53 protein-coding genes (1 of these 53 only partly in view) are annotated in these 54,747 nt (G+C 68.7%); 23 read left to right on the forward strand and 30 right to left on the reverse strand.

What is annotated here, in order from left to right; all coding sequences use genetic code 11:
- From rbp to AC3WQR_RS18740, 3 genes are all read right to left on the reverse strand, one after another.
- On the reverse strand, positions 1-365 hold a 365-nt coding region (gene rbp, locus AC3WQR_RS18730; protein WP_492743120.1), incomplete at its 3' end, for an RNA-binding regulator.
- Positions 366-547: 182 nt separating this feature from the next.
- Positions 548-784 carry a DUF3820 family protein gene (locus AC3WQR_RS18735; RefSeq protein WP_056584018.1) on the reverse strand — a complete coding sequence of 79 codons (237 nt, stop codon included), beginning with the start codon at positions 782-784 and terminating at the stop codon, positions 548-550.
- Between the two features lie 7 nt (positions 785-791).
- Entirely contained in the window at positions 792-1,172 is a 381-nt protein-coding gene (locus AC3WQR_RS18740) for a translation initiation factor Sui1 (protein ID WP_062472780.1), read from the reverse strand.
- A 48-nt stretch (positions 1,173-1,220) separates the two neighbouring features.
- Here AC3WQR_RS18740 and AC3WQR_RS18745 point away from each other — a divergent pair, with 48 nt between their 5' ends.
- The gene (locus AC3WQR_RS18745) at positions 1,221-2,498 is read left to right on the forward strand and encodes a DEAD/DEAH box helicase (RefSeq protein WP_492743121.1); all 1,278 of its coding nucleotides are present in this window, start codon (positions 1,221-1,223) and stop codon (positions 2,496-2,498) included.
- 77 nt (positions 2,499-2,575) lie between these two features.
- Here the strand turns inward: AC3WQR_RS18745 and AC3WQR_RS18750 are convergent, their stop codons facing one another.
- The 10 genes from AC3WQR_RS18750 to argE all read right to left on the reverse strand — a co-directional run bounded on the left by AC3WQR_RS18750 (position 2,576) and on the right by argE (position 15,455).
- A complete protein-coding gene (locus AC3WQR_RS18750) occupies positions 2,576-3,337 on the reverse strand; it encodes a slipin family protein (protein ID WP_492743122.1) in 762 nt (253 codons plus the stop codon).
- 86 nt (positions 3,338-3,423) lie between these two features.
- Positions 3,424-4,590, reverse strand: coding sequence for an acyl-CoA dehydrogenase family protein (locus tag AC3WQR_RS18755; protein ID WP_492743123.1), 1,167 nt, complete (start codon positions 4,588-4,590; stop codon positions 3,424-3,426).
- Between the two features lie 5 nt (positions 4,591-4,595).
- A complete protein-coding gene (locus AC3WQR_RS18760) occupies positions 4,596-5,756 on the reverse strand; it encodes an acyl-CoA dehydrogenase family protein (protein WP_095747399.1) in 1,161 nt (386 codons plus the stop codon).
- A gap of 28 nt (positions 5,757-5,784) precedes the next feature.
- On the reverse strand, positions 5,785-6,681 hold the full coding sequence (locus AC3WQR_RS18765) for an SDR family NAD(P)-dependent oxidoreductase (protein WP_492743124.1): 897 nt from the start codon (positions 6,679-6,681) through the stop codon (positions 5,785-5,787).
- Between the two features lie 31 nt (positions 6,682-6,712).
- Positions 6,713-8,662 carry an acetyl/propionyl/methylcrotonyl-CoA carboxylase subunit alpha gene (locus AC3WQR_RS18770; protein WP_492743125.1) on the reverse strand — a complete coding sequence of 650 codons (1,950 nt, stop codon included), beginning with the start codon at positions 8,660-8,662 and terminating at the stop codon, positions 6,713-6,715.
- Complete coding sequence (locus AC3WQR_RS18775; RefSeq protein WP_492743126.1) at positions 8,659-10,269, reverse strand: acyl-CoA carboxylase subunit beta; 1,611 nt, start codon at positions 10,267-10,269, stop codon at positions 8,659-8,661. Before AC3WQR_RS18775 ends, AC3WQR_RS18770 begins: the two co-directional genes overlap by 4 nt.
- Before the next feature lie 73 nt (positions 10,270-10,342).
- Positions 10,343-11,119: an MHYT domain-containing protein gene (locus tag AC3WQR_RS18780; protein ID WP_062472795.1), complete on the reverse strand. Its 777-nt coding sequence runs from the start codon at positions 11,117-11,119 to the stop codon at positions 10,343-10,345.
- Positions 11,120-11,237: 118 nt separating this feature from the next.
- A complete protein-coding gene (locus AC3WQR_RS18785; protein WP_492743127.1) occupies positions 11,238-12,896 on the reverse strand; it encodes a Vgb family protein in 1,659 nt (552 codons plus the stop codon).
- A gap of 140 nt (positions 12,897-13,036) precedes the next feature.
- Positions 13,037-14,296, reverse strand: a complete 1,260-nt coding sequence (locus AC3WQR_RS18790; protein WP_492743128.1) for a DUF445 domain-containing protein — start codon at positions 14,294-14,296, stop codon at positions 13,037-13,039.
- Positions 14,289-15,455 carry an acetylornithine deacetylase gene (argE, locus tag AC3WQR_RS18795; protein WP_095950723.1) on the reverse strand — a complete coding sequence of 389 codons (1,167 nt, stop codon included), beginning with the start codon at positions 15,453-15,455 and terminating at the stop codon, positions 14,289-14,291. The genes AC3WQR_RS18790 and argE overlap by 8 nt, the downstream gene beginning before the upstream one ends.
- A 110-nt stretch (positions 15,456-15,565) precedes the next feature.
- Between argE and AC3WQR_RS18800 the strand changes: the two genes are divergently transcribed.
- The 3 genes from AC3WQR_RS18800 to AC3WQR_RS18810 are packed head-to-tail and all read left to right on the forward strand — an operon-like array spanning position 15,566 to position 19,114.
- Positions 15,566-16,759, forward strand: coding sequence for a glycerophosphodiester phosphodiesterase (locus tag AC3WQR_RS18800; RefSeq protein ID WP_492743129.1), 1,194 nt, complete (start codon positions 15,566-15,568; stop codon positions 16,757-16,759).
- A 55-nt stretch (positions 16,760-16,814) separates the two neighbouring features.
- Complete coding sequence (locus tag AC3WQR_RS18805) at positions 16,815-18,023, forward strand: M20 aminoacylase family protein (RefSeq protein ID WP_369630950.1); 1,209 nt, start codon at positions 16,815-16,817, stop codon at positions 18,021-18,023.
- On the forward strand, positions 18,020-19,114 hold the full coding sequence (locus AC3WQR_RS18810) for a M14 family metallopeptidase (protein ID WP_095743251.1): 1,095 nt from the start codon (positions 18,020-18,022) through the stop codon (positions 19,112-19,114). Before AC3WQR_RS18805 ends, AC3WQR_RS18810 begins: the two co-directional genes overlap by 4 nt.
- Before the next feature lie 133 nt (positions 19,115-19,247).
- On the opposite strand, the gene AC3WQR_RS18815 is transcribed toward AC3WQR_RS18810, so the two are convergent.
- Positions 19,248-20,381 (reverse strand): ABC transporter substrate-binding protein, encoded by a 1,134-nt coding sequence (locus AC3WQR_RS18815; RefSeq protein ID WP_095950737.1) that lies wholly within the window; start codon positions 20,379-20,381, stop codon positions 19,248-19,250.
- A 58-nt stretch (positions 20,382-20,439) separates the two neighbouring features.
- Here AC3WQR_RS18815 and AC3WQR_RS18820 point away from each other — a divergent pair, with 58 nt between their 5' ends.
- Genes AC3WQR_RS18820 through AC3WQR_RS18830 form a run of 3 tightly spaced genes read left to right on the forward strand, consistent with a single transcriptional unit; the run spans position 20,440 to position 23,946 of the window.
- Positions 20,440-22,500 carry a molybdopterin-containing oxidoreductase family protein gene (locus AC3WQR_RS18820; protein ID WP_492743130.1) on the forward strand — a complete coding sequence of 687 codons (2,061 nt, stop codon included), beginning with the start codon at positions 20,440-20,442 and terminating at the stop codon, positions 22,498-22,500.
- Complete coding sequence (locus AC3WQR_RS18825) at positions 22,500-23,639, forward strand: aminopeptidase (RefSeq protein ID WP_492743131.1); 1,140 nt, start codon at positions 22,500-22,502, stop codon at positions 23,637-23,639. Before AC3WQR_RS18820 ends, AC3WQR_RS18825 begins: the two co-directional genes overlap by 1 nt.
- Complete coding sequence (locus AC3WQR_RS18830; RefSeq protein ID WP_095743253.1) at positions 23,632-23,946, forward strand: polyhydroxyalkanoic acid system family protein; 315 nt, start codon at positions 23,632-23,634, stop codon at positions 23,944-23,946. The genes AC3WQR_RS18825 and AC3WQR_RS18830 overlap by 8 nt, the downstream gene beginning before the upstream one ends.
- A gap of 21 nt (positions 23,947-23,967) precedes the next feature.
- Here the strand turns inward: AC3WQR_RS18830 and AC3WQR_RS18835 are convergent, their stop codons facing one another.
- From AC3WQR_RS18835 to AC3WQR_RS18865, 7 genes are all read right to left on the reverse strand, one after another.
- Positions 23,968-24,705: an SDR family oxidoreductase gene (locus AC3WQR_RS18835; RefSeq protein ID WP_492743132.1), complete on the reverse strand. Its 738-nt coding sequence runs from the start codon at positions 24,703-24,705 to the stop codon at positions 23,968-23,970.
- Positions 24,706-25,001: 296 nt separating this feature from the next.
- On the reverse strand, positions 25,002-26,528 hold the full coding sequence (locus tag AC3WQR_RS18840; RefSeq protein ID WP_492743133.1) for an FGGY-family carbohydrate kinase: 1,527 nt from the start codon (positions 26,526-26,528) through the stop codon (positions 25,002-25,004).
- A complete protein-coding gene (locus AC3WQR_RS18845) occupies positions 26,525-27,670 on the reverse strand; it encodes an alcohol dehydrogenase catalytic domain-containing protein (RefSeq protein ID WP_390347212.1) in 1,146 nt (381 codons plus the stop codon). The genes AC3WQR_RS18840 and AC3WQR_RS18845 overlap by 4 nt, the downstream gene beginning before the upstream one ends.
- A gap of 47 nt (positions 27,671-27,717) precedes the next feature.
- The gene (locus tag AC3WQR_RS18850) at positions 27,718-28,698 is read right to left on the reverse strand and encodes an ABC transporter permease (RefSeq protein ID WP_139704243.1); all 981 of its coding nucleotides are present in this window, start codon (positions 28,696-28,698) and stop codon (positions 27,718-27,720) included.
- On the reverse strand, positions 28,695-30,212 hold the full coding sequence (locus AC3WQR_RS18855) for a sugar ABC transporter ATP-binding protein (RefSeq protein ID WP_492743154.1): 1,518 nt from the start codon (positions 30,210-30,212) through the stop codon (positions 28,695-28,697). Before AC3WQR_RS18855 ends, AC3WQR_RS18850 begins: the two co-directional genes overlap by 4 nt.
- A gap of 48 nt (positions 30,213-30,260) precedes the next feature.
- On the reverse strand, positions 30,261-31,181 hold the full coding sequence (locus AC3WQR_RS18860) for an ABC transporter substrate-binding protein (protein WP_062476114.1): 921 nt from the start codon (positions 31,179-31,181) through the stop codon (positions 30,261-30,263).
- Positions 31,182-31,301: 120 nt separating this feature from the next.
- On the reverse strand, positions 31,302-32,195 hold the full coding sequence (locus AC3WQR_RS18865; RefSeq protein WP_062476111.1) for a helix-turn-helix domain-containing protein: 894 nt from the start codon (positions 32,193-32,195) through the stop codon (positions 31,302-31,304).
- Between the two features lie 307 nt (positions 32,196-32,502).
- Here AC3WQR_RS18865 and AC3WQR_RS18870 point away from each other — a divergent pair, with 307 nt between their 5' ends.
- Positions 32,503-33,741, forward strand: a complete 1,239-nt coding sequence (locus tag AC3WQR_RS18870; protein WP_492743134.1) for a CaiB/BaiF CoA transferase family protein — start codon at positions 32,503-32,505, stop codon at positions 33,739-33,741.
- 13 nt (positions 33,742-33,754) lie between these two features.
- Here the strand turns inward: AC3WQR_RS18870 and AC3WQR_RS18875 are convergent, their stop codons facing one another.
- On the reverse strand, positions 33,755-34,012 hold the full coding sequence (locus tag AC3WQR_RS18875) for an acyl-CoA-binding protein (protein ID WP_070063442.1): 258 nt from the start codon (positions 34,010-34,012) through the stop codon (positions 33,755-33,757).
- A gap of 274 nt (positions 34,013-34,286) precedes the next feature.
- Between AC3WQR_RS18875 and AC3WQR_RS18880 the strand changes: the two genes are divergently transcribed.
- From AC3WQR_RS18880 to AC3WQR_RS18890, 3 genes are read left to right on the forward strand one after another with little or no spacing between them, the layout of a single operon-like run.
- On the forward strand, positions 34,287-36,260 hold the full coding sequence (locus AC3WQR_RS18880) for a type VI secretion system Vgr family protein (protein WP_492743135.1): 1,974 nt from the start codon (positions 34,287-34,289) through the stop codon (positions 36,258-36,260).
- A gap of 8 nt (positions 36,261-36,268) precedes the next feature.
- Positions 36,269-37,390: an RHS repeat domain-containing protein gene (locus AC3WQR_RS18885; protein ID WP_492743136.1), complete on the forward strand. Its 1,122-nt coding sequence runs from the start codon at positions 36,269-36,271 to the stop codon at positions 37,388-37,390.
- 9 nt (positions 37,391-37,399) lie between these two features.
- On the forward strand, positions 37,400-37,681 hold the full coding sequence (locus AC3WQR_RS18890) for a hypothetical protein (RefSeq protein ID WP_492743137.1): 282 nt from the start codon (positions 37,400-37,402) through the stop codon (positions 37,679-37,681).
- Positions 37,682-37,867: 186 nt separating this feature from the next.
- Here the strand turns inward: AC3WQR_RS18890 and AC3WQR_RS18895 are convergent, their stop codons facing one another.
- The 5 genes from AC3WQR_RS18895 to AC3WQR_RS18915 all read right to left on the reverse strand — a co-directional run bounded on the left by AC3WQR_RS18895 (position 37,868) and on the right by AC3WQR_RS18915 (position 41,546).
- Positions 37,868-38,716: a tetratricopeptide repeat protein gene (locus tag AC3WQR_RS18895; RefSeq protein ID WP_307589798.1), complete on the reverse strand. Its 849-nt coding sequence runs from the start codon at positions 38,714-38,716 to the stop codon at positions 37,868-37,870.
- Positions 38,717-38,723: 7 nt separating this feature from the next.
- Positions 38,724-39,434 carry a TetR/AcrR family transcriptional regulator gene (locus AC3WQR_RS18900; protein WP_062476101.1) on the reverse strand — a complete coding sequence of 237 codons (711 nt, stop codon included), beginning with the start codon at positions 39,432-39,434 and terminating at the stop codon, positions 38,724-38,726.
- 126 nt (positions 39,435-39,560) lie between these two features.
- Positions 39,561-40,037 carry a phasin family protein gene (locus AC3WQR_RS18905; protein WP_492743138.1) on the reverse strand — a complete coding sequence of 159 codons (477 nt, stop codon included), beginning with the start codon at positions 40,035-40,037 and terminating at the stop codon, positions 39,561-39,563.
- A gap of 88 nt (positions 40,038-40,125) precedes the next feature.
- The gene (locus AC3WQR_RS18910; RefSeq protein ID WP_062476095.1) at positions 40,126-40,575 is read right to left on the reverse strand and encodes an acyl-CoA thioesterase; all 450 of its coding nucleotides are present in this window, start codon (positions 40,573-40,575) and stop codon (positions 40,126-40,128) included.
- 74 nt (positions 40,576-40,649) lie between these two features.
- Entirely contained in the window at positions 40,650-41,546 is an 897-nt protein-coding gene (locus AC3WQR_RS18915) for a LysR family transcriptional regulator (protein ID WP_062476092.1), read from the reverse strand.
- A gap of 131 nt (positions 41,547-41,677) precedes the next feature.
- Between AC3WQR_RS18915 and gtdA the strand changes: the two genes are divergently transcribed.
- The 12 genes from gtdA (at position 41,678) to AC3WQR_RS18975 (ending at position 52,807) form a co-directional block, all read left to right on the forward strand.
- Complete coding sequence (gene gtdA / locus AC3WQR_RS18920) at positions 41,678-42,760, forward strand: gentisate 1,2-dioxygenase (RefSeq protein ID WP_095950736.1); 1,083 nt, start codon at positions 41,678-41,680, stop codon at positions 42,758-42,760.
- 70 nt (positions 42,761-42,830) lie between these two features.
- Positions 42,831-43,535, forward strand: coding sequence for a fumarylacetoacetate hydrolase family protein (locus AC3WQR_RS18925; protein ID WP_492743139.1), 705 nt, complete (start codon positions 42,831-42,833; stop codon positions 43,533-43,535).
- A gap of 16 nt (positions 43,536-43,551) precedes the next feature.
- Complete coding sequence (locus AC3WQR_RS18930) at positions 43,552-44,766, forward strand: 3-hydroxybenzoate 6-monooxygenase (RefSeq protein WP_492743140.1); 1,215 nt, start codon at positions 43,552-43,554, stop codon at positions 44,764-44,766.
- Between the two features lie 56 nt (positions 44,767-44,822).
- Positions 44,823-45,803, forward strand: coding sequence for a Bug family tripartite tricarboxylate transporter substrate binding protein (locus AC3WQR_RS18935; RefSeq protein ID WP_307696882.1), 981 nt, complete (start codon positions 44,823-44,825; stop codon positions 45,801-45,803).
- An 85-nt stretch (positions 45,804-45,888) separates the two neighbouring features.
- Entirely contained in the window at positions 45,889-46,866 is a 978-nt protein-coding gene (locus tag AC3WQR_RS18940) for a Bug family tripartite tricarboxylate transporter substrate binding protein (protein ID WP_492743141.1), read from the forward strand.
- Positions 46,866-48,227, forward strand: coding sequence for an FAD-dependent oxidoreductase (locus AC3WQR_RS18945; RefSeq protein ID WP_492743142.1), 1,362 nt, complete (start codon positions 46,866-46,868; stop codon positions 48,225-48,227). The genes AC3WQR_RS18940 and AC3WQR_RS18945 overlap by 1 nt, the downstream gene beginning before the upstream one ends.
- A 215-nt stretch (positions 48,228-48,442) precedes the next feature.
- Positions 48,443-49,138, forward strand: coding sequence for a hypothetical protein (locus AC3WQR_RS18950; protein WP_307696884.1), 696 nt, complete (start codon positions 48,443-48,445; stop codon positions 49,136-49,138).
- A 96-nt stretch (positions 49,139-49,234) separates the two neighbouring features.
- The gene (locus AC3WQR_RS18955; protein WP_062476073.1) at positions 49,235-50,149 is read left to right on the forward strand and encodes an acyl-CoA thioesterase; all 915 of its coding nucleotides are present in this window, start codon (positions 49,235-49,237) and stop codon (positions 50,147-50,149) included.
- A gap of 43 nt (positions 50,150-50,192) precedes the next feature.
- A complete protein-coding gene (locus tag AC3WQR_RS18960) occupies positions 50,193-50,801 on the forward strand; it encodes a glutathione S-transferase (protein ID WP_095950702.1) in 609 nt (202 codons plus the stop codon).
- Positions 50,802-50,804: 3 nt separating this feature from the next.
- Positions 50,805-51,443, forward strand: a complete 639-nt coding sequence (locus AC3WQR_RS18965; protein ID WP_492743143.1) for an SMI1/KNR4 family protein — start codon at positions 50,805-50,807, stop codon at positions 51,441-51,443.
- Between the two features lie 33 nt (positions 51,444-51,476).
- Entirely contained in the window at positions 51,477-52,181 is a 705-nt protein-coding gene (locus AC3WQR_RS18970) for an SDR family oxidoreductase (protein ID WP_095950700.1), read from the forward strand.
- A gap of 17 nt (positions 52,182-52,198) precedes the next feature.
- The gene (locus AC3WQR_RS18975; RefSeq protein WP_492743144.1) at positions 52,199-52,807 is read left to right on the forward strand and encodes a methyltransferase; all 609 of its coding nucleotides are present in this window, start codon (positions 52,199-52,201) and stop codon (positions 52,805-52,807) included.
- A 19-nt stretch (positions 52,808-52,826) separates the two neighbouring features.
- On the opposite strand, the gene AC3WQR_RS18980 is transcribed toward AC3WQR_RS18975, so the two are convergent.
- The 3 genes in view from AC3WQR_RS18980 to AC3WQR_RS18990 are tightly spaced (each overlapping or abutting the next) and all read right to left on the reverse strand, a layout consistent with a single transcriptional unit that may run on beyond the window.
- Positions 52,827-53,555, reverse strand: coding sequence for an ABC transporter ATP-binding protein (locus AC3WQR_RS18980; protein WP_070063431.1), 729 nt, complete (start codon positions 53,553-53,555; stop codon positions 52,827-52,829).
- Positions 53,552-54,307 (reverse strand): ABC transporter ATP-binding protein, encoded by a 756-nt coding sequence (locus AC3WQR_RS18985; RefSeq protein WP_159273561.1) that lies wholly within the window; start codon positions 54,305-54,307, stop codon positions 53,552-53,554. Before AC3WQR_RS18985 ends, AC3WQR_RS18980 begins: the two co-directional genes overlap by 4 nt.
- On the reverse strand, positions 54,304-54,747 hold the 3' portion of the coding sequence (locus tag AC3WQR_RS18990; protein ID WP_492743145.1) for a branched-chain amino acid ABC transporter permease. The gene runs 546 nt beyond the window's last position; only the last 444 of its 990 coding nucleotides appear in the window; its start codon lies beyond the right edge, outside the window; its stop codon occupies positions 54,304-54,306. Before AC3WQR_RS18990 ends, AC3WQR_RS18985 begins: the two co-directional genes overlap by 4 nt.

The raw sequence follows: 54,747 nt of genomic DNA on the forward strand, positions 1-54,747 counted from the left end.
CCACCGCTGCGGCCGCCACCGCCGCCGCCGCCGTAACCGCCGCCGCCGCCACCACCGTAGCCGCCGCCGCCACCACCGCCGTAGCCGCCACCACCGCCGGTGCGGGGGGGACGTGCTTCCATCGGACGGGCTTCGTTCACCGTCAGGGCGCGGCCCTGCAGCGATGCGCCGTTCATGCCTTCGACAGCTGCGAGTGCTTCAGCGTCCGTGCCCATTTCGACGAAGCCGAAGCCCTTCGAACGGCCGGTGTCACGTTCCATCATGACCTTGGCGCTGACGATCGAGCCGAACTCGCCGAAAGCCTGTTCCAGGTCGTTGTCACGCACGGAGTAGGCGAGGTTGCCCACGTAAAGTTTCTTGCCCATGGAGGGACTCCTAATTCAAACCAAAAAAACACAAAGCGATGGAGTCCCAGAATCACAACAAACTAATGCGCTGTGGCGCGAAACTGACCGATCACCAAATTACGTGCACGGGAGCCGAAGCTCGCAGACACGTGAGCCGGATTATCCGGCCCGATTTCCGAAAAAAGGGGGGAAATCTTGTGTTATCGAGAAACATTCCGACCCGACGGGCGGTTTCGCAACGGTTTCAGGAGGTCGGACAGGCCGTTGTGGTCTATTTCATGCATCAAAGCGAGCAGCCGGCCAATTTCTCCCGCGGGAAAACCCTCGCGCGCGAACCAGGTCAGGTAATTTCCGGGCAAATCGGCGATCAGCGTGCCCTTGTGCTTGCCAAAAGGCATTTCGAGCGTCACCAGGCGCTGCAGGTCTTCGGGGTTCATGCGATCTTCAGCCGCCCGCGCGCTTGACCGTGTGGCCCTGCTTCACGAGGGCGGCGATCACCACCTCGCGGTGATCGCCCTGGATCTCCACGGTGCCGTCCTTCACCGTGCCGCCCGTGCCGCAGGCCGCTTTCAGCTGCTTGCCCACGGCTGCCAGCGCCGCCGCGTCGAGCGGCAGGCCCTTGACCACGGTCACGCCCTTGCCCTTTCGGCCCTTGGTCTCGTGCGATACGCGGACAATGCCGTCCGTGGCCGCCGTGCGGGCCTTCGCGAGTTCCTTGCAGCGGCATTGCGCCATCGGGGCGCCGCAGTCGGGGCACATGCGCCCGCCCGCCTCGGTGGAGTACACCAGCGTGCTGCCGGTGCGGCTGTTCTTCATCGTTCCCATTCGATCCGTCTTTCTTTCGATCTCTCTCTTTTTCCCGGTGCCCGTTCCATGCCATTCGATACCCTGGGCCTGACCCCCGCGCTCGCGCAAGCGGCCGCCGCGAGCGGCTTTGCCGCGCCGACCGCCATCCAGGCGGCGGCCATCCCTGCCATTTTGCAGGGCCGCGACCTGCGGGGCTCGGCACAGACCGGCTCCGGCAAGACGGCCGCATTTTCCCTGCCGCTGCTGCAGCGCCTGGCCGCCGAGCCTGCCTCGTCGGCGTCGCGCCGGCTGCGCGCGCTGGTGCTCGTGCCCACGCGCGAACTCGCGGCCCAGGTCGGCGAGACGCTGGAAGATTTCGCGCGGCACCTGCCCGAGCGCCTGAAGATCGTCGTCGCGGTCGGCGGCGTCTCGATCAACCCGCAGATGATGCGCCTGCGCGGCGGCGCCGACATCGTGGTCGCCACGCCCGGCCGGCTGCTCGACCTGGTCGAACACAACGCACTCGCGCTCGACGCCGTGTCGACGCTCGTGCTCGACGAGGCCGATCGCCTGTTCGACCTGGGCTTTGCCGAGGAGCTGCAGCGCATCCTGGCGCTGTTGCCCGCGCGGCGCCAGAACCTGCTCTTTTCGGCCACCTTCCCGATCGCCATCCAGGCGCTGGCCGACGACATGCTGCACGACCCGGCGCTGGTCGACGTGCAGGGCGAGCCCGGCACCCGGCCCGACATCGTGCAGCGCGCCATCGAGGTCGACGCCGCCCGCCGCACCCAGCTGCTGCGCCAGCTGCTGAAGGACAACGAAGGCACGTGGGACCGCGTGCTGGTGTTCGTCGCCACGCAACACGCCGCGCAGACCGTGGCCGAGAAGCTGTACCGCAACGGCATCTACGCCGTGCCCTTTCACGGCGACATCGCGCAGGGCACGCGCCGCGACATCCTGGCGCAGTTCAAGCAGAGCCGTTGGGACGTGGTGATCGCGACCGACCTGGCGGCGCGCGGCCTGGACATCGCGCAACTGCCCGTGGTCATCAACTACGACCTGCCGCGCTCGCCCACCGACTACATCCACCGCATCGGCCGGACCGGCCGCGCGGGCGCGAGCGGGCTGGCGATCAGCTTCGTGAGCCCCACCACCGAGGCGCACTTCCGCCTGATCGAGAAGCGCCAGGGCCTGCGCGTGCCGCGTGAGCGCATCGCGGGCTTCGAGCCGACGGAGGCGGCGCCGGTGCTGGTCGATACCTCGGGCAACGGCGGCATCAAGGGCGCGCGGCCGAGCAAGAAGGACAAGCTGCGCGCGGCGGCCGCGCTGGCCGCACAGGCGGGCGGCGGGGAAGACGCGGACTGACGCGCGTCAGGCGTCAGCCGGCATGAAAGGATGCCGGCGGGTGCTTCGAACGGTTTTCCGCTTTCGTGCGTTGCGCGCTATGCGTGCTGCTTGCCGAGCAAGCTCGCCATCAGGTCCACCGGCAGCGGAAACACGATGGTCGTGTTCTTGTCCGAGCCGATCACCGTGAGCGTTTCCAGGTAGCGCAACTGGATGGCCTGCGGCTCCTGCGCCAGCACGCGCGCGGCCTGGAACAGCTTCTCGGACGCCTGCAGTTCGCCCTCGGCATGGATCACCTTGGCGCGGCGTTCGCGTTCCGCCTCGGCCTGCCGCGCGATGGCGCGGATCATGGATTCGGTGAGGTCGATCTGCTTGATCTCGACGTTCGACACCTTGATGCCCCATGACGCCGTCTGCACGTCCAGCGATTCGCGCACATCCAGGTTGAGCTTCTCGCGCTCGGCCAGCATGTCGTCCAGCTGGTGCTTGCCGAGCACCGAGCGCAGCGTGGTCTGGGCCAGCTGGCTGGTGGCGTTGAAGAAGTCCTTGACCTCGATGATGGCCTTGGCCGCATCGACGATGCGGAAGTAGACGACCGCGCTGACCTTCACCGACACGTTGTCGCGCGAGATCACATCCTGCGTCGGCACTTCGAGCACCACGGTGCGCAGGTCGACGCGCACCACCTGCTGGATGGCCGGGATCACGAACACCAGTCCGGGCCCCGCCACCTTCGAGAAGCGCCCCAGCGTGAACACGATGCCGCGCTCGTACTCCCGGAAGATCCATATCGCCGAAAAGAGCAGCGCCGCCAGCAGGACTAGGGCGACGGCGCCGATGCCATAAGTGAAAGAGAGCATGGTGATCTCCCGCGACCCAGCAAAGGTGCTGGACGGTTGGACCCCCGCTGCGCAGCAGCGTTCCTGCCGGGCCGAAATGAAGGTCGCTACACCCACCCCAGCTGCCGCGCCGCCAGCTCCTTCATGATCTCCTCGGCGCCGCCGCCGATCATCATCACCTTGACCTCGCGGTAGACGCGCTCGCTCACGGTGCCGCGCATGAAGCCCATGCCGCCGAGGATCTGCACCGCCTGGTCGGCGCAGAACTGCATGGTCTGCGTGGCGTGGTTCTTGAGCAGGCAGACCTGCGCCACCCACTCGGGCGCGTTGATGCGGCCCGCCGCCTCGTGCGCGTCGCCCTCGGCGGACACGGCCTCGAGCCAGGCCTCGGTCGAGGCGATGCGCATCTGCATGTCGACCAGCTTGTGGCGCACGGCCTGGTGTTCGATGAGCGCGGCGCCGAAGGTCTTGCGCTCGCGCGACCAGGCCAGCGCCTCGTCCAGGCAGGCCTGCGCGAAGCCCAGCGCGCCGGCCGCGAGCCCGACGCGCTCGCCGTTGAAGTTGCCCATGACCATGCGGAACCCGCCGCCTTCTTCGCCCAGCAGGTAGCGCGCGGGCACGCGCACGTTGTCGAAGTGCAGCGTCGCGGTGTCGGAGCACAGCCAGCCCATCTTCGCGAGCCGGGTGCGCGAAAGGCCGGGCGCGTCGCCCGGCACCAGCAGCATCGAGAGCCCGCCCGCGCCGCGGCCTTCGCCGGTGCGCACGGCCACGGTGATCCAGTCGGCGCGCATGCCCGAGGTGATGAAGGTCTTCTCGCCGTTGAGCACGTAGTGGTCGCCGTCGCGCTTGGCCGTGGTGCGCACCGCGGCCACGTCGGAGCCGCCGCCGGGTTCGGTGATCGCGAGCGCGGCGATCTTTTCGCCGCGCAGCACGGCCGGCACGACCTCTTGCCGCACCGCGTCGCTGGCATGCAGCACCACGGGCGGCAGGCCGATGTTGTGCGAGAACAGGCTCGCGAGCACGCCGCCGCTCTGGCCGTGGCGCGCGAGCGCGACCCAGGCCGGCAGCTTGAGCGCATACGAGGCGGGCGTGCCGCCGAGTGCTTCCGGGTAGCCCAGGCCCAGCAGGCCCAGCTCGGCCGCGCGGGCGTACAGCGCGCGCGGGAATTCGCCGGCCTCGTCCCAGGCCTGCACGTTCGGTGCGATCTCGGCCTGGGCGAAGCGGCGCACCGTGTCGGCGAGCGCCGCACGGTCGGCCTGCAGTTCAGCGTCCATGCCGGTCAGCCGCGAGGCGGGCGCTTGGCGATGCCCATGGTCTTGGCGAGGATGCCGAGCATCACCTCGTCGGCGCCGCCGCCGATCGAGCCCAGGCGGCCGTCGCGGTACAGGCGCGAGACGCGGTTCTCCAGCGTGAAGCCCATGCCGCCCCAGAACTGCAGGCAGGTGTCGGCCACCTGGCGCGTGAGGCGGCCGGTCTTGAGCTTGGCCATCGAGGCGAGCTCGAGCACGTCCTCGCCCTTCACATGCAGGTCGCAGGCGCGGTAGGTGAGGGCGCGCAGCGCCTCCACCTCGGTCTTCAGTTCGGCCAGCTTGAACTGCACCCACTGCTGGTCGGCCAGCGTGGCGCCGAACATCTGGCGCTGCTGCGCCCATTCGATGGTCTGCGTGATGCAGTCGTCCATCGGCGCGAGCGAACTGGCCGCGCACCACAGGCGCTCTTCCTGGAACTGCTGCATCTGGTAGACGAAGCCCTGGCCCTCCTCGCCGATGCGGTAGCGCTGCGGCACGCGCACGTTGTCGAAGTAGATGAGGCCGGTGTCGCTCGAGTCCATGCCGATCTTGCGGATCTTCTTGGCCTTCTCGATGCCGGGCAGGTTCATCGGCACCATCACGAGCGACTTGTTGCGGTGCACCGGCCCCTCGCTGGTGTTGACCAGCATGCACATCCAGTCGGCCTGCAGGCTGTTGGTGATCCACATCTTCTGGCCGGTGATGAGGTAGTCGTCGCCGTCCTTCTTCGCGTAGGTCTTCAGGCCCGCCACGTCGCTGCCCGCGCCAGGCTCGCTCACGCCGATGCAGCCGACCGTGTCGCCGGCGATGGCGGGCACCAGGAACTCGCGGCGCAGTTCGTCGCTGCCGAAGCGTGCGAGCGCGGGCGTGCACATGTCGGTCTGCACGCCGATGGCCATCGGCACGCCGCCGCAGCTGATGTGGCCCAGGCCCTCGGCGAAGGCCATCGCGAACGAATAGTCGAGGCCGGCGCCGCCGAAGGCCTCGGGCTTGTTCAGGCCCAGCAGGCCGAGGTTGCCGAGCTTCTTGAAGACCTCGTGCGCGGGAAAGATCTCGGCCTCTTCCCATTCGTCGACGTGGGGGTTGATCTCCTCGTCGATGAACCGGCGCAGGGTGTTCTGCATCTCGAGGTGTTCATGGGTGTACTGCATCACTGGTCTCCGTTCGTTCGTTCGCTCGTTACTTGTCCTGGAACACGCGCGGTGTCTGCGCGAGGTGAAAGCCGTCGTAGGGCCGCACCGCGGGGCGTTGCTGCGCCTGCACATCGGGCAGTTCCATCGGCCAGCCCATGCGCGCCTGCGGGCGCGCGCCGTCCACGCGCAGCACGGTGCCGCTGATGAAGGCGGCGGCCGGGCCCAGCAGGAAGGCGATGGCGGCGGAGGTCTCGGCCTCGTTGCCGAAGCGGCCGGCCGGCACGGTCTTGCGCATGGCGCGCAGCATGTCGCCGGCCTCGGGCGGGTAGTGGTCCATGCCGCTGGAGGCGATGTAGCCCGGCGCCACGGCGTTCACGCGCACGCCGCTCACGGCCCATTCGGCGGCGGCGGTCTCGGTGAAGCTCACCATGCCGGCGCGCGCGGCGCCGCTGTGGCCCATGTTCGGCATCGACCCCCAGATGTCGGCCACGATGTTGACGATGGCGCCGCCGTGCGCCTGCATGCTCTGCAGGTAGCACTCGCGCGCCACCAGGAAGCCGCCCGTGAGATTGGTGTGGATCACCGCCTCCCAGCCCTTGGCCGAGATGGCGGACAGCGGCGTGATGTACTGGCCGCCCGCGTTGTTGACCAGCCCGTCGATGCGCCCGTGCGCCGCGACGATCGCCTTCACCGCCTCGCGCAAGGCGTCTTCCTGGCGGATGTCGAAGGCCTGCGTGCTGGCGTTGCCGCCGGCGGCTTCGATCTCGGCGCGCACCGCGTCGAGCTTCTCGGGCTTGCGGCCCACCAGCACGACGTGGGCGCCGAGCGAGGCCAGCTCGTGCGCGGTGCAGCGGCCGATGCCCGAGCCGCCGCCGGTGACGACGATGCATTGCCCGGCGAACAGGCCAGGCGCGAAGACGGAGCGGTAGTGGGATGCGTTCATTCGACAGGTTCTCGAAAAAGGGGAGGGGCCTTCAGGCCTCGGCGATCTCGGCCACGATGTGGCGCGCGGCCACCTGCGTGCCCACGGCCACATGCAGCGCCGCGACGCGGCCCGCGCGCGGTGCGCAGTGCACGTGTTCCATCTTCATGGCTTCGAGCGTAACCAGCGGCTGGCCGGCGGCGACGGTGTCGCCCTCGGCGGCCAGCAGCGCGACCACGCGGCCGTTCATCGACGCGCGCAGCAGGCCGTCGCCGCCGCCCGCGTCGGCGCGCGGAACGGCCACGTGCGTGAGGTCGTCGAGGCGGTGGGCGCGGCCGTCGAAGTGGAGGTCCGTGCGTTCGCCGCGCCGCACCACCCATGCCTGCGCGGCCACGCCGTTGCAGGCGAAGCGCACCGGCCCGTCGTCCGGCAGCGCCAGCAGCGCGAGCGTGGCCGGCGCGGCGTCGTCCAGCACGACCTCGAAGTGCGCCGCACCGCGCGGCGTCACGCGCGCCGTGTGCACGGTACCGTCGAGCGCAAAGCGCAAGGCATTGGGCAGCGTGTGTGCCAGCGGCGAGGGCCAGCCGCGCGCGCCGGTCTGCAGCAGCAGGGCTGCGAGCAGGGCGGCGCGTGTGTCGCTCGCGGTGTCGGCGGCCAGCAGCGCGTCGAGGTGGTCGCCGATGAAGGCGGTGGTCGCCCCGCCGCCCGCGAACACCGGGTGCGCGAGCGCGCGCTGCAGCAGTGGCTGGTTGGTCGGCAGGCCGAGCGCCACCGTGTCGCGCAGGCCCGCCAGCAGCCGCTGCCGCGCTTCGTCGCGCGTGCGGCCCGACGCGATGAGCTTGGCGATCATCGAGTCGTAGAAGGGCGGCACTTCGGCGCCGTCGCGCAGCGCGTGTTCGGTGCGCAGCGCGGGCGACGGACGCCACGCCGTGAGCGTGCCGCTTTGCGGCAGGAAGCCCTGCTGCGGGTCTTCGGCGCACAGGCGCACTTCGATCGCATGGCCGGTGATGCGCACGTCGTCCTGCGTCAGCGGCAGCGGCTCGCCGGCGGCCACGCGCAGCTGCAGCTCGACGAGGTCCAGCCCCGTCACCGCTTCAGTCACGGGGTGCTCCACCTGCAGCCGCGTGTTCATTTCCATGAACCAGTACTGGCCCTGCGCGTCGAGCAGAAACTCGAGCGTGCCCGCGCCTTCGTAGGCGATGGCCTTGGCGGCGGCCACGGCGGTGGCGCCCATGCGCGCGCGCAGCGCGGCATCGACGGCCGGCGAGGGCGCTTCCTCGATCACCTTCTGGTGGCGCCGCTGCACCGAGCAGTCGCGCTCGCCGAGGTGGATCGCATGGCCGTGCCGGTCGGCAAACACCTGGATCTCGATGTGGCGCGGCGCGACGATGGCGCGCTCCAAAATCACGGTGGCGTCGCCGAAGGCGTGCAGCGCCTCGGACTGCGCGCTCTGCAATTGCTCGGCAAAGGCGCCGGCCGAGGCCACGAGCCGCATGCCGCGCCCGCCGCCGCCGGCCGTGGCCTTGATCATCACGGGCCAGCCGATGCGCTCGGCCTCGGCGGCCAGCGTGGCGGTGCTTTGATCGTCGCCCTGGTAGCCGGGAATGCATGGCACGCCGGCCGCCTGCATGAGCCGCTTGGCGCCGGCCTTGTCGCCCATCGCGACGATGGCCTCGGGCGACGGACCGATGAAGACCAGCCCCGCATCGCGACACGCCTGCGCGAAGGCCGCGTTCTCGGCGAGGAAGCCGTAGCCCGGATGCACCGCGTCGGCGCCGCTGGCGCGGGCCGCGGCAATGATCGATTCGATGGCCAGGTAGCTCTGCGCGGGCAGCGGCTCGCCGATGCACACCGACTCGTCGGCCTGGCGCACGTGCTCGGCGTCTGCATCGGCACGCGAGTACACGGCGACCGTGCGGTAGCCCATGGCGCGCGCGGTGCGCATCACGCGCACGGCGATCTCGCCGCGGTTGGCGATCAGGATCTTGTGAAAGGTGCTCATGGTCGTGCCACCGAAAACTGCATGGGTTGCGGCGCACGCGCCTCGGCGTCGCGGCAGATCGACAGCGCCTCGGCCAGCACGGCGCGCGTGTCGCGCGGGTCGATCACGCCGTCGTCCAGCAGCAGCGCGCTGGTGGTGAAGACGCTCATCTGGCGCTCGAAGCGCTCGACGATCTGGCGCTGCATCGCGTCGATCTTGTCGCGGTCGACGGCACCCTTGCGGGCCATGCCGGCCTCCATCACGATGGCCATGGTCTGCGCGGCCTGCTCGCCGCCCATCACGGCGGTGCGTGCGTTCGGCCAGCTGAAGCAGAAGCGCGGCGCGAAGCCGCGACCGCACATGCCGTAGTTGCCCGCGCCGTACGAGGCGCCGCAGTGCAGCGTGATCTGCGGCACGTTGGCGCTGGTCACGGCCTGGATCATCTTGGCGCCGTGCTTGATGATGCCGGCCTCCTCGTGCGCGCGGCCCACCATGTAGCCCGTGATGTTCTGCAGGTAGACGATGGGCGTGCGCGACTGGCAACAGGCCTGGATGAAGTGCGTGGCCTTGGTGGCGCCGTCGGAATCGATGGGGCCGTTGTTGGTGATGATGCCCACCGCGTGGCCTTCGAGCCGGATGTGGCCGCAGACCGTGGCGCTGCCGTAGTGCTCGCTGAAGGCCAGGAACTCGGAGCCGTCGGCAATGCGCGCGATGACCTCGCGCATGTCCACCGGCCGGCGGCCGTCGGCGGGCATGAGGCCCATCAGCTCTTCGGCGTCGTGGCGCGGCGGTGCGAAGGTGCGCGGTGCCTCGTCGCGCGCCCAGTCGATGCCGCCGAGGATGGCGCGCGCGATGCGCAGCGCGTCGCGGTCGTCCTCGGCCAGGTAGTCGCCCAGGCCCGAGATGTGGGTGTGCATGACGGCGCCGCCCAGTTCTTCCTCGGTGGCGATCTCGCCGGTGGCGGCCTTCAGCAGCGGCGGCCCGGCCAGGAAGGCCCGCGTCCGGTCGCGCACCATCACGATGTAGTCCGACAGGCCCGTCTGGTAGGCGCCACCCGCGGTCGAGGAGCCGTGCGTCACCGTCACCACCGGCAGGCCCGCGGCCGAGAGCCGCGCGAGGTTGCGGAAGATGTTGCCGCCGCGCACGAAGTCCTGCACGCGGTACTGCATGAGGTTGGCGCCCGCGCTTTCCACCAGCTGGACGAAGGGCAGCTTGTTCTCCAGCGCGATCTCGTGCAGGCGCAGCTGCTTGTCCAGGCCCATGGGCTGCAGCGCGCCGGCGTCGATGCCGGAGTCGGAGGCGCTGATCATGCAGCGCACACCCGCCACGCGCCCGATGCCGGCGATCAGGCCGCCGCCGGGCACGCTTTTCGAAAGGTCGGGGTTGTCCTGGCCCAGGCCTGCGAGCGTGGCCAGCGGCAGGAAGGGCGCGCCGGTGTCCAGCAGCAGCGCGAGGCGTTCGCGTGGCAGCAGTTGGCCGCGCTTGGCGAAGCGCTCGGCCGAGGCGCTGGAGGCGGCCACGGCGCGGGCTTCATGGGACCGGACCTGGTCCAGCAGCGAGAGCATGCTGGCGCGGTTGGCCTGGTAGCTGTCTCCGGCGGTGTGCAGCCGGGATTCGAGGAAGGGCATGGGGGTCTGTGCGGTGCGCGCGTGTCGTTTCGCACAGACTTTAGGAGGCGGGCCCCCGGCCCGCTTGCGCCAACTAGCTGGGGCGTACGCGCCGTTGTGCAGCGGGCGCGGCGTCGAGGCTGCTGCCCGTGACCACCCAGTAGATGAAGATCAGCACCGCGCCGGCCGTGCCGAACACCGTGAGGCCCATGTAGCTGCCGCCCAGCGAGAGCGCGTCGACCGGGGCGGCCGCCGTGCAGATCATGCTGGCCGCGCTCATGCCCACGTAGTGCATGGTGCACACCGCCACGCCCATCACGGCGGCGGCGGCCACCTGGTGGCTCAGCTTGCGCAGGTTGAAGGCCAGCCACAGCGCCGCGGCGGCGGCCGTGATGGCGATGACCACCGACAGCGCGACCATGCTGAAGTCGAAGCTCATCGTGGCCCGCATGTTCATCGCGAACATGCCCATGTAGTGCATCACGCACACGCCCAGGCCCGCCAGCAGGCTGCCCGCCAGCCAGCCCGAGCGGCTGAACTTGGCGCGTCCGCCCGCCAGGTACAGCGCAATGCCCGAGATCAGGATGGCCGCCACCAGAGACACGATGGTCAGCGGCATGTTGTAGGCGATGCCGAAGGGCAGCCGGTAGGCCAGCATGCCGATGAAGTGCATCGACCAGATGCCGATGCCCCCCAGCGCCACCGCGGCGCAGGCCACGATGGCCAGGTTGGGTTTGCCGTCGGCACCGACCATGCGCCCGGCACAGATCAGGGCCACCAGCGAGCCGAAGAAGGAAATGACGAACGAAAGCGCGACCAGCCCCAGGGAGTATTCGGGCGATAGCACTTGGCCTACGACGAGTGGAGTCATGCGATGTCCCTTCGGAAAGAGCGCTTCGCAGACCCCGACTGCCCTATGCGATCGGAACGCTGCGACGCGTCCCGACCAGTTTGTAATATGTGTTTATAAAAGTAAACAGAAACTTGTACTAATTGTTACCCTGAATGACAGGCCGAATTCGATAGATCGAATTGTTCCTGTCGGCCGCCACGTAGACCGTGCCGTCGCGGCCCACGGCCACGCCCGTCACCACGTAGGGCGGGGGCAGGCCGGGCCCGGCGGCCAGGCCGATGGGCAGGTTCTCGGCGACGGTGCGGCGGGTGCCGGTGGCCGGGTCTATCTCGACCAGCCGGCGCGCCGCGCTCTCGGCCACGATGAAGCTGCCCCACGGCGTCTGGGCCAGGCCCTCGGGCAGCGCCAGCCCGTCGGCCACGGTGCGCAGCGGCGCGCTGGCGTCCAGCGGAATGCGCAGCAGCTTGCCGGCCGCCTCGGTCACGTAGAGCGCGCCGTCCTGGCCGACCACCAGTTGCACCGGGCCGTTCAGTCCGCTAGCCAGCACTGACTTCTCTGCAAACTTCGGCCCGCTGGCGCGCGTGATGCTGCCGGTGGCGAGTTCGGCGTAGATCACGCTGCCGTCGGGCATGGGCAGCGCGTCGAACGGCGCCTTCAGGCCGTGGATCGTTTCGACCGTCTTCAGCGTCTGGCGGTCGACCAGCTGCACCGAGCCCGTGAACCACGAGGTGAGCGCGAAGAGTTTGGGCGACATGCCGACCGCGAAGGGGTAGTCGAGCTCGGGGTCGCGCTGCATGCGGAACACGTCGCGCACCTCGCCGGTGCGCACGTCGACCTGCCGGAAGCCGAAGACGTCGGCCGCCCAGAGGTCGTTGCCGTCGATCTTCAGTCCGGCCGGCACCGCCACCTTGCCGCTGGTGAGCGTGCGCAGTTCGCCGGTGGCGGGGTTGAAGGCCTGCACCTCGTTGTTGGCCATGTTCGAGACGTAGATCGTCCCGTCGGGCGCGATGGCGAGGTTGTCGAGCGACGGGCGCAGCTGCTTGGCCACGGTCTTCTTGCCGCTCGCAAGATCGACCTTCACCAGCTCGCCGCTGCGCGCGTCGACCACCCAGAGGTTGCCCTTGCCGTCGAGGTTGGCGGCGGCGGGGATCTTGAAACCGTCGGCGATCACGGTCAGGTTTCCGTTCGCCGGGTCGATCTTCACGACCTGGCCCTTGAACCACAGCGGGCCGTAGAGCAGGCCGTCGGGCCCGACCTCGAAGCCGTTGAAGCCGCCCATGTCCTTCTTGATGAGCCGGGGCGGCTGCTTGCCTTCGCGGTCGATCTCCCACAGCGCGTCGCCCAGGAACACCTGCGAGGCGTAGAGCTTGCCGTTTCGGCGGTCGAAGTCGAGCGAGTTCAGGCCGGGCAGGTCCTTGGCGAGCACGCGCAGCGGCGCGCTGTCGTTCTCGCGGTAGCGCAGCATGCCCATGAGGTAGTTGGTCCAGGCCAGCTCGCCCTTCGGGCCGACCGCGATGTCGTCGGCCTGGCCCTCGGGCGCATCGATGAGCACCTTGGCGGCGCCGGTCTGGCGGTCGACCTCCCACAGCGTGTTGCCGAGCACGGAGCCCGCCAGCAGCCGGCCTTTCGCATCGATGGCCAGGCCGTGCACGCCCGCGAAGGACGACGGGGCCACGAGCACCTCGGGCGCGGCCCAGGCGGCGGGGCGCTTGGGCGGTGGCGACAGCGAGCTGCAGGCGGCGAGCAGGGCGAGGGCGGCGGTCAGCGCGGCAGCGCGGATCGTGCGACGGGGCATGGCGATCTCCTCTGGGTTGGCGTTGTGACAGATGCGGCAGTGCGCCGCAGTCTAGGAGCCGGAAGAGGCCGCGCAGTCGCTCGCGAGACTGGACGCGGACTTTCGTCCGCTGCGGATAACCCGCAGCACCCGGTGATTTTTCAGCCGCGCAGCAGCTGCGTCGCCGTGTGGATCAGCAGCCCCACCAGCCCGCCCACCAGCGTGCCGTTGATGCGGATGAACTGCAGGTCGCGCCCGATGTGGCGCTCGAGTTCGTCGGTCATCTCGTGCGCGTTCCACTCGCCCACGCGCTCCTCGATGTAGCGGCGGATGTCCTCGCGGTAGCGCTCGATGGCCGCCGGTGCGGCGGCTTCGAGCTGCTCGTTGATCCAGGCGCGGATCGCCGCGTCGTTCTGCAGCCGCTGGCCCAGCGCGCCGGCCATCGTGGCGATGCGCTGGCGGATGGTCGAGTCGGGGCGCCCGAGGTCGTCGTGCAGCCAGCCCAGCAGCTCGCCCCACAGGCCGTGCAGGTAGTCGCCCAGCGCCGGGTGCGCGATGAGCTCGGCGCGGATCTGCTCGCCGCGCTGCTGGAACTCGGGGTCGAGCTTCAGGCGCACCACGAAGTCGTCCACGAAATGGTCGAAGCGCCGGCGCATCGGGTGCTCGGGCTCGGCCGCCAGTTCGGCCAGCGTGCGCGCGATGGCGGCCACGATCTTGCGCGTGGCGAGCTTGGCCGCCACCTGGTCCAGGCCGACGTAACGCAGCGTCTTGATCTCGCGCGCGATGGCCTCGGTGATGTGCGCCTGCACCTCCTCGCCGTCGAGCAGCTCGGCCACCTGCTGCAGCACGTCGTCGAGCAGCGCCTGGTGGCGCCCGCCGGCCGTGAGCGCATCGAGCGCCTGGCCGGTGAGCCGCGAGAGGTCGATCTTGGCCAGGCCGGCCGCGGCGGCGCGGCCCATGAAGTCGCGCACCCGTTCGTCGTCGAAGGCGGCCAGGCCGTAGCGCGTGGCGGCCACGCCCCATTCGCCGAGCCGCTCGCCGCTGGCGGGCCGGGCCAGCCACTCGGCGATGCGCCCCGCCGCATCGAACTGGCGCAGCTTGGCCAGCACCTGGGCGGTGCTCAGGAAGTTGTCGCAGATGAAGCCCGCGAGCTTGGCGCCGATGCGGTCCTTGTTGCTCGGGATGATCGCCGTGTGCGGGATCGGCAGGCCCAGCGGGTGGCGAAACAGCGCCACCACCGCGAACCAGTCGGCAATGGCGCCGACCATCGCGGCTTCGGCAAAGGCCGCCACATAGCCCCAGGCCGGGTGCTGGCTGTGCAGCGCGCTGGCCAGCGCATACAGCGCCGCCGCCGCGCACAGCAGGCCGAGCGCGACGCGTTTCATGCGCTGCAGTGCGCCGCTGCCGTGGTCTTCAGCCAATGGTGTGCGAGGTCGCGAGGCGCTCCATGAACAGCTCGCAGCGCGCGAGCTGCTCAAGACTCACGAACTCGTCGGGCTGGTGCGCCTGCTCGATGCTGCCGGGGCCGCACACCACCGTGGGGATGCCGGCGTTCTTGAACAGGCCCGCTTCGGTGCCGAAGGCCACCAGCGTGGTGCGGTCTTCGCTGGCCAGGCGCTGCGCGAGCAGCGTGACCGGGTCGCCGGCCGCGCCCAGGAAGCTCGGAATCTCGCAGATCGTTTCGAACTTGAAGCCGGCGTCGGGCGCCACCTTCTTCATGGCGGGCTCGATGCTCGCGGCGTACGCCAGCACGTCGGACTGCATGCGCTTGGCGTCGGCCGTGGGCAGGTCGCGGAATTCGTAGCGGAACTCGGCGTCGCGCGGCACCACGTTGTCGGCGATGCCGCCGTGGAACTGGCCCACGCTGGCGGTGCTGAAGGGCACGTCGAAGCCGTCGTAGCGCGGCTCGCTGCGCTCGAAGTCCTCGGCCATGTCGCGCACCTTGCCGATCACGCGCGCGGCCATCTCGATGGCGTTGACCGACTTCGGCGTGAGCGACGAATGCGCCTCCTTGCCGCGCACGCAGCACTTGTAGCGGTACACGCCCTTGTGGGCGATGGCCGGCACCATGCTGGTGGGCTCGCCCACGATGCAGGCCAGCGGCTTGATGCCGGCGTCGCGCATGTCGGCGATGAGTTCGCGCACGCCGAAGCAGCCGATCTCTTCTTCATACGTGAAGGCGAAGTGCACGGCGAAGGGCGCGTCGCCCTCGAGGAAGCGCTGGGCATTGGCCAGCGCGATCGCGATGTAGCTCTTCATGTCGGCCGAGCCGCGCCCGTACAGGCGCTCGTTCTGCACCACGGCCGACAGCGGGTCCACGCTCCAGGCCTGGCCGTCCCAGGGCACCGTGTCGGTGTGGCCCGAGAGGATCACGCCGGCCGGCTTGCCCTCGCCCAGCGTGGCGAACAGGTTCGCCTTGGTGCGCTCGGCGTTGTAGGTGATGCGGCTCTTCACGCCGAGGGCCGCGAGGTGCGCCTGGGCGAAGTCGATCAGCTCGAGGTTGCTGTTTGCGCTCACTGTGTTCATGCGAACCAAGGTTTGCGCCATCAAGAGGCTCTGGGGAGAAAGCGTGTGCTGCATGCAACAGATTGTCCGGGAAGTTGAACGCCCGCGCAGATGGGTATCGGCGTTGTCACGCGCAGCGGGTAGCCTGCCTCCTCTTTTTTCTTTGTTTGGATGGAGAAGACAACATGCGCATGTCCCTGCAGATCACCCTGACCGCCGCGGCCGCCCTGAGCCTGGCCGCCTGCGGCACCACCGGCCCGGCGGCGAACAAGCTGCTCACGCTGGACGGCAACCCGCCGCTGGTCATCGCCCACCGCGGCGCCTCGGGCTACCTGCCGGAACAGACGCTGGAGTCGTACGCGCGCGCCATCGAACTGGGCGCCGACGTCATCGAGATGGACCTGGTCTCCACCAAGGACGGCGTGCTCATCGCCCGCCACGACCCCAACCTGGCGATCAGCACCGACGTGGCCAAGCACCCCCGCTTCGCCTCGCGCAAGAAGACCATCCAGGTCGACGGCGAAACCCAGACCGGCTGGTTCAGCAACGACTTCACGCTGGCCGAGATCAAGACCCTGGGCGGCATCTCGACCGACCCCGAGCGCCCGCAGGAATTCAACGGCAAGTTCAAGGTCGTGACCTTCCAGGAGATCATCGATTTCGCCAAGGCCAAGACAAAGGAAACCGGCCGCACCATCGCGATCTACCCCGAGACCAAGAACCCGACCTACTTCCGCGATCTGGGCATGCCCATGGAAGACAAGGTCATCGCCGCCATCAACGCCGCCGGCTGGAACAGCAAGACCGCGCCCATCTACGTGCAGTCGTTCGAGCCCGGCAGCCTCAAGTACATGAAGAGCAAGGGCCTGAACACCCGGCTCATCCAGCTGATCGACGGCGACGGCATCGACATGAAGACCGGCGCCATGACCTACGCCGTGCCGGTCGACCGCCCCTACGAGTGGACCAAGGCCGGCGACAAGCGCAACTTCGACGTCATGGTCACGCCCGCCGGGCTGGCCGAGATCAAGACCTACGCCGACGGCATCGGTCCCTGGAAGCGCTACATCGTGAGCGTCAAGGGCACCGTGGGCGCCGACGGCAAGGTGGTGGACGTCAACAAGGACGGCAAGATCAACGACGCCGACGCCACCTCGATGGCCCCCACCACGCTGATCGCCGACGCCCACAAGGCGGGCCTGTTCGTGCACCCCTTCACGTTCCGTAACGAGTCGCGCCGGCTCGCGTCCGACTACAACAAGGACGGCAAGAACGAATACGCGGTCTATTACAAGCTCGGCGTCGATGGCGTGTTCACCGACTTCACCGACACCGCGCTGGCCGCGCGCACCGAGTACCTCAAGAGCATCGGCCGCTGAGGGTTTGCCCGGCACGGTCTTTGCGGCGCCCAGCGCAAAGCCTAGACTGTGTCTTATGAAACTCATCGACTCGCTCGTCACGCAGGCGGCCGGCATCGCGGCCGTCCGGCGTGACCTTCATGCCCACCCTGAACTCTGTTTCGAAGAAGTCCGCACCGCCGACGTGGTGGCAGGCAAGCTCACCGAATGGGGCATTCCCATCCACCGCGGCCTGGGCACCACCGGCGTGGTCGGCATCGTCAAGAACGGCACCAGCACCCGCGCCGTCGGCCTGCGCGCCGACATGGACGCGCTGCCCGTCACCGAGCTCAACACCTTCGCCCACGCCAGCCAGCACCACGGCAAGATGCACGCCTGCGGCCACGACGGCCACACGGCGATGCTCCTCGCTGCAGCGCAGCACCTGGCCAAGCACCGCAACTTCGACGGCACCGTCTACCTGATCTTCCAGCCAGCCGAAGAAGGCGGCGGCGGTGCGCGCGAAATGATCAAGGAGGGCCTGTTCGAGCAGTTCCCCATGGACGCCGTGTTCGGCATGCACAACTGGCCCGGCATGAAGGCCGGCCAGTTCGCCGTGAGCCCCGGCCCGGTGATGGCTTCGGGCAACAAGTTCCATGTGAACGTGGTCGGCAAGGGCGGCCACGCCGCGCTGCCGCAGACCGGCATCGACCCGGTGCCGATCGCCTGCGAGATCGTGCAGGCCTTCCAGACCATCCTCACGCGCAAGATGAAGCCGACCGATTCGGCGGTGATCTCGGTCACCACCATCCACGCCGGCGAGACCAACAACGTGATCCCCGACAACTGCGAGCTGTCGGGCACCGTGCGCACCTTCTCGCTCGAGGTGCTCGACATGATCGAGGCCAAGATGAAGCAGATCAGCGAGCACATCTGCGCCGCGCACGACGCCACCTGCGAGTTCCGCTTCGAGCGCTACTACCCGCCCACCATCAACACCGAGGCCGAGGCTGACTTCGCGCGCCGCGTGATGGGCGGGATCGTCGGCCCCGAGAACGTGCTCAAGCAGGAGGCCGCCATGACCTCGGAAGACTTCGCCTTCATGCTGCAGGCCAAGCCCGGCGCCTACGCCTTCATCGGCAACGGCGACGGCTCGCACCGCGACGTGCACCACGGCGAAGGCCCGTGCACGCTGCACAACGCCAGCTACGACTTCAACGACGACCTCATCCCGCTGGGCGCGACCTGCTGGGTGCAGATCGCCGAGCAGTTCCTGAAGCCCGGCACCGGCGGCGCAGCGGCATGATCGGCATCGGCGAGGCCTTTTCGCCGCGCTACGCCCAGGCGCGCCAGAAGTTCCTGCAGGGCTGCGTCAGCGCCGGCCTCACGGTCGAGCCGCATGCGCACCCGCTCAAGGGCCGCGACGGCGAAGAGCTGTCGATGGACGTGGCGCTCGACGGCGACGCCAACGCCGAGCGGCTGCTCGTCGTCACCAGCGCCTGCCACGGCGTCGAAGGCCACTGCGGCAGCGGCGTGCAGGTGTTCGCGCTGCACGACGCCGAATGGCGCGAGAAGGCCAAGGCGCAGGGCGTGGCGGTGCTGTACGTGCATGCGCTCAACCCGCACGGCTTTTCGTACGGCCGCCGCGTGACGCACGAGAACGTCGACCTGAACCGCAACTTCCTCGACTTCTCGAAGCCCGTGCCGGTGAACGAGCCCTACGCGAAGCTTCATCCGCTGCTGCTGCCCGACACCTGGCCGCCGACGCCGGACAACCAGGCTGCGATCGAGAAGTGGATCGAGAAGCACGGCGCCACGGCGTACCAGGCAGCCGTCACCAGCGGCCAGTACCAGTTCGACGACGGCCTGTTCTTCGGCGGCAAGGCGCCGACCTGGAGCAACAAGACCATCCGCAGCGTGCTGCGCCGCCATGCAGGCAGTGCGAAGCGCCTGGCCTGGATCGACCTGCACACGGGGCTCGGCCCCAACGGCCTGGGCGAACGCATCTTTGCCTGCCGCGACGACAAGGTCGCCTATGCCCGCGCCAACGCCTGGTGGGGCACGCCGGCGGCGCCCGTCACCTCGATCTACGACGGCTCCTCGACCTCCGCGCTGCTGCGCGGCCTGATGTGGGACGCCGTGTACGAAGAGTGCCCGCAGGCCGAGTACACCGGCATCGCGCTCGAATACGGCACGCTGCCGATGCTCGAGGTGACCGGCGCCCTGCGCGCCGACCACTGGCTGCACAAGCACCCGGACGCGCCGGCCGATCTGGCCGATGGCATCCGCGCGCGCATGGTGGAGGCGTTCTATACGGACAGCGACGCCTGGCGCGGCCAGATCGTGAGCCAGGCGCGGCAGGCGATGTTCCAGGCGGTGGACGGGCTCAGCGCCTGATCGCCCCCCAGCTGCGTGCCCCCGTGCCCAGGACACTGGGTGCTTCCCGCAGCGAAATAAAGGGGGAGGCCGCAGGCCGGAGGACATTCGCGGAGGGAAGTACCCGGTGGCCTGGGCACGCCCCCCGGACAAACTAGGTCCGCACCCGCCCATCCCCCGTCAGCATCGACAACTCGACAAACTTCGAAGCCACATGGCTCTTCGAAGAGAACGACACCTCGAAGCCGCCGAACTGCTGCCGCTCGATGCTTTCCAGCCCCGCGATCAGTCCGTCGCGCGTGCCCTTGCCGCCCGGCGCGCGGCGAAGGCCCTCGGTCAGCACCTTGGCGGCCAGGTAGCCTTCCATGCTCGAGAAATTGGCGCTCGCGCCGCCGCCCGCCTTGCGCACCGCTTCGGTGAACTCGCGGGCCAGCGCGTTGGCCTGGTTGTAGGGCGAGGGCACCACCTGCGTGACCATCACGCCCGCGGCTTCCTTGCCCAGCTCGTCCGCCAGCGCCTGCGTGCCCACGAACGAGAGGTTGAAGAACACACCGCCGTAGCCCGCCTTGCGCATCTCGCGGATGAACGCCGCGCAGGCCTTGTAGGCACCGACCTGCACCACCGCCGCCGGCTGGCTCGCCATGATCGTCTTCACGGCGGCGGCCACGTCGGCCGAGTTGCGCTCCACCGTGGCCAGCGCCACCGGCTTGAGCTCCTGCTGGGCCAGCGCCAGCGTCACGCCGTCGAGGCCGGCCTTGCCGTAGGCGTCGTTCTGGTAGAAGACCGCGATCTTCTTCATGCCCAGGTGGGTAAGCTGTTTCACCATCAATGCCGTCTCGTCGTTGTACGAAGCGCGCAGATGGAATACGTTGCGGTGAAAAGGCTCGCGCAGAGACATCGCGCCCGTGAACGGCGCGATGAACGGCACCTTGTCCTTCACCGCCAGCGGCAGCGCGGCCAGGCTGGTCGGCGTGCCGATGTAGCCGAACAGCGCGAACACGTCCTCGCCGATCAGCTTCTGCGTGTTGGCCGCGCAGCGGTCGGGCTCGTAGCCGTCGTCCAGGTTCTTGATGACCACGTCGCGCTGGCCCGGCTGGGCGTTGTACTGGTCCAGGAACAGCTTGGCGCCCTGGTGGAACTGGATGCCCAGCTGCGCGGCCGGCCCCGTGAACGGCGCCGACTGGCCCAGCACCAGCGGCGTGTCGCCCTGCGCCCGGGCGATGCCGAAGCCGCCCAGCGTGGCGGCGGCCGCCGTGGCGATCGAAAAATGCCTGCGATTCAATTGCATCGTCATGGTGAAATCCTCCCTCTGCCCTGTGTGTTGATACTCAAATTAGACTTGTCCGATGGCCCACGCAACGGATTCCCTCCTCGACACGCCCGACGCCTCCGCACCCTCCACGGTGCTGGGCGCCTGCCCGCACGATTGCCCCGACACCTGTGCGCTCGTCACCACCGTCAAGGACGGCGTGGCGGTGAAGCTGCAAGGCAACCCCGCCCACTCGCACACCGGCGGCGTGCTGTGCACCAAGGTGTCCCGGTACATCGAACGCAATGACCATGCCGAGCGGCTCGTGCAGCCCCTGAAACGCGTCGGTCCCAAGGGCAGCGGCCGCTTCGAGCCCGTCTCGTGGGAGGCTGCATTGGACGATATCGCCGCGCATCTTCGGGGATTGCAGTCGGAACCGGAAGCAATTCTCCCCTACAGCTATGCGGGCACCATGGGCCTGGTGCAGGGCGAATCGATGGACCGGCGCTTCTTCCACAAGCTGGGCGCCTCGCTGCTGGACCGCACCATCTGCTCGATGGCGGGCGGCGAAGCCATGGTCTACACGCTGGGCGCCAAGGTCGGCATGCGCATCGAGTTCTTCGCCGAGGCCAAGCTCATCCTCATCTGGGGCAGCAACTCCATCGCCAGCAACCTGCACTTCTGGCGCCACGCCCAGGCCGCCAAGCGCGCCGGCGCGCGGCTGGTGTGCATCGACCCGCGCAAGACCGAAACCGCCGACAAGTGCGACGAGCACATCGCGCTCTTGCCCGGCACCGACGCCGCGCTGGCGCTGGCGCTCATGCACGAACTCATCGTGCACGACTGGCTCGACCACGACTACATCGCCAACCACACGCTGGGCTGGGAGCAGCTGCGCGAGCGCGCGCTGCAATGGCCGCCGTCACGCGCGGCCGAGGTCTGCGGCATTCCCGAGGCACAGATCGTCGCGCTGGCCCAGGCCTACGGCACGACCAAGCCGGCCGCGATCCGTCTGAACTACGGCATGCAGCGCGTGCGCGGCGGCGGCAACGCGGCGCGTGCCATCGCCTGCCTGCCGGCGCTGGTCGGCGCCTGGCGCGACCGCGCGGGCGGCCTGCTGCTCAGCAGCTCGGGCCACTACCCGGTCGACCGCGCCGCACTGCAGCGCCCCGACCTGCTGGCCGGGCGCAAGCCGCGCACCATCAACATGAGCACCATCGGCGACGCGCTGCTCGACACCGCGAAGCCTGTGAAGGCCGTCGTGGTCTACAACAGCAACCCGGTGGCGGTGGCGCCCGAGTCGGCCAAGGTGGTGGCGGGCTTTGCGCGCGAAGATCTGTTCACCGTGGTGCTCGAGCAGTTCCGCACCGACACCGCCGACTACGCCGATTACCTGCTGCCCGCCACCACGCAGCTCGAGCACTGGGACATCCACTGCAGCTACGGCCACACCGACGTGCTGCTGAACCGCCCGGCCGTCGCGCCGCGCGGCGAGGCCCGCAGCAACGCCTGGGTGTTCCGCGAACTGGCGCGCCGCCTGGGCTTCGACGAGCCCTGCTTTTCGGAGAGCGACGAGTCGCTGTGCCGCACCGCCTTCGCCGAGAAGGCGATCGATTTCGAGCAGCTGCGCGCCCAAGGCTTCACCAGCCTGAAGCTGGCCGAGGCGCCGTTCGCCGAAGGCAGGTTCCCCACGCCCTCGGGCCGCTGCGAGTTCTTCAGCGAGCGCCTGCAGGCCATGGGCATGGACGGCCTGCCCGACCACGTGCCCAACTGGGAGCCGGCCGGCAGTTCGACCGAATTCCCGCTGGCCATGATCTCGCCGCCGGCGCGCAACTTCCTCAATTCGACTTTCGTCAACGTGACCAGCCTGCGCGCCATCGAGGTCGAGCCGCTGCTCGAGATCCACGCCGACGACGCCGCCGCGCGCGGCATCGAGGACGGCGCCACGGTGCGCGTGTTCAACCAGCGCGGCGAGCACCGCTGCCGCGCCGAGGTGTCGCGCCGCGCGCGCCAGGGCGTGGTGCACGGCATGGGCATCTGGTGGCGCAAGCTGGGCATGGACGGCACCAACGTCAACGAGCTGACCAGCCAGCGCCTGACCGACATCGGCCGCGGCCCGACCTTCTACGACTGCCTGGTGCAGGTCGAAAAGGCGTGATGCGACGGCTGCGCGCGCCCGCGCTGGCATTGGCCGGCGCGCTTTTCCTGACGGGCTGCGCCGACCTCGGCTACTACTGGCAGTCGGCCAACGGCCACCTCGACATCCTGCGCGCGGCCAAGCCCGTGCCCGAATGGCTGGCCGACCCGGCCGTAGGCGCGCCGCTCAAGGCCAAGCTCGAGCTTGCCCAGCGCATCCGCCGTTTCGCATCGAGCGAACTCGGCCTGCCCGACAACGCGAGCTACACCTCGTATGCCGACCTGCATCGCCCCGCCGCCGTGTGGAACGTGGTGGCCGCGCCGCCGTACTCGCTCACGCTCAAGAGTTGGTGCTTCCCGGTCGCGGGCTGCGTGGGCTACCGCGGCTACTACGACGAAGCCGCCGCGAAAACCGAGGCCGAGGCGCAAAAGACGAATGGCCTCGAAGTGGCCGTGTACCCCGTGCCGGCCTACTCCACGCTGGGCTGGATGAACTGGGCCGGCGGCGATCCGCTGCTGTCCACCTTCATCGGCTACCCCGAGGGCGAGCTGGCGCGCCTCGTGTTTCACGAGCTGGCGCACCAGGTGCTCTATGTGCCGGGCGACACCGTGTTCAACGAGTCGTACGCCACGGCCGTCGAGCGCATCGGCGGCGCGATGTGGCTGCAGCGCGAGGCCGGTGAGGCGGCGCGCGCCGAGTACGCGCAGTTCAATGCACAGCGGCAGGACTTCCGTGCGCTCGCGCTCAATACGCGCCGCACGCTCACGCAGGTGTACGAGTCGCCCGAAGCCAAGGCCAAAGACTGGACGAAGGTCGAAGCACAGAAGCAGGCCGCCATGGCCGACTTCCGCGAGCGCTACACCGCGCTGAAGGCTGCGTGGACCGGTCCGCGCCAGAACGCCTACGACGGCTGGGTGGCGCGCGCCAACAACGCGGCCTTCGGTGCGCAGGGCGCCTACGATGACCTGGTGCCGGGCTTCGAAGCCCTGTTCGAACGCGAGGGCCGCGACTGGCCGCGCTTTTACACTGCGGTGCGGCGCATTGCCGCGCTGCCCACGACGGAAGAGCGCCGCAGCGCCCTGCAGGCCGCCACGGGTATCCTGCACACCCACGCGCGCCAAGGCCGCACACACAACGACAACGGAGACGACGGTGCCTGACATCCAAATCGAACGCAACCACACGCTGGGCATTGCCGGCGCCCGCGAAGTCGCGCGCCAATGGGTGCATCAGGTCGAGCAGGACTACGGTCTCGAATGCACCTACACCGAGGGCACCGACTGCGACCGGGCCCAGTTCAGCCGTGCGGGCATCGACGGCACGGTGGAGGTCACGGCCGACACGTTCCGGCTCGAGGCGACGCTGGGTTTCCTGTTCAGCAGCTTCAGCGACCAGATCGAGCAGAAGATTTCGCGCAACCTCGATGCGCTGCTCGCCGAACCGCAGGGCGGCACCCGCTTCGCCTGAGGCGGGGAATTTTCTTTTTCTTCAGGCGATGGTGTAGCCGCCATCGACCGGCAGCGCCACGCCGCTGACCATCGCCGCGCCGTCGGACAGCAGGAACAGGATCGGCGCGACCACTTCCTCGACCTGCGCGAAACGTCCCAACGGAATGTTCTTGAGCGCCGCCGCGCTCTTGGTCGGGTCGGACCACGCCTGCTCGGCCATGGGCGTGAGCGTGACGGTCGGATTCACGCTGTTCACGCGGATGCCGTGCGGCCCGAACTCGAGACACAGCGCGCGCGTGACGGCGTCCATCGCCGCCTTGGAGGCGCTGTAGCAAAGGTGGGCGTCGAGCGCGACCAATGAGGCCTGGCTCGACACGTTGACGATGCTGCCGCGCACGCCGGCCGCGATCATGGCCCGGCCGCAGCGCGCGGCCACGAGCGCCGCGGCGCGTGCGTTGACGGCCATCACGGCGTCGAAGCTCCCGGCCTGCAGGTCGATGGCGCGCTCGATGCGTGTGGTGCCGGCGCAGTTCACGACGAGGTCGAAGGCGGGTAAAGGGGCGAGCGCTTTTTCCAATGCGGTGACGTCGGCCACGTCCAGGGCCAAGGGCTGGCAACCGGACTCGGCTTGCAATGCCTCCAGCGCGTCGGCGTTGCGGCCCACGGCGGTGACCTGTGCGCCTGAGAGGGCGAGCTGCGCTGCGACTGCGCGGCCGATGCCGCTGCTGGCGCCTGTCACGAGGGCGCGCTTGCCTGAGAAGTCGTAGGTGGGTGTCATGGTGTTCTGCTCATCAAAGGTTGTGGTTCAGGGCGTGTGCCCAGGCCACCGGGTACTTCCCTCCGCGAATGTCCCCCGGCCTGCGGCCTCCTCCTTGATTTCGCTGCGGGAAGCACCCAGTGTCCTGCGCACGGGAAGCGGCGCTGGTGTGCAGCCGATCAACGACCGCACTGCCCACGCTCACGTCGATGCGGTGCCTTGCGCAGCGAAATCAAGGAGGAGGGGCGAAGCCCCGGGGGACATCCGCGGAGCAAGGTACCGCGTCGGCGGGAGCGTCGCCCTGGACAGTGCGTGCGTCATCCCAACCGATGCATCGCATCACGCAACGCCGGGTACAGCGAGGTGTAGATCTCGAAGCGCTCCCGGTAGACCGCCTGCGCCGCAGGCTCGGGCCGCGCGCGTTCCACCAGCGTGACCCAGCCGCGCTCCGCGGTGGCCGCATCGACCAGCCCGGCACCGAGCGCCGCGAGCATCGCCGCGCCGAGGGCCGCCTCGACCTCTTCCTCGATCGTGAACACGCGGTAGCCCGTGACGTCGGCCACGATCTGCATCCACAGGTCGGAATGCGCGGCGCCGCCGACCACGATGAGGCGGTCGTCCAGCGGCTGGCCGCTGCGCCGGCCGGCTTCGATGTTGTGCTGCAGCGCGAAGCTCACGCCTTCGAGCACGGCGCGGTACAGGTGGGCGCGGCTGTGCGCGAGCGAGAGGCCGAGGAAGGCGCCCTTGGCCTGCGCGTCCCAGATCGGGCTGCGCTCGCCCATCAGGTAGGGAAGGAAGACCAGGCCGTCGGCGCCGGGCGGCACGTCGACCGCGCGGCGTTCGATGAGGGCGTGCGCGTCTTCGCCGGTGCGCGCGGCCTCGGCCACCTCGGCCTGGCAGAAGGCTTCGCGAAACCAGGTGACGGCAGCGCCGGCCGTGATCGCACCGCCGAACACGTAGCTGCGGTCCGCGCCGCGGTACACGTGCGGCATGGTGATGAGCTGGTGGCGCGCGTCCACGGTCGGGCTCACGAAGCCCCAGCACATGCTGGTGCCGATCATCGCGACATGGTCGCCGCTGCCGGTGACGCCCGCACAGAAGGTGGCCACCGCCGCATCGACGCCGCCGGCCATCAGCGGCATGCCTTCGCGCAGGCCCAGCTGCGTGGCCCACTCGGCGCTCAGGTGGCCCACCACCTCGCTCGATTCGACGAGCCGCGGCGGCATCATGCGCGTCGGAATGCCGAGCATGTCGAGCGCCTGGGTCGACCAGCGCCGCCGCGCCGCGTCGTACACGCCGCCGATGTTGCCGGCCGAGCTGTGGTCGACCGCGAGCTGGCCCGTCAGCCGCCAGTTGATGTAGCTGTTGGGCGGCAGGAAGAGGTGCGTCTTCGCCCACACCTCGGGCCGGTGCTCGCGCAGCCACAGCATCTTGGTGAAGCCGTAGTAGCTGTCGACGCCGTTGCCGGTGATGGCCTGCAGCCGCGCCACGTCGACCGTTGCGTTCACCGCGTCGACCTCGGCGGTGGCGCGGCGGTCCATCCAGATGAGGCAGGGGTGCAGCGGGCGCATGGCCTCGTCGACCGGGATGCCCGCGCCGCCGTAGAGACTGCTTACACACATCGCAGCGATGTCTGTCGCGGCGATGCCGCCTTGCGCCACGCAAGCGCGCACGCTCTCGCACACGGCGTCGAACCAGACCTCGCAGTCCTGCTGCGCCCACAGCGGCTTCGGCGTCTCGGGCTGGTAGGCCACGCTGGCCTGCGCGTGCACCTTGCCGTCGATGCCGACCAGCAGGCACTTGGTGCTCTGCGTGCCGATGTCGACGCCGATCACGTACGTCATGCCGCGCTGCCCGACGCCTGCGGTGCAGGCTTGAGCAGCACCTTGATCGAGTCGAGCGAGTTGGCCAGCGCGAAGGCGCGCTCCCACTCGGTCAGTGGAAAGTCGTGCGTCACGATGCCCTTCGACGTGACGAGGCCGCGCGCCAGCAGGTCGATGGCGACCGGGTAGCAATACGGGCCCAGGTGCGCGCCGCGCACGTCGAGTTCCTTGCGGTCGCCGATGATCGACCAGTCCGCGCTCGTCTCCGAGCCGAACACGCTGAACTCCACGAAGCGGCCGAGCTTGCGGATCATGTCCAGGCCCTGCGTCACGCCGATGGGCGCGCCGGTGGTCTCGATGTACACGTCGCAGCCGTAGCCTTCGGTGAGGCCCTTGACGATGGCATCGGCGTTCTCGGTCTTCGGGTTGATGACCACGTCGGCGCCGTACTGCTTCGCGAGTGCCAGGCGCTCGGGAACGAGGTCGATCACGATGAGCTTCTTCGGTGTCTTGAGTGCTGCCACCTGCGTCATCATCAGTCCCAGCGGGCCGGCGCCGGCGATCACCACCACGTCGTCGAGCTGGAGCTCGCCGCGGTTCACGGTGTGGATCGCACAGGCCAGCGGCTCGATGATGGCCGCGTCTTCCAGTGAGATGCCGTCGGGGATCTTGTGCACGCGCGAGGTCGGCGGCAGGCGCATGTAGTCGGCCATGCCGCCATCGGCCACGACGCGCTGGAAGCCGAAGATGTGGTGCACCTCGCACATCCAGTATTTGCCCGAGGTGCAGAAACGGCACTTGCCGCAGGGCACGATCTGCTCGGCGATCACGCGGTCGCCTTTCTCCACGCCGAAGTGCTCCGCCGCGCCTTCGCCCAGCGCCTCGACATAGCCGAAGAACTCATGGCCGGGAATGACCGGCGCCTTGACCCACGAGGGCTGGCCGTCGCCGCCCCAGAACATCTTCGCGCCCGAGTGGCACTTGCAGTCGGAGGCGCAGATGCCGCAGGCCGCGATGGAAATGAGCAGTTCGTTCGGGCCGATGGTGGGCATCGCGACGGTTTCGAGCCGGTAGTCCTTCGGGCCGTGGCACACGACGGCCTGCATGGCGGCGAGTTCGCCGATGGCGCCCGTGGCGCCGGGTTGGAGCTTTTGATAAGACATGGATTCCTTGAGATCAGGAGGGGTGCGAAGAAGCGGAGGAGAAGAGGTCAGCGACGGGCTTCGCGGCTGATGAAGATCGCGAGGAGGACGATGCCGCCCTTGATGATCAGTTGCAGGTACGGCGACACGCCGATCATGTTGAGACCGTTGTTGAGCACGGCCAGCAGCAGCGCGCCGACCAGCGTGCCCACGATGGCGCCACGGCCGCCCGCGATGGACGTGCCGCCCATCACCACCGCCGCGATGGCGTCGAGCTCGAAGCCCACGCCCACGCCGGGCTGGCCGCTGGTGACGCGCGCGGCCTGCACGATGCCCGCGATGGCGGCCGTGAGGCCGCTGAGCACATACACCAGCAGCTTGTAGCGCGACACGCGCACGCCCGACAGCCGCGTGGCTTCCTCGTTGCCGCCGATGGCGTACACGTAGCGGCCGAAGGGCGCCATGTTGAGCAGCACGTAGGCCACGAGGTAGGTCGCCAGCATGATGAGGATCGGCACCTTCAGGCCCGCGAGCGTGCCGCTGCCCAGGAAGGCGAACGACTCGGGCAGGCCGTCGATCGGGTAGCCGCCGGTGTAGATCAGGGCGATGCCGCGCGCGATGCCCATGGTGGCCAGCGTCACGATGATCGGCGGCATGCGCAGGTAGGCCACGCAGTAGCCGTTGAACAGGCCGATCACCGCACCCACGCCGAGCCCGAGCGGCACGGCGAGCACGGGCGGCAGGCCGAAGTGCACCATCAGCCCCGAGGCCAGCGTGCCCGACAGCGCCACCACCGCGCCCACCGAGAGGTCGATGCCGCCCGTGAGGATCGCGGCCGTCATGCCCACCGCGATGATCGCGTTGATGGACGACTGCAGCGCGATGTTCTGCAGGTTGCTCACCGAGAGAAAGTTGTCGGTCGCCACGATCATGAAGACCGAGATGGCGACCAGTCCGACCAGCGGCAGGAAGGCCGTGGAGCGGCGCAGCTGCGTGAAGAACCCGCCCGCGGGTGCCGGCGGCGTGGGATGGGTGGCGGTGGCAGTCATGGGGGGCTCCCGGAGGAAGAGGGAAGGGAGGGAGAAGAAGACGTCGCGTGGCGCATGATTTCGCCCGCGTTGATCGCGTCGCCCGTGAGCGTGGCCACGATGGCGCCGCCCGAGAACACGGCGACGCGGTCGCACAGGCCGACGATCTCGGGCAGCTCGCTGGAGATCATCAGGATCGACTTGCCCTGGCGCGTGAGTTCGCGCATCAGCTGGTAGATCTCGGCCTTGGCGCCCACGTCGATGCCGCGCGTGGGCTCGTCGAAGATCAGCACATCGCAATCGTGGCCGAGCCAGCGCGCGATCACCACCTTCTGCTGGTTGCCGCCCGACAGCGTGGCCACGCGGGTGTCGATGCCCGGCGCCTTCACGCCCACGCGGCGCGAGAGTTCGTCGGCCGCACGCTTCTCCGATGCCGTGTCGACCACGCCCGCGCGGCGGTGCCGCCCGAGGTTGTTCAGCGAGATGTTGAAGCGGATCGTGAAGTCGGTGATCAGCCCTTCGACCTTGCGGCTTTCGGGCAGCAGGCCGATGCCGTGCGCGAGTGCCTGCGTCGGGTCGTCCAGGCGCACGGGCCGGCCGTTGCGCAGCACCGTCTTGCGGTGCGCGCGGTCGGCGCCCATCATGCCCAGCGCGAGCTCGGTACGCCCCGAGCCCACCAGCCCCGCGAAGCCGAGGATCTCGCCCGCGTGCAGGTCGAAGCGGTTGACCGGGCCGTCCTTCACGAGCTGGATCTCGGGCACCTCGAGCACCTTGCGGCCGTTCGGCGCGGGCTGCGGCTTGGGCGGAAAGCTCTGTTCGATGCGCCGGCCCACCATCATCTCGACCAGCGCGTCGACGGTCGTGGCGGCCACGTCGGCGTGCCCGGCGTTGGCGCCGTCGCGCAGCACGCTGATGCGGTCGCAGACCTCGAAGATTTCATCGAGGTGGTGCGAGATGAAGATCATCGCCACGCCCTTGGCACGCAGCGCGCGCATCACCTTGAACAGGTGCTCGGCCTCGTTGGGCGTGAGCGTGGCGGTGGGTTCGTCGAGCACCAGCAGCCGTGCCTTCAGCGACAGCGCCTTGCCGATCTCGACGAACTGCTGCTGGGCCACCGAGAGCTGGCAGATCGGCACGCCGAGGTCGATCTGCACGCCCAGTTCGTCGAACACCGCGCGGGCCTCGCGCTGCATCGCCGCCTGGTCCATGAGGCCGAAGCGGTTCGTGCGGTAGCGGCCCAGGAAGATGTTCTCCACCGCGTTCAAGTACGGCACCAGGCTGAACTCCTGGAAGATGATGCCGATGCCCGCCGCGATGGCGTCGCCGTAGCCGGCGAAGTGGCACTCGGTGCCGTCGATGACGATGCGGCCCTCGTCGGCCTGGTGGATGCCGCCGAGGATCTTCATCAGCGTCGACTTGCCCGCGCCGTTCTCGCCGAGCAGCGCGTGCACCTCGCCCTGGCGCACCGAGAGGTCGATGTTCGACAGGGCCTTCACGCCCGGGAAGCGCTTGGACACGCCTTCCAGCCGCAGCATCTCCCGGGGTGGTTCGTACGTGACGGTCACGGGCGGTGCCTGTGGGGCTTACCAGCTGAAGGTCTTGGCGCCTTCGGCGTCGATGAGCTTCACGTCGACCGGCACGGCCGCGGGCACGTTGGCGCCCCACTTCTTCGCCAGTGCGATGCCGATGGCCAGGCGGATCTGGTCGCGCGGGTACTGCGCGGTGGTCGCGATGAACTTCGAGCCCGCCTTCTGCATCGCCTTGATGGCTTCGGGCGCGCCGTCCACGCTGGTGAGCTTCACGTCCTTGCCGCTGGCTTCGATGGCGGCGAGGGCGCCCATCGAGCCGCCGTCGTTCACGCTGAACACGCCCTTGAGGTTCTTGTTGGCCTGCAGGATGTTCTCGGTCACGGTGAGCGCGGTGGCGCGCTCCTGCTTGCCGTTCTGCGTGCTCACGACCTTGATGCCGGGGTACTTGGCCAGCGCTTCGCGGCAGCCCTTCACGCGCTCCAGGATCGGCACGACCGGGATGCCGTCGAGGATGGCCACGTCGCCCTTCTCGCCGATGTTCTTCGCGAGGTACTCGCAGGCCAGGCGGCCGGCGTCGAGGTTCTTGGAGCCCACGAACGAATCGACCGGGCCCTGCGCGTTGGCGTCGACCGCCACCACGATCACGCCGGCCTTCTTGGCCGAGCGCACCGCGGACTGCACGCCGGCCGAGTCGGTCGGGTTCAGCAGCAGGATGTCGATCTTCTTCTGGATCATGTCTTCCACGTCGCCGATCTGCTTGGCCACGTCGTGGCGCGCATCGGTGGTGACCACGGTGGCGCCGATGCTGGCGGCGGCTTCTTCCAGGGCCTGCTTCATCGTCACGAAGTAGGGGTTGTTCAGTTCCTGGAAGGTCATGCCGATGCGCAGCGGCTGCTTGGGCGCCTGTGCCAGTGCGGCGGTGGTGCCGCAGGCGAGGGCGGCGACGAGGGCGGTGGCTTTGAGAAGGCTCTTCATTGGGTTGTCTCCTTGAGGTTGGTTGTGTGACGGTCTGCAAAAAAACGCGGGCAAAGGGTCGCCCCGCGCGGCGCGCAAGGCGCCGCGCCAGGAAGGACGCGGGGAACACGGGGCGGCGCGCTACGGCGGGCTGTTGGCGGCGCGCGATGCAGCGAGCTGCATGCGATGGAAATGGCGGAACTTGGTCGGCGGCATGCGCTTGTGCAGCAGGAACTGCCGGTTGAAGTTCGACACGTTGTTGAAGCCCACGTCCATGCAGACGTCGAGCACGGGCTTGTCGCTGTTGGCGAGCAGTTCGCAGGCCCGGCCGATGCGCAGCCGGTTCACGTAGCGCACGAACGACTGGCCCGTGTGCTTGCGAAACGAGCGCGAGAACGCGCTCGGGCTCTGGCCCACCAGCTCGGCCAGCATCGGCTCGCGCAGCTCGTCGCCCAGGTTGGCGGCGATGTGGGCCAGCACGTTGTTGATCGCGTGCGACATGAAGGCCTTGGGGTCGGGCGTGAACGCGGGGCTGGCCAGCCGCTGGCGGTCGTCGCTGGCCACCAGCAGCTCGAACAGCGACAGCAGCAGCACCACGCGGCGCAGCCCGCGCGCCTCGAGCAGCGCTTCCATGATCGGCTTGGCCGCGGCGGCGGTGGCGGCCGAGAAGAGCAGGCCCGAGGCCGACTCGGCCAGCAGCGGCTCGATGCGGCGGAACTCGGGGAAGGTGGCCGCCATGTTGCGCACCAGTGCGGCGGGGAACTGGATCACGATGCCGCGGCGCTCGACGCTCTGGCCGGCGGGCACGTCGCTGATCCAGTTGTGCGGCAGGTCGGGGCCCATGAACACGAGGTTGCCCGGCTCGAAATGGCCGACGTGGTCGCCCACGAAGTACACGCCCTGGGTCTCGACGATCAGCTGGATCTCGTACTCGGGGTGGAAGTGCCAGCGCACCGTGCGATACGGATAGCCGTGCGCCCAGGCGGTGAACGATTCGTCACCTTGGACTTCGACGATTTCCAGATCGGGTTGCATGGCCGGCGGTCTTTCCTCTGTGTATGGCCCCCGGGTTGGGGGTGAGGCGGACTGTACGAATCGCTCCGGATGCCAACAACCAGCGTTGGCGCTCGCAACTGATACTTTTTTGAGTCTCGGTCCTGCCCGGTGGCGAGGGGTACGGCGACGCGCTGCGCTGCAGCAAACCCCTTTCTCCTCGGGGCGTGGCGCGTGCGGGAGTGCAATTGCTGCGGTGCAAAAGAGCCGCTTCGCGCCGTGTCAAGATTTCATAGGTGTTTTCCCGGCCCGATCCGGCATCCGGGGCGGCACGGCACACTCGCAAGCCATGACGCAAAGCTCTCTTTCCCCTCCGGCCGCGGGTCCGCTGGCCGGCCTCAAGGTCGTCGAACTCGGGCAACTGATCGCCGGCCCCTTCGCGGCGCGCACGCTGGCCGACTTCGGCGCCGACGTGGTCAAGATCGAGCCGCCCGGCGCGGGCGACCCGCTGCGCACCTGGCGGCTGCTGAAGGACGGCACTTCCGTCTGGTGGCAGGTGCAGTCGCGCAACAAGCGCTCGCTGGCGCTGGACCTGCGCCAGCCCGAGGCGCAGGCCATCGTGCGCCAGCTCGCGGCCGAGGCCGACGTGCTGGTCGAGAACTTCCGCCCCGGCGCGATGGAAGGCTGGGGCCTGGGGCCCGACGAGCTGCTGGCCGCCAACCCCGCGCTCGTCATGCTGCGCATCAGCGGCTACGGCCAGACCGGCCCCTACCGCGACCGCCCCGGCTTCGGCGTGGTGGCCGAGGCCATGGGCGGGCTGCGCCACCTCACGGGCGAACCGGGCCGCGTGCCGGTGCGCGTGGGCGTGTCGATCGGCGACACGCTGGCCTCGCTGCACGGCGTGATCGGCGTGCTGATGGCGATGCAGCACCGCCACGCCACTGTGAGCGCCGAATTTCCGAAGGGCCGGGGCCAGGTGGTCGACGTCGCGCTGTACGAGGCGGTCTTCAACTGCATGGAAAGCCTGCTGCCCGAGTACGCCGAATTCGGCGCGGTGCGCGAGGCCGCCGGCAGTGCGCTGCCGGGCATTGCGCCCACCAACGCCTACCGCTGCGCGGACGGCGGCTACGCCATCGTCGCGGGCAACGGCGACAGCATCTTCAAGCGGCTCATGGCCTGCATCGGCCGGCCGGACCTCGCGGCCGACCCGGCGCTGGCCGGCAACACGGGGCGCGTGGCGCAGGTCGGGATGCTCGACGCCGCCATCGGCGACTGGGCCGCGCAGCGCACGGTGACCGAGGTGCTGGCGGCGCTCGATGCGGCGCACGTGCCGGCCGGGCGCATCTACACCATCGCCGACATCGCAGCCGACCCGCACTACGCCGCGCGCGGCATGCTGCAGCAGGTGAAGATGCCGGACGGCAGCGCGCTCGCGGTGCCCGGCTTCGTGCCCAAGCTGTCGCTCACGCCGGCCGGCCACCGGCGCAATGCGCCGGCGCTGGGGGCGGACACGCAGGCGGTGCTGGAGGAGATCGGGCTGAGTGCCGAGCAGATCACCGCGCTGCAGGAACGCGGGATCGTCGGCTAGCCGGCGCGGCGGGTCAGGCCCGGAGGGATTCGATCAGGTCGATGTACTTCTGCTTCGCCTCGTCAGCCGTGGCGCCCTTCTGGGCGGTCCACGCGTCCCACTTGGCGCGCGCGACGATGTCGCTGAAGCTGGGCTTCTTGGCGGTGTTGTCGCCTTCGGTCGCCTGCTTGAACAGGGCGTAGATCTTCAGCAGCGTCGGGTTGTCGGGGCGCTCGGCCAGCAGCTTGGAGTTGGCCTGGGCGGCTTCGAATTGGGCGTTGAGGTCGGACATGGCAGTCGGGAAGAAGGTCGGAAACCGCGCATCTTAAATGGATTGGTACCAAGTGGTACCAATCGCGAGCATCCAAGCCCTTCAGTCCGTCAGGCCGGCGCGCGCCAGCTCCACGTCCAGTTGCTCGCGAGCGTCTTTCGCTTCGGCGTCGTGAATTTTTCGCGCTCCTTTGAGTTGCTTGGTGTGTCGACGTCGGATTGACCATTGTTTGCAACGGTGCGGCGCGGGTGTGCCACAGACTTTTTGGATCCCTGTTTTGCCAGAGGTCCACCACGTGTCTCACACCCTTGCGGTCACAAGCCCTGCACTGCCCGATGCCCTCGAACCCGTGCGCCTGTCGGGCCACGAAGGCCTCAATGCCTTGTTCGAATACGAGCTGCTGCTCAAGACTCCCGATGCGCTCAACTTCGGTTTCAGCCAGGCGGCAGACATCGACCTGGACGCCCTCATCGGCTGCGAGATCAGTTGCTCGATCGAGCTCGATGGCGCAGGAGAGTTTGCGGCAGGCGCCGTGGGCGGCAATGCAGGTGGGCTGGGCGCCGGCACACGGCAGATCAATGCGCTCATTGCCGGCGCGCAGCTGTGGGGCGAAGAAGGCCGCCACATTCAATACAAGCTCACGTTGCGTCCCTGGCTGCATCTGGCGACCCTGAGCACCGACTGCAAGATCTATCAGAACAAGACCGTCGTCGACATCCTGGACGAACTGTTCGCCGACTACTCCTTTCCCGTCGACAAGCACTTCGTCGAGACCTACCCGGCTCGGGACTACCAGACGCAGTTCAACGAGAGCGACTTCGCATTCTTCGAGCGCTTGTGTCAAGAGTGGGGAATTTCTTATCACTTCCGCCACAGCGACGGCAAGCACCGCCTCGTACTCACCGACAACATGGGCGCGCACCCGCCCATGGACAGCGCTGCCTATCAGCAGGTGGAATACCACCCCCCGGGCTGGAAGGTCGATGCCGAATACATCAGCAGCTTCGTTCCGCACCACCAGCTCACCAGCGGCCGCTACGTCAGCCGCGACTACGACTACACCCGGCCCAAGGCCGACCTGAGCACCGAGCAGGCCGCACCCCGCCCGACCGGACAGGCAGACCTGGAGGTCTACCAGTGGCACCACAGCCAGGCTGGCAGCCACTACGTGCAACCGCGCGCAGGCACGGGCACCAACGAACCCCTTGCAGAAGGCAACCGCATCGCCCTGCTGCGCATGCAGGCCCTGCGCACCCACGGTGCGCGGGCCAAGGCCAGCGGGCAACTGCGCGGCATGGTTCCCGGCGGGACGTTCCAGTTGCTCGAGCATCCGCGCGAAGCCGCCAACGTCCAGCACCTGGTGCTCGACAGCCAGTTCCTCATCGAGAACGTCGCGCAAGAAAGCCAGGGCATCGAAGCGGCCTCCCATCGCAAGCAGCAATGGCGCGTCGAGGTCGACTTCACGGCCCACCCGATCACCGAACCCCTGCGTCCGGCGCTGCTGCGGCACAAGCCGCACACGCAGGGCCCGCAGGTCGCGGTGGTGGTCGGGCCCGATGGAGAGAACCTGTGGACCGACGACCTGGGCCGCATCAAGGTGCAGTTTCCGTGGGACCGCCTGGGGCAGAAGAACCAGCACTCCACCTGCTGGCTGCGCGTGAGTTCGCCATGGGCCGGCAACCAACTGGGCGGCGTGCAGGTGCCGCGCATCGGCCAGGAGGTGATCGTCGATTTCATCGGCGGCGACCCCGACCTGCCCATCTGCACCGGCCGGGTCCACAACCAGATGAACCTGCCGCCCTGGGAGTTGCCCGGTCAGGCCGCACTGTCGGGGTTCAGGAGTCGGGAACTCGTCAAGGAGGGCGGCAACAGCGCAGGCGGGCGCTCCAACCATTTGGTCCTTGACGACACCGACCAGAAGATCCAGGCGCAGCTCAAGAGCGATCACCAAAGCAGTTCGCTGAGCCTGGGCCACGTCACGCGCATCGACAGCAATGCAGGCCGGATGGATGCACGCGGCGAAGGTTTTGAGTTGCGCACTGACGCCCATGGCGCCATCCGGGCGACGCAGGGCCTGCTCATCACGACCGAAGCACGTCCCAACGCAAAGGCCCATCTGCTCGACAGTGGCGAGACCCGTCAGCGTCTGGTCGAAGCCCGTGATCTGCACGATGCCGGCGCGCAAGAAGCGCAGAAGAACAAAGCCCAGGAGGGCAATGACCAGGCCGAGGTCGCCAAGTCGCTGCAGGAGCAGAGCCGATCGTCATGAGCTCCGGGATGGACGGCAGCAACTACCACGCAGCCGAATACCAGCGCCAGATGCACGAACGTAAGCTGGGCACGGTGCTCTTCGGGTGGGATGGCAATCAGATGGCTTGGGAGTCGGACTCGGCACGGAACCGGACAGTGCACTACGTCTTCGAGCCCGATAGCTTCGTACCGGTGTTGCAGGCCAGCGCGCCGGGGGCGATCACGCAGAGCTTCCTGAAGCGACCCGCCAAGGCGACGAGCGCGTACACCAACCAGGAAGGCAACTACGACCTGGACCTGGACCCGCTCTACAACGGCGACTACGCGCCGGGCATTGGTGACGATGGGGAGCCGTCGAAGTCGCTGGAGAACATCCACTACTACCAGTGTGACCACCTCGGCACGCCGATGGAGCTGACAGATGAGGGCGGCAACATCGCGTGGGAGGCGAACTACAAGGCGTGGGGTGAGGCGAGGTTCACGATCAGTGAGGCGGGCAGGAAGGCGGGGCTGAAGAACCCGATTCGGTTCCAGGGGCAGTATTTGGATGAGGAAACCGGGCTGCACTACAACCGGTTCAGGTATTACGACCCCATGGTGGGGCGGTTTGTGTCGAAAGATCCTATTGGATTGCTGGGAGGAAGCAATACACATGCATTTGCACCGAATCCCGTGCAGTGGATCGATCCACTCGGACTTTCGAATAAAAAGACATCTGCGGCGCCCAGTTGCCCGCGATGCGATCCATGCGTCGGAAAGAACCCCGCAGCAGAGGCACAACTTTGGCAAGGGCCTAAGAATGCGCCATATACAGGGGTTGATGGGTATACCAATGGAGTTTTAAAAAAGGGGGCTGTAATTTATTCTCTTTTTCCAGGAAATGTGCCTGGGTTTGCAGTTCCGATTGGAACGCTGAATAAACATCGGACAAATCCAGACTCCTACCACGAAGCCCTCCAAGTAGAAAAGGACTCCTCCAGAGGTCCTATGCGCACTCAGGTACAAAATTATCGTGTAACAGAAGATATTTGCGTCGCAAAAGGCCGTGCTACAGCCAATGGAAAATTTGGGGGTGGTGGAGGCATGCAGTATTACATCCCCACGGCGGATCGAGGAAAATTAACGATTGGGAAGACATTGCCGATATAGGATTTATAAATGAAAAAGAGCATTGGTATTTGCAATGATTTGCAATATATAATAGAAAAAGAAATGGAATTGGGCAATGAGATTCTGAGTGGCCCGGAAATTATCGACTGGCCAGCAAGAGGGTTGGTATTTGCTGCGTTGAAAAACGATCTAAATCTATCGGCCTATGATTTGCCGGCAACGGTACGTCATGAGATTTGCACTGATCCACGTTTTGGTTGGCATGATGAGTGCAAAAGTGTTGGACATGCAGACTTGTTGGTCGCAGGCAATACTCATTTCCCAAAATGAGTATTGCCTCGCCGTCCAATCGTGTGGCCTCTGGCGCAAGGCAACCGGTGGTGTGGATGTGGAGCTCGTCGGCATGGCCGATAGCTACGCCCACGCGGGTGTGAATCTGAATTCCGGCCAGTCGCCACCTTCAGATTCAGGGGACTGCTCGACGCGATGAATCGAGAGCTGCCTGACGGCAACGCGTCAGTCCGTCAGGCCCGCCCGCGCCAGCTCCACATCCAGCCGCTCTCGCGCATCTGCTGGCGTCAGCGCCGCCGCCTTCTCGTACAGCCCGTTCGCCTCGCCAAGGCGCGACTCGCCGTGCAGCATCAGCAGCGCACGCGCGTACTCCATCATCCCGGCCGCCGACTGCGGGTGCAGCGTCAGCCCGCGCTCGAACAGTTCGATCGAGGTTTCGGCGCGCACGCCGTACGTCATGCGCCCGACCAGCGCGCCGACCTTGTCGATCACCTCGGCGTGGAAGGCTGCCAGCGCGAGGTGCGCGTCGCCGTGTTCCGGCTGCAGTTCGATCACGTGCTCCAGCGCGCCCTTGAGCTTGGTGCCCAGGCCCTGCGCCAGGGCGCGCGCCACGCTGATGCCCTGGCTATAGCGGCCCAGCGCGTAGGCCTGCCAGTACAGCGCCTGGCAGTTGTCGGGTTCGGCCGCGACCTGCGCGCCGGCGCGTTCGATCACCTGGCGGAACATGGCGAGCCGCACGGCCTCGCGCGGCTCCAGGTAGTTGGCGTAGATGGCGGTCGCCTGGTTGGCGAGCGCCAGGCCGTCGGGGCCGTGGCGCAGGCCGAGGGCGGCGGCGCGTTCGAACTCGCCGCTGTGGTACAGCGCCCAGCCTTCGGCCAGCGGCGCGTCGGGCGCGGGCGGCGGCAGTGCGTGGCCGGCGTGCAGGCGCTGCCAGTGGGCGAGCAGGCTGCGCGCGTCGTAGCGGGGCACGTCGGGGTAGGGAAGGGGCGTCCAGGGTTCGGTGCCGGCGGTGGCCGTGGCCGCGGCAGGGCCGGCGGACAGCAGCGAGAGCGGTTTGAAATCGGAGTGGGGCATGGATGTTCTAGGCCGCCATATCGACAGTCGGTGGCACGGGGCTGGGGTTGCTGTTGGCGGCGCTTTCGCCGTTGTAGGCATTGCTCAGCGCCAGCAGGTGGCGGCGCTGGTCGCGTGCGAGGTAGGGCGCGAGCAGGTGCAGCGTGTGGTGGCCGCCGCGCATCAGCGCGCCCTGCGCGTGCGCGGGCTCCAGCGCCTGGCGCGGGTTGCGCACGTACTCGTAGCTGAGCCAGTAGGTCAGCACGACGACCATGCTCTGGGCCAGCGTGTCGACCTCGTGCGCGTCGATGTCCAGGTGGCCGGCGCGGCTCAGGCCGGCGATCAGCTGGCGGATGGCGCGCGCCTTGTTCTTGAGCACGAGCTGGAACTGGGTCTCCAGGTGCCGGTTCTTGCTCAGCAGGTCGTTGAGGTCGCGGTACAGGAAGCGGTAGCGCCAGATCAGCTCGAACAGGCTGTGCATGAAGAACCAGGCGTCCTCCACGTCGTGCACGCCTTCGCTGGCGTGCAGCAGCTCGTTGAGCTCGGCTTCGTAGCCTTCGTAGAGCTTGTTGATCAGCTCTTCCTTGGCGGGGTAGTGGTAGTAGAGATTGCCGGGGCTGATGTTCAGCTCGCCGGCCACCAGCGTGGTCGACACGTTCGGTTCCCCGAAGCGGTTGAACAAATCCAATGCGGCTTCGAGGATGCGTTGCGCAGTGCGGCGTGGCGCCTTCTTTGCCATGTCGGTGCCCCCGTGGTTTCTCTTGGTCTTGGGGGCACTCTAGCGCATGTGCGCTGCACCATGAACGGTGCAGGACATGTTTTGCGGCGCTGATTTTTTGTGCAGTGCCGCAATTACAGAACGATGTCAGCCGGCCTTGGTGCGGCGCAGGGTCTTCTTGGCAGCGGGGGCCGGCGCGGCCTTGCGCGAGGCGCGCACGGGCGAGGTCTTGGTATCGCGCTGCTTGAGCTGGGCTTCGAGCGCCTCGACGCGCGCCTGCAGCGCAGCCACGTCGGCGGCCGAGGGCACACCGAGTTTTTCGAGCGCGCGCGCCACGCGGTCTTCGAAGATGTTCTCGAGCTTGCCCCACTGGCCGGCGGCCTTGGTGCCGAACTCGCTGGCGAAGCCGGCCATGCGCTGCTGGGCCTGTGCCAGGGTTTCCTCGGCGGCCTGCTGGGTCTTCTTCTGCATGCCTGCGCCGTCCTTGACCAGCGCCTCGAAGGCCTTGCTGCCTTCCTGCTGCATCTTGGCGAAGGCGCCGAGGCCGGCCAGCCAGATCTGCTGGGCCGAGTCCTTGATGCGGTCGGTCTTGTCGTTGCTGTCGTCGTCTCGGGAGGTGGCCATGCGGTGTGTTCCTTGGGATGCAATCACACGACTCTAGCCGCCCGGGCGCGCCGTGGTTAGGGCGCGCCGCCTATCCCCGCGCCCCGGATCAGGGCGTGCCGCCGGCGGCGCGGCTGGCGTCCAGGTGCGCCTTGGCGCGCTCGGCCAGTGCCATTTCGCCGGGCGTGCCGGGCACGAAGGCTTCCACCGGCAGCGGCCGGCCGTGTGAGTCGACGGAGACGAACACGATCAGGCATTCGGTGGTCTTTTCCATCACGCCGCCCTTCATGTCGCCGCTGCGCACCTCGACCGAGATGTTCATGCTGGTCTTGCCGGTGTAGGCCAGGCGGGCCTCGACCTCGACCAGGTCGCCGATCATGATCGGCCGGTGAAAGCGGATGCTGCCGATGAAGGCGGTGACGCAGTAGCGCTTGGCCCAGCTGGTGGCGCAGGCGTAGCCGGCCTCGTCGATCCACTTCATGACCGTGCCGCCGTGGACCTTGCCGCCGAAGTTGACGGTGCTGGGTTCGGCCAGGAATCGGAGGGTGATGGAAGACATGGGGCGCCTTTTTTCTGTGGGCTGTGGGTGGGGAGCCGCGATTATGCGAGCGCGCGGGCGCCCTTTGGCGCCGTTCAGCTGCCGCTGAACAGCTGGGCCAGCGTGCGGCGCAGCCAGGCGTTGCCCGGGTCGGCATGAAAGCGCTCGTGCCAGTGCTGCTTGACCGCATAGGCCGGCAGCGTGAAGGGCGGCGCCAGCACCTTCACCGGCTCCTGCGTGGCCAGCACGTTGCCCAGGATGCGCGGCACCACCACGATCAGCTCGGTGTGGGCCACGATGCGCGCCACGCTCAGGAAGCTCGACAGCCGCACCACCACGTTGCGCTTGAGGCCCAGGCGCGCGATGGTCGTGTCGACGATGGCGTGCCCCGTGCCCGAGCTGGACACCACCGCGTGCGCCTCTTCCTCGAAGCGCTTGCGCGTGAGCTTGGCGCCGATGCGCGGGTGGTTCTGCGCCGCCAGGCAGACGAAGTTCTGCATGAACAGCACCTGCTGGTAGAAGCCCGCGTCCAGCTGCGGCATGAAGCCCACGGCCAGGTCGACGTCGCCGTCCTGCAGCCGGCGGCCGCTGTGGGTGGAGATGATCTCGGTCTCGATGTGCACGCCCGGCGCCGCATGGCGCAGGTGGTCGAGCAGGCCGGGCAGCAGCACCACCTCGCTGATGTCGGTCATGCAGATGCGAAAGCGCCGCTGCGCGCGCGCCGGCTCGAAGCTGCTGCGGTTGCCCTGTGCCTGCGCCAGCTGCGCCAGCGCTTCGCGCAGGTTCGGGTAGATGCGCTCGGCGTGCGGCGTGGGCTGCATGCCTTGCGCGGTGCGGGTGAACAGGCGGTCGTCGAAGTGCGCGCGCAGCTTGTTCAGCGCCGTGCTGGCCGCCGCCTGCGCCATGCCCAGGCGCTCGGCCGCCTTGGTGACGTTGCCGGTCTTGTAGACCTCGTCGAACACGGCGAGCCATTCGAGATCGAGCTTGGACATGGGGTGAGGCGGGACGGAGCCCTGAAGGCGAAAGGCACCATTATCGAAATTTCGAATTCCGTGTATTGGCACGCGGTCTTGAGGAAATAGTGGTGCGGGTCAACAATGCCGCCAACGGAGACACCGACCCCATGAACCCCGCTTCTTCCCATGCCGCCAGCGCACCGGCCAACGCCGCCGAGCGCCGCGACTACTACGCCCGCATCCGCCCGCTGAACCTCTCGCCGCTGTGGGAGTCGCTGCACGTGCTGGTGCCGCGCGAACCCAAGAGCCCGTGCGTGCCCGCGCTGTGGCGCTACGACGAGATCCGCCCGCTGCTCATGGAGTCGGCCGACCTCATCACCGCCGAAGAGGCCGTGCGCCGCGTGCTGGTGCTCGAGAACCCGGCGCTGCCCGGCAATGCGTCGATCACGCAGTCGATCTACGCCGGCCTGCAGCTCATCATGCCGGGCGAGGTGGCACCGTCGCACCGCCACGTGCAGTCGGCGCTGCGCTTCATCGTGGACGGCAAGGGCGCCTACACCACCGTGGGCGGCGAGCGCACGACGATGCACCCCGGCGACTTCATCATCACGCCCTCGTGGGCCTGGCACGACCACGGCAACGAAGGCATCGAAGGCGTGACCGAGCCGGTGGTCTGGCTCGACGGCCTCGACATTCCCATGCTGCGCTTCTTCGACGCCGGCTTCGCCGAGAACGACGACGCCAAGGTGCAGCACGTGGCGCGCCCCGAAGGCCACAGCCTGGCGCGCTTCGGCCACAACATGGTGCCGGTGCGGCACGACCACACCTCGGCCACCTCGCCGATCTTCAACTACCCCTACCTGCGCAGCCGCGAGGCGCTGGCCCAGTTGCAGAAGCAGGAAGCGCCCGACGCCTGGCTCGGCCACAAGCTGCGCTACATCAACCCGCTGACGGGCGGCTCGCCGATGCCGACCATCTCGACCCAGCTGCAGCTGCTGCCGAAGGGCTTCGCGGGCCAGGCGCACCGCGCCACCGACGGCACCGTCTACAGCGTGGTCGAAGGCCACGGCACCGCCGAAATCGCCGGCCAGCGCTTCGACTTCGGCCCGCGCGACACCTTCGTCGTGCCCTCGTGGGCGCCGCTGCGCCTGTCGTCGCCGAACGAAGACACCGTGCTCTTCAGTTTTTCCGACCGCCCCGTGCAGCAGGCCATGGGCATCCTGCGCGAAGCCTTTCTCGAAGACGCCTGAAAGCGCGGCGACCTTCTTTCCTTCTTTTTCTTGTTTGTCTGATGTGCCGTCCCACGCGGCAGGAGCTTCCATGTCCTTCGTCTTCACGCCCCCTTCCATCGTCGGCTTGCCCATCGTCGGCTCCGACCGGCAGTTCCCCGTGCGCCGCGTCTACTGCGTGGGCCGCAACTACGCGGCGCATGCGCGCGAGATGGGCTTCGACCCCGACCGCGAACCGCCGTTCTTCTTCTGCAAGCCCAACGACGACGCCTCGGTCGTGCCCGTGGCCGAAGGTGCCACCGGCGCCGTGCCGTACCCCTCGCTCACGAGCAACTACCACTACGAAGCCGAGCTGGTGGTCGCCATCGGCAAGGGCGGCAAGGACATTCCTGTCGACCAGGCCGCCAGCCACATCCACAGCTACGCCGTGGGCCTGGACATGACGCGCCGCGACCTGCAGATGAAGATGCGCGAAGCCGGCCGCCCCTGGGAGATCGGCAAGGCCTTCGACTTCTCGGCCCCCATCGCGCCGCTGCGCACGCTGGCCGACGTGGGCGAGATCAACGCCGGCGCCATCACGCTCGAGGTCGACGGGCAGGTGCGCCAGAACAGCGACATCACGCACCTGATCTGGTCGGTGAACGAGGTCATCGCCAACCTCTCGACGCTGTTCGCGCTGCAGCCCGGCGACCTGATCTTCACGGGCACGCCCGAAGGCGTGGGCGCGGTGAAGCCGGGCCAGACGATCAAGGTCAGCATCGAGCGCCTGCCATCGCTCACGGTCCGCATCGACTGAGCGTCCCGACCCGCGCATGACCCTCTCGAAGCATCCTCCTTCCGTGCTGCTCGTCGGCGGCGGCATCGGCGGCATGGCGGCCGCGCTGGCGCTCGCACGCCTGGGCGTGGCCATCGACCTGCTCGAACAGAGCGCCGTCATCGGCGAGATCGGCGCCGGCCTGCAGCTCGGCCCCAACGCCTTCGCCGCGCTCGACGCGCTGGGCGTGGGCGAGGCCGTGCGCCGCAACTCGGTGTTCACCGACCGGCTCGTGATGATGGACGCGGTCGACTGCAGTGAAGTCGCCTCGGTGCCCGTCGGCGAGGCCTTCCGCGCGCGCTTCGGCAACCCGTATGCCGTGAGCCACCGCGCCGACCTGCACGGTGCGATCCATGAGGCCGTGAAGCAGCATCCGCTGATCCGCTTCCACACTTCGGCGCAGGTCGAGGTGATCGACATCGGCGCGCACGGCGTCACGGCCGTCACGCGCGACGGCCGCCGTTTCCAGGCCGATGCCATCGTCGGCTGCGACGGCGTGAAGTCGGTGGTGCGCGCCAAGCTCATCGGCGACGCACCGCGCGTGTCGGGCCACGTGGTCTACCGCGCCGTCGTGCCCGCGGCCGACATGCCCGCCGACCTGCAATGGAACGCGCCCGTGGTCTGGGCCGGCCCGAACTGCCACCTCGTGCATTACCCGCTGCGCCACGGCGAGCAATACAACCTGGTCGTCACCTTCCACAGCCGTGAAGAAGAAGAGTGGGGCGTCACCGACGGCAGCAAGGACGAAGTGCTGTCGTACTTCGAAGGCGTGCACGCGCGCCCGCGCCAGTTGCTCGACCGCCCGACCTCGTGGCGCCGCTGGAGCACCGCCGACCGCGACCCCGTCGAGCGCTGGAGCGACGGCCCGGCCACGCTGCTGGGTGACGCGGCGCATCCCATGATGCAGTACCTCGCGCAGGGCGCCTGCATGGCGCTCGAAGACGCCGTGACGCTCGGCGAGGCCGTGAAGGCCTGCGACTTCGACATGACCGCCGCCTTCCAGCGCTACGAACAGGCCCGCATCGCACGCTGCGCGCGCGTCGTGCTGTCGGTGCGCGAGATGGGGCGCCTGTACCACGCCCAGGGCGTGGAGCGCCTGGTGCGCAACAGCCTGTGGACCGGGCGCACACCCGAACGCTTCTACGATGCGGTCGAATGGCTCTATGCCTGGCGGCCCGAGCACTGCCTGGGCGAGGCGCCCGCGCCGCGCTGATCCGCGTTTCTCTCTTCATCATCTACCAACGAGGCCGAAGGCCCAGGAGACACCCCATGAACTTTCCGCGCGCATTGCTGACGACCGCCGTCCTGGCCCTGACTGCCGCCTCCGGCGCCTGGGCGCAGGGCAGCGACTACCCGAGCAAGCCGGTGACGCTGATCACCCCGTTCGCGGCCGGCAGCGGCCCCGACGCGGTGCTGCGGCTCGTGTCCGACAAGCTCTCGCGCCTGTGGAACCAGCGCGTGGTGGTCGACAACCGGCCCGGCGGCGGCGGCTTCATCGCCATCGACCAGGCGCGCCGCGCCGCGCCCGACGGCTACACGCTGCTGCAGCTGGACAGCGAGCACATCGCCGCGCTGCCGCACCTGTACAAGTCGCGCAACTTCGTGACCCTGCAGCACTTCGACCCGGTCGCCTCGCTGTTCCGTACGCCCTTCTTCGTGGCCGTGGCCACCGAGTCGAAGTGGAAGACCATGGGCGACCTGATCGCCGCCGCCAAGGCCAACCCCGAAGGCATCGTCTATGGTTCGTGGGGCGTCGGCAGCCCGGGCCACCTGGGCGCGCAGCAGCTCGAGGCGCTCACGGGCATCCGCATGCGGCACGCGCCGTACCGCGAGGTGTCGCAGCTGTATTCCAACGTGGGCACCGGCGAGGTGCCGTGGGCCTTTGCGAGCATCCCGTCGAGCCAGGGCATCTACAAGGCCGGCAAGCTGCGCTACATCGCCGTGGCCGCGCCCAAGCGCATTCCGCAGATGCCCGACGTGCCCACCATGGCCGAGGCCGGCGGCCCGGCCTCGCTGGAGGTCAATTCCTTCGTGTCGCTGCTGGCGCCCAAGGGCGTGTCGGCGGCCGTGAAGGCCAAGATCAACGCCGACGTGGCCAAGGTCATCGCCGACCCCGACATCCGCGCCCGCTTCGACACCTTCGCCTTCGAGCCGCTGGCCTGGTCGCCCGAGGAGATCGAGCGCAATGCCGAGGCCAAGTCGAAGGTGTACGGGGAGCTGGTGCGCCGGGGCAACATCAGCCTCGACTGACGAGGGTGCGCCTTGCCCAGGGCTCGGCGCGCCAGTTAAGCTGGCTCTCTTTGCATTTTTGTTTACCTTTTAACTGTCTTTTCCCATGCAAGCCACCAAGAGAGCCCTCCTGATCGCCTGCGGCCTGGCCGCCACCGCGGCGCTGCCGCTGTCCGCCAGCGCCGACACCCTCGCGTGGCCGACCAAGCCGATCCGCCTGCTGGTGGGTTTCCCGGGCGGCTCCACGCCCGACATCGCGGCGCGCACCATCGCCGAGCCGCTGTCCCGCGCGTTGGGCCAGCCGGTCGTGGTGGACAACAAGGCCGGCGCCTCGGGCAACATCGCGGCCGACCAGGTGGCCAAGGCCACCGACGACCACACGCTGGGCATCGTCATCAACGGCAACCTCACGTCGTCGAAGATGCTGTACCCCAAGCTGCCGTACGACCCGGCGAAAGACTTCACGTACCTGTCGCTCATCGCCACCGCGCCGCTGGTGCTCGTGGCGCAGAACAGCCTGCCCTCGGGCACCGCCTTCTTCGATGCCGCGCGCCAGGCCGGCGACAAGTGGAACTACGGCTCGGTGGGCGTGGGCTCGGTCGGCCACCTGGGCATGGAACTGCTCAAGAGCCGCGTGAACGGCTTCAAGCCCGAGCACGTGCCCTACCAGGGCAACCCGCAGGTCGTCACCGGCATGCTGGGCGACCAGGTGCAGATGGGCCTGATCCCGCCGGGCGTGGCCATGCCGCAGATCCGCGCCGGCAAGCTCAAGGCCGTGGGCCTCACGGGCGGGCGCAGCGCGCTGGTGCCCGAGATCGCCCCGCTGGCCGAAGCCGGCGTGAAAGACTTCAACCTCGAGGTGTGGGTGGCGCTGCTCGGCCCGGCCAGCCTGTCGAAGCCCGCGCAGGCGCGCATCAGCCGCGAGATCGAGATCGTCATGAAAGACCCCGACGTGCGCCGCAAGCTCTTTGAGCAAGGCTGGCAGGCCGTGGGCACCTCGCCCGACGGCATGCGCACGCGCGTGAAGGAAGAGGCGGCGATCATGAGCAAGATCATTTCGACCCGCGGCATCAAGCTCCAGTGATGGCGACGACGCAGCAACAACACACCCTGACCGAACCGGCACGCGCGCTGCCGGTGTTCGGCGACTTCGACGTGGTCGTGGTCGGCGGCGGCCCCGCCGGCATTGCCGCCGCCGTGAGCGCCGCGCGCCACGGCGCGCGCACGCTGCTGGTGGAGCGCTACGGTTTTCTCGGCGGCATGGGCACCGCGGGAGGCGTGACCAACTTCGCGGGCCTGTACGGCAAGCGCCGCGGTGAGATGACGCAGCTGGTGCGCGGCGTGGTCGACGACCTCATCGACCGCATCGCCGGCTTCAACGGCATGAACGCGCCGCAGAACGGCATGGGCGGGCGCATCTGCGTGCGCTCGTACGACACCTCGGCCTACAAGCTGGCCGCCGACCAGCTGCTCGAAGCGGCCGGCGTGCAGATGCTGTTCCACGCGTATGCCGCGGCGGTGCTGCACGACGGTAGTCGCATCACCGCGCTGGTGGTCGAAACGAAATCGGGCCGCCAGGCGATCCGCGCCAACGCCTTCATCGACGCCAGCGGCGACGCCGACGTGGCGGCCTTCGCGGGCGTGCCCTTCGAAGTGGGCGACGGCCACGGCAGCGGGCTGTTCCCGACCACCATGTTCCGCATCGGCCAGGTCGACGCGCCGGCCGCGCTGGAAGCGGTGGGCGAGTTCTCGGCCATCAACGGCTTCATGGCGCGCGCCGAGCAGCAGCACCCGGGCAAGTACAGCTTTCCGCGCGAAGGCGCGATCCTGCGGCCCAACAAGGACCCGCGCGAGTGGCGCGCCAACGTCACGCAGATCCGCAACGCCGAAGGCCGCGCGATGAACGGCGTCGATGCGCGCGAGCTCAGCGACGGCGAGCTCGAAGGCCGGCGCCAGATCGCGGCGTACTTCAAGTTCCTGCAGGCCGAGGTGCCGGGCTTCGCGCCGTCGGCCATCGTGGAGATCGCGCCGCAGGTCGGCATCCGCGAGACGCGGCGCATCCAGGGCCTGTACGCGCTGGGCCGCGAGGACATCCTCGGCTCGGCCACCTTCGACGACACCATCGGCCTGAACGCCTGGCCGATGGAAATGCACGCCGACGGCCGCATCGAGTGGGCCTTCCCGCGCGACGAGGCCAACGCCTACAACCACCTGCCGTGGCGCATGCTGGTGCCGCAGACGCTCGACAACCTGCTGGTGGCAGGGCGCTGCGCCTCGATGACGCACGAAGGCCAGTCGGCCGCGCGCGCCAGCGGCGGCTGCTTCGTCATGGGGCAGGCGGCGGGCACCGCGGCGGCCTCGCTGGGCAGCGGGCGCTTCGCGGCGATCGACGTGGCGGCGCTGCAGAAAAAGCTGCTGGCCGACGGCGTCGACCTGGACCGTTGAGAAGGTGTGAACGAATCCGCCATGCCCGCTCATCCCGCCCAGACACGCCCCCTCTGCGTTGCAAATGCTCGCCATAGCCCGGCTATGGCTGCGCTTTGCGCCTTGAGGGGGCGCGCCTGGGCAGGCTGCTCGGCCACGCCGGATTCATTCACACCTTCTGAGCGCGGCGCGGCGCTAGAGTCCGGGGCTGGATGAACTCGAACCCCGGACACACCGTGCCTCTTTCTTCTTCGCTGTCGACCCCCGCGCGTCGGCTCTTCCTGGCGCTGGCCTGCGCCGCCTTCGGCCTGCTGCAGGTGGGCTGTGCCAGCACCCCCGAGGGCGACCCCGTCCACGGCAAGGACCGCGTGCTGAGCTTCGTCGCGGCCAAGGACGGCCGCAAGGTCGCCATCGCCGGCGACAAGTACCACTACGTGTTCGACGGCGACCCGTCCGTGGCCGCGCTGCTGCGCTGGGACGGCCGCACCAAGGTCACGCCCGCGCTCATCGGCGAACTGAAGGTGGCGCGCAACCAGAGCTTCGAAGGCCAGTACGTGCTGATGGCCTTCGACGCCGACCTGACCCCCGAAGACCGCAACTTCCTCGTCCAGACCGGTTTCGCGAAGGCCGAGGTGAAGTACGGCGACCGCACCGGGCCGGTGCTGCGCTACTTCGGCACGGTCTACGGCAAGCGCTACGCGGCGGTGGCGCTGAAGTCGGCCGACACGGTCGATTTCTCGCGGCGCCAGTACCTGAAGTACGTCGAGCAGGAAACGCTCAGCGGCCCCTTCAGCCAGGCCGCGCGTTCGCCGCTGGCGTACGGCGCCGACGGCGCGATGCTGCTGGGCGGCGTGCCGGTGCGCATGGTGGATGGCGGCACCGATCACGGCTGCAGCCTGCGCCTGATGCTGGACATCTGCTTCTTCAAGTAGGCCCGCCCGGGAGGCGCTGACCGGGCCGCGACAGCGCGCGGGCCCGGCCTTTGCTATCGTCGTGGATTGCTTTTCTGCGCCGAATCCCTTCCCCCGATGACCCCCGAACCCGTCCTTGCCGCCCGCCTCGTTGCCGACCTCGTCGCCCTCATGCAGCTCGAACCCCTGGGCGGCGACCGCTTCCTGGCCCAGAGCGAGGACATCGGCACGCCCGCCGTCTTCGGCGGCCAGGTGCTCGGCCAGTCGCTCATGGCCGCCAGCCTCACGGTGGGCGCCGAGCGCCCGGTGCATTCGATGCACGCCTACTTCCTGCTGCCCGGCGAGCACGCGCCCATCGAGTACAGCGTCGACCGCGTGCGCGACGGCCGCAGCTTCACCACGCGCCATGTGGTGGCGCGCCAGCAGGACCGCATCATTTTCGAGATGTCGGCCTCGTTCCAGACCGTGGACGAGGGCGTCGAGCACCAGTTCCCCATGCCCGCGGTCGAAGGCCCCGAGGGCCTGACCAGCGAACTCGACCAGCGCATCGCGCTCGGCGATCGCCTGCCCGAACCCTGGCGCTCCAAGGCCATCCAGCCGCACGGCATCGAGTACCGGCGCGTCGACCCCGAAGACCTGCTGCGGCCCGAGGTGCGTCCCACCGAGAACCAGAGCGCCATCTGGATGCGCGCCATCGCGCCGCTGCCCGACGACCTGACGGTGCACCGCGCGCTGCTGGCCTACGCCTCCGACCACGGCCTGCTGCGCGCCGCCATGCTGCCGCACGGCCTGAGCTTCATGAGCGGCCAGGTGCGCCCCGCCAGCCTGGACCACGCGATGTGGTTCCACCGCGATTTCCGTTTCGACGACTGGCTGCTCTACGTGGTCGACTCGCCCAGCGCGGGCGGCGCGCGCGGCCTGTGCCGCGGCAGCCTCTACACGCGCGACGGCCGCCTCGTGGCCTCGGCGGCGCAGGAGGGCATGCTGCGCATCCGCAAGCCGGGATCGCCGCGCACGCCGATCACGGGCTGAACGGCCTGCCTCCTTTTTCAACACCTACTCGATCACTCCGGCCATGAAGATCTTCTTCTCTCCCGCGTCTCCCTTCGTGCGCAAGTGCATGGTCGTGGCCCACGAGCTGGGCGTGGCCGACCGCATCGAGAAGCTGCCCAGCGCGGCCGGCCCGGTGAAGCGCGACGCCCGCATCCTGCCGACCAACCCGCTGGGCCAGGTGCCGACCTTCCTCACCGACGACGGCCAGGCACTGTTCGACAGCCGCGTGATCTGCGAGTACCTCGACACCGCGTACGCCGGCGGTCTGTTCCCGGCCGCCGGGCCCGCGCGCTGGGCGCGCCTGACCGAGCTGTCGCTGGCCGACGGCATGACTGGCGCCGCGCTGCTCGCGCGCTACGAGACCATGCTGCGCCCCGAGGCGCTGCGATGGAGCGACTGGACCGACGGCCAGCTCGACAAGGTGCGCACCGGCCTCGAATGGCTGGAGGCGGCGGCGCCGTCGTTCGGTGATCGCGTCGACATCGGCACCATCGCCTTCGGCTGCGCGCTGGGCTACATGGACTTCCGCTTTCCCTCGGTGGACTGGCGCGCCCAGGCGCCGAACAGCGCGAAGTGGTTCGCCGTGTTCAACCACCGGCCGTCGATGCAGGCCACGTTGCCGACGGCCTGAGCGATGACGTTCGACGATCTCTCGCGCCGCACCGGCATCGAAATTCCCCCGCTGCTGCAACAGCTCCTCGCCAGCGGGCCGCCTGATCTGGTCGGCTTCCCCGACTTCGAGTGGCTGGACGCCGAGCAGGCGGCCAACGACCTCGATGAGTGGCTCGACGCCAAGTGGCAGGACGGCCGCCGCTTCCTGCCCTTTGCGCAATCGGGCGCGGGCGACGCCTACTGCCTCGTGCCGCTGGACGGCGGCGCCGTGGGCGTGGCCTTCGTGTGGCACGACGACGAGGAAAGCAGCGTCGGCCACGGCTCGTTCGCCGATTTCGTCTGCGCGAAATTCCTGGAAGCCTTCGTCGACCTGAGCTACCTCAGCGACTGGGACCTGTCCGAGCCCGAGATGGCCGAGCGCATCGCGGCCGACGTGGTCACCGTCACGGCTTTCATGGACGGCACGGAAACCGCCGCCTACCTGCAGGCGCTGAGCCGGCAGCCGCTGGTGTCGCGGCCTTTCAAGACGGGCCCGCGCGCCAGGCCCGAGCAGGTGCCCTCGCTGATGCCGCAGGCCGAGTTCGAGGAAGACCTGAAGCGCTTCACCCTGCAGGACAGCGCGCCTTTCCCCGTGAAAGCGCGCTGGGACATCGAGGGGTAGGCTACGGGGTTTCATCCGAAGGAGGAACCCACCATGTCAGATCAGAAAGTAGCCATCGTCACCGCCGGCGGCAGCGGCATGGGCGCCGCGGCGGCGCGCAAGCTCGCGGACGACGGCTTTCGCGTGGCCATCCTGTCCTCGTCGGGCAAGGGCGAGGCGCTGGCGCAGGAACTCGGCGGCCTCGGCGTGACCGGCTCCAACCAATCGAACGAGGACATCCAGCGCCTCGTGGACAAGGTCATGGCCGAATGGGGCCGCATCGACGTGCTCGTGAACAGCGCCGGCCACGGCCCGCGCGCGCCGATCCTGGAGATCAGCGACGACGACTGGCACCGCGGCATGGACGTCTACTTCCTGAGCGCCGTGCGCCCCGCGCGCCTCGTGGCGCCGCACATGGTGAAGCAGGGCGGCGGCGCGATCATCAACATCTCGACCTTCGCCGCCTTCGAGCCCGACCCCGTGTTCCCGACCTCGGGCGTGTTCCGCGCCGGCCTCGCGGCCTTCACCAAGCTCTTCGCCGACCAGTACGCCAAGCACAACGTGCGCATGAATAACGTGCTGCCCGGCTTCATCGACAGCCTGCCCGAGAAGGACGTGTTCCGCGAGCGCATCCCGATGGGCCGCTACGGCCGCAGCGCCGAGATCGCCGCCACCATCGGCTTCCTGGCCTCCGAGGGCGCGGGCTACATCACGGGGCAGAACCTGCGCGTGGACGGCGGCATCACGCGCTCGGTCTGAACCCGGCAAAGGCGCCCATGACCGCCCCCACCCCGGTGCGCCAGCACATGGACCGCACCCTTGCGTCCTATGAAGCGTCCGCGCGCGACTACAACGCGATCGTGGCGGGCCACCGGCCGCCCGAGATCGAGGAGGCGGTGCGCCGCATGATGCAGCGCGTGCCCGCGGGCGGCACCGTGCTCGAGATCGGTTCCGGATCGGGGCAGGATGCCGACTTCGTCGAATCCCTGGGCGGCGTCGTGAGGCGCACCGATGCGGTCCAGGCGTTTCTCGACCTGCAGGCCGAGCGCGGCAAGAAGGGCGAGCTGCTCAACGTCGTCACGGATGCGCTGGGCGGGCCCTACGACGCGGTCCTGGCGATGTGCGTGCTGATCCATGTCGATCGCGCGCAGATCGCGCCGGTGCTGCGCAAGGTGTTCGACGCACTCGTGCCCGGCGGGGTTTTTCTCGCGGCCATGCGCATCGGCGAAGGCGAGACCCTGGGCGACTACCAGACCGTGTACTGGTCGAAAGACGCGTTCGCCGACGCGCTGGTGGCGGCGGGCCTTGACCTGCAATGGGACAGCCAGTGGATCGGCCGCGACGACGTGACGTGGGCCAACTTCCTGGCGTGCCGTCCGCGCTAGCGGACGAACGAGCGCGGGCTCACACGCCCAGGTAGCGCGTCCACAGTGACCGGTCGGCGTCGAGCGCGGCCGAGTCGCCCTGCCACACCACGCGTCCGCGTTCGAGGATCACGTGGCGGTCGGCCAGCGGCAGCAGGCGCTGCACGTACTTGTCGACCACCAGGATCGCCTCGCCTTCGGACTTGAGCGTGGCGATGCAGTGCCAGATCTCCTCGCGGATCACCGGCGCCAGGCCTTCGGTGGCTTCGTCCAGGATCAGCAGGCGCGGGTGCGTCGACAGCGCGCGCGCAATGGCCAGCATCTGCTGCTCGCCGCCCGAGAGCTGGTTGCCCGCGTTGGCCTTGCGCTCCGACAGGCGCGGAAAGAGCTTGTACAGCGCCTCCACGGTCCAGCGCGGCGCGCTGCCGGGCCGGGGCCGTGCGAAGGCGCGCAGGTGCTCGTCCACGCTGAGGTTGGGGAACACGTGGCGCCCCTCGGGCACGATGGCCATGCCGCGCCGCGCGATGGCGTCCGGCCGGTGGCCGCCGATGGCCGCGCCGCAGAACTGCACGCCGCCGCGCATCGGCGCGATCGTGCCGGTCAGCACCTTCAGCAGCGTGCTCTTGCCCATGCCGTTGCGGCCCAGCAGCGCCATCACTTCGCCCGCACCGACGCGCACGTCGATGCCGAACAGCACCTGGCTGGCGCCGTAGCCGGCCTCGATGGCGGTGGCCTCGAGCAGGGTGGATTTCGTGGTCGTCGTGCTCATGCGTGTCCTTCCGCTTCGGTGCCGAGGTACACGGCTTGCACATCGGGGTGGCCCCGCACTTCGTCGGCCGTGCCGCTCATCAGCACCTTGCCCTGCACCAGCACCGTGAGCCGGTTGGCGAGGCGGAACACGGCGTCCATGTCGTGCTCGATGAGCAGGATGGCCATCGAGGCGCGCAGCGATTCGATCAAATCGACCATGCGCGCCGACTCGTCGGGGCCCATGCCGGCCATCGGCTCGTCGAGCAGCAGCAGCTTGGGTTCGGCGGCCAGCGCCAGGGCCACGTCGAGCGCGCGCTGCGCGCCGTGCGGCAGCGTGCCCGCGATGCGGTGGCGCTCGCTGCCCAGGCCCACGCGGTCGGCCAGTGCGTGGGCACGGTCGACCAGGTCGCGTTCGTTGGCGCGCGGTGCCAGGAAGCGCAGGCTGCTCCCTGCATGGGCCTGCGCCGCGAGCATCAGGTTGTCGTGCACCGTTTCCTTGGCGAACACGCGCGTCACCTGGAAGCAGCGCGACATGCCGGCGGCCACGCGCTGGTGGTCCTTGTAGGCCGTGATGTCCTGCCCGTCGAGCATCAGCCGGCCCGCGTCGGCCTCCAGCAGGCCGGTGATGAGGTTCACCAGCGTGGTCTTGCCCGCACCGTTGGGACCGATGAGCGCATGCACCTCGCCGCGCTCCACCGTGAGGCTCACGTGGTCGGTCGCCAGCAGGCCGCCGAAGCGCTTGACCAACCCTTCGATTCTGAACAGGCTCATGGCTTGGCGCTCCCTGCGGCAGTTGCAGCGGAAGCCGCTGCTGCTGCGACCGTGCGGCGTTTCGTCGACAGTGCGGCGAGGCCGCGCGGGGCCCAGAGGGCGACGGCGATCAGCAGCAGGCCCAGCGGCATGTGCCAGTGTTCGGTGTGCTGCTTGAGCACTTCCTCGAGCACCAGCCAGACCACGGCGCCCACCGGCCCGCCCCAGCTGCGGCCCAGGCCGCCGATGACGACCATCACCACCAGCGTGGCCGACTGCGTCCAGTGCATGGTCGCGGGGCTCACGAAGCCGTTGCCGCCGGCCAGCAACGCGCCGGCCAGCCCGGCGATCGCGCCAGCGATGGCGAAGGCCACGAGCTGCAGCCGGAACACCGGGTAGCCCAGCGCGCGCATGCGCGTCTCGTTGTCGCGGATGCCCATCAGCGCATGGCCGAAGCGCGC

It is taken from the genome of Variovorax sp. FW305-3-2-15-B-LB1, from assembly GCF_058787635.1.

Excerpts from the sequence above, each read along its gene's own strand:
- AC3WQR_RS18865 (WP_062476111.1), bottom strand. The coding sequence starts at position 32,195 with ATGCAACCCGATCTGGAAATCGTCGAAGTCCAAGGTGACGAATCGTTC.
- AC3WQR_RS18910 (WP_062476095.1), bottom strand. The coding sequence starts at position 40,575 with ATGTCTTCCATCACCCTCCGATTCCTGGCCGAACCCAGCACCGTCAAC.
- AC3WQR_RS18805 (WP_369630950.1), top strand. The coding sequence starts at position 16,815 with ATGAAACTCATCGACTCGCTCGTCACGCAGGCGGCCGGCATCGCGGCC.
- AC3WQR_RS18770 (WP_492743125.1), bottom strand. The coding sequence starts at position 8,662 with ATGAGCACCTTTCACAAGATCCTGATCGCCAACCGCGGCGAGATCGCC.
- argE (WP_095950723.1), bottom strand. The coding sequence starts at position 15,455 with ATGCAGCACACGCTTTCTCCCCAGAGCCTCTTGATGGCGCAAACCTTG.
- AC3WQR_RS18760 (WP_095747399.1), bottom strand. The coding sequence starts at position 5,756 with ATGCAGTACACCCATGAACACCTCGAGATGCAGAACACCCTGCGCCGG.
- AC3WQR_RS18825 (WP_492743131.1), top strand. The coding sequence starts at position 22,500 with ATGCGACGGCTGCGCGCGCCCGCGCTGGCATTGGCCGGCGCGCTTTTC.
- AC3WQR_RS18845 (WP_390347212.1), bottom strand. The coding sequence starts at position 27,670 with ATGTCTTATCAAAAGCTCCAACCCGGCGCCACGGGCGCCATCGGCGAA.
- AC3WQR_RS18840 (WP_492743133.1), bottom strand. The coding sequence starts at position 26,528 with ATGACGTACGTGATCGGCGTCGACATCGGCACGCAGAGCACCAAGTGC.
- AC3WQR_RS18885 (WP_492743136.1), top strand. The coding sequence starts at position 36,269 with ATGGACGGCAGCAACTACCACGCAGCCGAATACCAGCGCCAGATGCAC.
- AC3WQR_RS18735 (WP_056584018.1), bottom strand. The coding sequence starts at position 784 with ATGAACCCCGAAGACCTGCAGCGCCTGGTGACGCTCGAAATGCCTTTT.
- AC3WQR_RS18970 (WP_095950700.1), top strand. The coding sequence starts at position 51,477 with ATGTCAGATCAGAAAGTAGCCATCGTCACCGCCGGCGGCAGCGGCATG.
- AC3WQR_RS18960 (WP_095950702.1), top strand. The coding sequence starts at position 50,193 with ATGAAGATCTTCTTCTCTCCCGCGTCTCCCTTCGTGCGCAAGTGCATG.
- gtdA (WP_095950736.1), top strand. The coding sequence starts at position 41,678 with ATGAACCCCGCTTCTTCCCATGCCGCCAGCGCACCGGCCAACGCCGCC.
- AC3WQR_RS18935 (WP_307696882.1), top strand. The coding sequence starts at position 44,823 with ATGAACTTTCCGCGCGCATTGCTGACGACCGCCGTCCTGGCCCTGACT.
- AC3WQR_RS18855 (WP_492743154.1), bottom strand. The coding sequence starts at position 30,212 with ATGCTGCGGCTGGAAGGCGTGTCCAAGCGCTTCCCGGGCGTGAAGGCC.
- AC3WQR_RS18930 (WP_492743140.1), top strand. The coding sequence starts at position 43,552 with ATGACCCTCTCGAAGCATCCTCCTTCCGTGCTGCTCGTCGGCGGCGGC.
- AC3WQR_RS18810 (WP_095743251.1), top strand. The coding sequence starts at position 18,020 with ATGATCGGCATCGGCGAGGCCTTTTCGCCGCGCTACGCCCAGGCGCGC.
- AC3WQR_RS18745 (WP_492743121.1), top strand. The coding sequence starts at position 1,221 with ATGCCATTCGATACCCTGGGCCTGACCCCCGCGCTCGCGCAAGCGGCC.
- AC3WQR_RS18890 (WP_492743137.1), top strand. The coding sequence starts at position 37,400 with ATGAAAAAGAGCATTGGTATTTGCAATGATTTGCAATATATAATAGAA.
- AC3WQR_RS18980 (WP_070063431.1), bottom strand. The coding sequence starts at position 53,555 with ATGAGCACGACGACCACGAAATCCACCCTGCTCGAGGCCACCGCCATC.
- AC3WQR_RS18985 (WP_159273561.1), bottom strand. The coding sequence starts at position 54,307 with ATGAGCCTGTTCAGAATCGAAGGGTTGGTCAAGCGCTTCGGCGGCCTG.
- AC3WQR_RS18850 (WP_139704243.1), bottom strand. The coding sequence starts at position 28,698 with ATGACTGCCACCGCCACCCATCCCACGCCGCCGGCACCCGCGGGCGGG.
- AC3WQR_RS18780 (WP_062472795.1), bottom strand. The coding sequence starts at position 11,119 with ATGACTCCACTCGTCGTAGGCCAAGTGCTATCGCCCGAATACTCCCTG.
- AC3WQR_RS18975 (WP_492743144.1), top strand. The coding sequence starts at position 52,199 with ATGACCGCCCCCACCCCGGTGCGCCAGCACATGGACCGCACCCTTGCG.
- AC3WQR_RS18900 (WP_062476101.1), bottom strand. The coding sequence starts at position 39,434 with ATGGCAAAGAAGGCGCCACGCCGCACTGCGCAACGCATCCTCGAAGCC.
- AC3WQR_RS18955 (WP_062476073.1), top strand. The coding sequence starts at position 49,235 with ATGACCCCCGAACCCGTCCTTGCCGCCCGCCTCGTTGCCGACCTCGTC.
- AC3WQR_RS18820 (WP_492743130.1), top strand. The coding sequence starts at position 20,440 with ATGGCCCACGCAACGGATTCCCTCCTCGACACGCCCGACGCCTCCGCA.
- AC3WQR_RS18835 (WP_492743132.1), bottom strand. The coding sequence starts at position 24,705 with ATGACACCCACCTACGACTTCTCAGGCAAGCGCGCCCTCGTGACAGGC.
- AC3WQR_RS18750 (WP_492743122.1), bottom strand. The coding sequence starts at position 3,337 with ATGCTCTCTTTCACTTATGGCATCGGCGCCGTCGCCCTAGTCCTGCTG.
- AC3WQR_RS18925 (WP_492743139.1), top strand. The coding sequence starts at position 42,831 with ATGTCCTTCGTCTTCACGCCCCCTTCCATCGTCGGCTTGCCCATCGTC.
- AC3WQR_RS18785 (WP_492743127.1), bottom strand. The coding sequence starts at position 12,896 with ATGCCCCGTCGCACGATCCGCGCTGCCGCGCTGACCGCCGCCCTCGCC.
- AC3WQR_RS18775 (WP_492743126.1), bottom strand. The coding sequence starts at position 10,269 with ATGCCCTTCCTCGAATCCCGGCTGCACACCGCCGGAGACAGCTACCAG.
- AC3WQR_RS18860 (WP_062476114.1), bottom strand. The coding sequence starts at position 31,181 with ATGAAGAGCCTTCTCAAAGCCACCGCCCTCGTCGCCGCCCTCGCCTGC.
- AC3WQR_RS18945 (WP_492743142.1), top strand. The coding sequence starts at position 46,866 with ATGGCGACGACGCAGCAACAACACACCCTGACCGAACCGGCACGCGCG.
- AC3WQR_RS18815 (WP_095950737.1), bottom strand. The coding sequence starts at position 20,381 with ATGCAATTGAATCGCAGGCATTTTTCGATCGCCACGGCGGCCGCCGCC.
- AC3WQR_RS18940 (WP_492743141.1), top strand. The coding sequence starts at position 45,889 with ATGCAAGCCACCAAGAGAGCCCTCCTGATCGCCTGCGGCCTGGCCGCC.
- AC3WQR_RS18915 (WP_062476092.1), bottom strand. The coding sequence starts at position 41,546 with ATGTCCAAGCTCGATCTCGAATGGCTCGCCGTGTTCGACGAGGTCTAC.
- AC3WQR_RS18905 (WP_492743138.1), bottom strand. The coding sequence starts at position 40,037 with ATGGCCACCTCCCGAGACGACGACAGCAACGACAAGACCGACCGCATC.
- AC3WQR_RS18875 (WP_070063442.1), bottom strand. The coding sequence starts at position 34,012 with ATGTCCGACCTCAACGCCCAATTCGAAGCCGCCCAGGCCAACTCCAAG.
- AC3WQR_RS18740 (WP_062472780.1), bottom strand. The coding sequence starts at position 1,172 with ATGGGAACGATGAAGAACAGCCGCACCGGCAGCACGCTGGTGTACTCC.
- AC3WQR_RS18755 (WP_492743123.1), bottom strand. The coding sequence starts at position 4,590 with ATGGACGCTGAACTGCAGGCCGACCGTGCGGCGCTCGCCGACACGGTG.
- AC3WQR_RS18800 (WP_492743129.1), top strand. The coding sequence starts at position 15,566 with ATGCGCATGTCCCTGCAGATCACCCTGACCGCCGCGGCCGCCCTGAGC.
- AC3WQR_RS18870 (WP_492743134.1), top strand. The coding sequence starts at position 32,503 with ATGACGCAAAGCTCTCTTTCCCCTCCGGCCGCGGGTCCGCTGGCCGGC.
- AC3WQR_RS18765 (WP_492743124.1), bottom strand. The coding sequence starts at position 6,681 with ATGAACGCATCCCACTACCGCTCCGTCTTCGCGCCTGGCCTGTTCGCC.
- AC3WQR_RS18965 (WP_492743143.1), top strand. The coding sequence starts at position 50,805 with ATGACGTTCGACGATCTCTCGCGCCGCACCGGCATCGAAATTCCCCCG.
- AC3WQR_RS18895 (WP_307589798.1), bottom strand. The coding sequence starts at position 38,716 with ATGCCCCACTCCGATTTCAAACCGCTCTCGCTGCTGTCCGCCGGCCCT.